Raw genomic sequence first — 57671 nt, forward strand, 5'->3', positions numbered from 1 at the left:
TTCCACAGCCACTTCAAGGCGATCACGCAGGTGTCGCCGATGCAGTATTTGAAGTCGACGCGACTGCATCAGGCACGCCTCTTGATGGTGCGCCAGGACCTGACCGCGGAGGCGGCCGGTTATGCGGTCGGCTATACGAGCCCGTCGCAGTTCAGCCGGGAATTCAAGCGGCTGTTCGGGCTCACGCCCGCGCAGGAGACGAAGCGCATGCGCGCGCAGTTCGCGATTCCGGCGGCGTTCGACGATGCGGTGTATGTGTCGTCGCATTGACGTGCCACATCCCGCCGCGCCTGCACGCGGTCATCGCGCGCCCACCTTCCATACCGTCACCTCGTGCAGCGTCTGCCCCGGCTTGAGCACGGTCGTCGGGAAGGTCGGATGGTTCGGCGAATCGGGGAAGTGCTCGGCTTCCAGCGCGAACGCGTCGGTCTGCCGGTAAGCCCGCCCGCCCTTGCCCGCAACGCTGCCGTTCAACCCGTTGGACGTATAGAACTGCAGCCCCGGCTGCGTCGTGTACACCTCGAGAAACCGCCCGGACGTCGGATCGTATGCGCGCGCGGCAAACGCCGGCGCCGACTGGCCGCCCTGGTCGAGCACCCAGTTCTGGTCATAGCCATGCGCGACGACGAGCTGCGCATCGTTGTCACGCAGATGCGCGCCGATCGGCGTCAACTGGCGCAGGTCCATCGGCGTGCCCGCCACGCTCGCGAGTTGCCCGGTGGGGATCGACGTGGCATCGGTCGGCGTGAAGCGCGACGCGGCGATCTCGATCAACTGCCGCTCGACGCTGCCACCATCCTGCCCAGCCAGGTTGAAATAGCTGTGATTGGTCAGGTTGACGACCGTGGTCTGGTCCGTCGTCGCGCGATAGTCGATGCGGACCAGGTTGTCGCGCGTCAGCGTGTAGGTCACGTCCGTCGTCAACGTACCGGGGAAGCCGTTTTCGCCGTCGGCGCTCACGTAACGCAGCGTCACGCTCGCGCCGTTCCCGTCGCTGTGCGTGCCGGTCACCGTCCATACCTTCGCGTCAAAACTGTCGGGGCCGCCATGCAGCGTGTTCGGCGGGTCGTTGACCGGCAGCGTCCACGTCTTGCCGCCGAGCGTGAAGCGCCCGCGTGCAATGCGGTTCGCATAACGGCCGATCAACGCGCCGAAATGGATGTTGCCGTTGTGCGCTTCGTAGTCGCGCAGCGAATCGAAGCCGAGCACGATGTCGGCGATCTTGCCGGTGCGGTCGGGCACCTCGAGCGTGGTCACGATGCCGCCGTACGTGATGAGTTTCAGCGTCACGCCGCGCGCGTTGGCCAGCGTGTACTGGCTCACCGCCTGCCCCGCGGCGGTCGTGCCGTAGTCCGCGCGGCCGAGGGTCACGTCGGGCGATGCGGCGGTTGCGCATGGCCCGAACGTTGCGAACGCATAGATCGCGAGCAGCGAGTGAAGCGGGGGGAACGGCCAAAGTCGTTTCATGGAATGCCTCCGAAGCGGGTTTTTCGCGTGGGGCAAATTGTATGCCCGTTGCGGCGCCCGGAGATAGGCCGACCAACGCGCACAGGGAATGCCGCCGGCCATCGAACATGAACATCGACGACGACCCGCGCCGTTTCGCGTCAACGCAGGTCCCAATCGTCGTGCGGCCCGGTCACGGCTTCGAAATGGCCGCCTTGATCCCGGATGACGACCTTGCAGGGCGCAACGCAAAGCCTGCGAGCGCGCCGACGATGCACAGCGCGCCCACATAAATCTCTGGCGCCTGCGGGTTCGATTTCAGCATCACGGACACGAACACCGGCGTCAGGCCGCCGAACAGCGCATACGCGACGTTATACGAGAACGAGATCCCCGAAAAACGCACGACGGGTGGAAACGCCTTGACCATGGCGACCGGGATCGCCGCCACCGCGCCGACGAAGAAACCGGATACCGCGTACAGCGGCAGCAGCAATGACGGATCGACGGCGAGCTGCCGGAGCATGAAAAAGTACGACGCGCCGAGCAGCAGGCAGCCGCAGAAGATCGTGCGGGCGGTGCCGATGCGGCCGGCCACCGTACCGGCGACGATACATCCGATCGTCAGGCAGAGCGTCGCAGCCGAATTGGCCTGCAGCGCGAGCGCCGGCTCGATATGAAAACGCTTCGCGACGAGCGTCGGCGTCATCAGGATCACGACGACGATCGCGGCGGTCAGCGTCCACGTGAGCATCATCGACACCAGCACGGCCCTGCCGTGATCGCGCAGCACCGCCTTCAACGGCACTTCGCGGGTCAGCGCCCGGCTGCGCTTCATGTCGATGAACACGGGCGTTTCATGGAGCCAGCGTCGCAGGAATGCGGACAGGATTCCGAACAATCCGCCGACCACGAAAGGAATCCGCCATGCATACGCGCCGATGGCGGCATGCGAGTAGTGCTGGTTGATCCCCGCCGCGATCAGCGAGCCGAGCAGGATGCCGAGCGTCAAGCCGCCCGTCAGCAGGCCGCATGCATAGCCGACATGGCGCGGCGGCACGTGCTCGGACACGAACACCCACGCGCCGGGCACCTCGCCGCCCACCGCCGCGCCTTGCAACACGCGGCACAGCAGGAGCAGCACGGGCGCGGCGACGCCGATCGATGCGTAAGTCGGCAGCAACCCCATCATCAACGTCGGCAGCGCCATCAGCATCACGCTCATCGTGAACATGCGCTTGCGGCCGACGAGATCGCCGAAGTGCGCCATGATCACGCCGCCGAGGGGGCGCGCGAGATAGCCGGCCGCGAACACCCCGAACGTCTGCACCTGGCGCAGCCAGTCGGGAATCGACTGCGGGAAGAACAATTGACCGATGACCGTCGCGAAAAACACGTAAATCACGAAGTCGTAAAACTCTAGTGCGCCGCCAAGCGCGGCGAGCACCAGCGTTCGGTGGTCGCTGCCTGTCAGCGGACGGGGCGGCGCAAGCGGAATCTGAGACGCGTTCAATGAATTCATTCCTGGAAGAGGTTGGGTTTCGGATCGGCATGCCGATCCCGATCCGATGACGTGTCACCTCCCGAGAACACGCGACGCGTTCGCGTCATTCCGTCGCGCATCGATTTATCGGCGTCACGGCGGTGCCGGGAATAAACCGACGGTCTCGCGTGTTTGATGTGGATGGACGGGCCGACGTGCCTGTTTCACCCATGCGGCTCGGACCCGCATGACATGTTCATTGATTCCCTCGGAGACACCATGCGGTTTGCGGTCCTCGGCGCCGGCGCGGTCGGCTGCTACTTCGGCGGCATGCTGGCGCTGCACGGCCACGAGGTCGGGTTCATTGGCCGTCCGCTGCATGTCGACGCGATCCGCGACCACGGCCTGCGCATTCAGACGCGCACGTTCGATACGCGCGTGTCCGCCCATGCGTCGACCGACATCGCCGCGGCCGGTTCGGCCGATGTGGTCTTCATCTGCGTGAAAGCGGGTGATACCGCCGAGGCCGCGCGCGGGTTGCGTCATGTGCTGGCGCCGGACGCCATCGTGGTCAGCCTGCAAAATGGCGTCGACAACGCGGCGCTGTTGCGGGCGGAGATCGCGCAGCCGGTCATTTGCGCGGCCGTCTACGTGGCGAGCGAGATGGCCGGCCCCGGGCATCTGCTCCACCACGGCCGCGGCGATCTCGCGATCGAAGCGTCGCCGTGCAGCGAACGGCTGGCCCAAGTATTGCGCGCAGCGGACATTCCCACCCGGATAGCCGACGACGTGCGCGCGGTACTCTGGCGCAAGTTCATGCTCAACTGCGCATACAACGCGATTTCCGCGATCGTGCACCTGCCGCTGGGCGAGATGCCGCATCGCGATGCGTTGCGCGAAACGATGTGCGCGATCGTCGCCGAATGCATCGCCGTCGCCGCGGCCGAAGGCGTGCATGTCGACGACGAGCCGGCCGATATCGTCGCGCAAATCGAAGCGACGATTCCTCCGGGCCAGTATTCGTCGACAGCGCAGGATCTGGCGCGCGGCAAGCCCGGCGAAATCGACCATCTGAACGGCGCGGTCGTTCGGCGCGGTCTGGCCGCACGCATCGGCACGCCGGTCAATCGGACACTCCATCTGCTCGTGAAGATGCTGGAAGCCAAGGCCGCGGCGCGCTCGTGACGGGCGACGATCGCGTGGGGTCGACCGGGGCAGGCAGTCAGGTCGACCGAGACGGACGAACACATTCAGCCTATCGCGAGAGATCGGATACACCGTCGCCTTCGCCAACAGCGCAGCCGCGTCGCCGAATCCGCCCGTGGTGGCGGCGGCGACGCCGGCGCCCGATAGCGACAGAACGTTGCTCGCCTGTCCAAACTTCGTCCAGGTATTCGCCCGCCCGTCTCTACGTTATTTCAAAAACACCAGTGCGTTAAGCAACGCAGTGGCGCCGAGAAACTGACGGTCTCGCGTGTTAGCACGCTCAGCTCGCGATCGCCGGGCCGGCCTGCTGCAGCTCACCGAGCACTTCTTCCATGCCGTTGTCGGCGATCCGCTTGCCGATCGCGCCGAGATCGGTGTCGCCGGGCGCGGCGATCAGCGCATAGGTGACGCTGGCACGGCGCCAGGTCACGACCTCCATGCTGCCGACCTGTTGTCGCGCGAGCGCCGTGTCGGGCCGTTCGTCCTTCATTACGCACAGCGCCACGGGCAAGCCTTTTTCGGGCAGATAGACGATCTGCACCAGCGGCTTGTGATTGAAATTCAGCCGCTGTATGCGCTTGAAGGTCAGCCCGACCGAGCGCAGGTCCGGAATGCGGATCCGCAGCCCGTCGTCGCGGCGAATGTTTTCAACCATATGCGCGGCGGCCGCCAGATTCGACGAATCGAAAGCAACGGTGTCGCGCGTATAGAGCCGCTGATAGTTCACGGCTGCCATGATCCACGGGGATATCTGCGTCCGCGCGGTCATCAGCGCGTCCCGCGGCGCGAAGTGCAGGACGGCGCCGCAACAGAACGCGCCCGCGACGAACGCGGCCGCGAGCCACGGCACCATCGCGCGAATGCGCGAGCGAACCGGCGCGGACGACGGCGCGTGCGCGTCGGGCCGCGACGCCGGCGCATCCTTTCGACGCACGCCGCCGGCCGCGGACGGCGCCGACGGCCCGGCATACGCCCGCGCCATTTCCGCGACCTTGCTGACCAGGCTCTGCGGCAGCGGCGGCCATTCCTGGCGCTGGAACGCATACTGATAGGGCAACACTGATGCTTCGAACAGGGCAACCCGCCTGGCGATATCGGCCGACGTGTCGATCGCCCTGTCGACTTCCTCTCGCTCGTGCGACGTGAGTTCGCCATCCACGTATGCCATGAGCAGGATGTCGTCCATTTTCATGCCCCCTGATCCTCACTCTTCGCTGCGCCCTTCATGGGTCGTTCCTTTCCATCGCTGAACAGGGCGCCGATCGTCTGACGGGCACGCGAAAGCCGGCTCATGATCGTCCCGATGGGTACGCCGAGCGCCTCGGCCGCTTCGCCATAGCTGAGCCCTTCCACCGCGACCAGCAACATCACCACGCGCTGCGCTTCGGGCAGACGCTGCACCGCCCTGACGATCTGCGCATCGAGCGCCTGCTGCTCCAGGGTCGGCGCGGTGGGATCGGCGATGGTTTCGAGCAGGTCGTCGTCCCAGTCCATGCCCGAGCGCCGACGCACGCTGCGTGCGCGGAGTTCGTTGAGCCAGGTGGATTGCACGATCGAGAACATCCAGCTGAGCGGCGCGGTTCCCGGTCGTAGCTGATGCGCGCGTTCGAGCGCACGGACGCACGCGCCCTGCACGAGATCCTCGGCGTCGTGCCGGTCGCCGGAGATTCGCAGCGCGAAGGTCCAGAGACGCGGCAGCATCGCGGGGAGCATGGCGGACAGTTCGGCTGCGGTCATCTACGTCGATCCTCCCGCGGTGCAACCAAGCCGACGTTGACGAACTGCAGTATCTGACGTGTATCCATGGGTTTAGGCGAAATTGAGCGGGCAACACCCCTGCAGTGCACGTAAACAGCTGGACGGCGCAGATATTCCATCCGCCGTCGCGTATTACCCGAACTGCCGGATCACAGGTCCTCGTGCCAGAGCGCGCGTTCGCTCAGGCCCGGGCGATGAATGGATAGGTCAGCAACCCGAACTGCACCAGATTGACGCCGAAGTGCGCGAGCACGGCCGATTGCAAGCCGCCGGCGCGAGCGGCGAGCCCGTAACCGATGCCGGACAGGCCGGCCAGCAGAACCAGCCACGCGCCGCCCTGGTAATGAGCAAGGCCGAACAGCACGGCGCCTGCGACAAGCGCCATCCAGCCGGCATTCGGTTGCGCGCGCATCAACCGCGTCGCGCCCGCCTGGATATAGCCGCGGAAGAACGCTTCTTCCGCGAACGCGACCAGCAGCAGGTTGTCGAGCACCCACAGCCATGCGAAATGCGGCCACTTCGGCGCCCACGCAATCACCCCGGCCCACCACGCGATCGAGAAGCAGACCGCCGATGTCGCCGCGCACGCGACGAGCGCCGCGATCACCCGTGTCGACAGCGGCTTCTCCGGCAGCACCCACGGGTAGGCCAGCACCAGCCAGAACCCGATCAGCGGCTTGTCGAAGTTCAGATACATCGTGTAGGGCGCCGCATCTGGCGTCAGGCGTGCCGCATGAAGCACCCTGAGATTGTCGAAACCCGGCAGCCAATGCTGAAACAGACCGACCGCAATGACGCAGAACACGACGTTGCACACGACCTTGCCGGCGAACGGCAGATTCCGCTGCAACAGCACGCCGGTGCCGACCAGCAGCGCGATCGGCACGAGTGCGATCGGCTGCAACTGCCGCGACGCGAACGCGATCGCATAGCCGATCGCGAGCAGGCTCAGCGTCAGCCCGCGCGGCAGCCTCGAGATCGCCGTCAGCGCGGCCAGAAAAATCGCACACCACGTCAATGCGGTCATTGCACGTTCCGGAGAATTGCCAATGGCGCGTCGATCGCGTCGAGCGCCGCACGCGTATCAGGCCACCGTGACGACCACGTCAATGTTGCCGCGCGTCGCCTTCGAATACGGACACGTCTGGTGCGCCGCATCGACCAGCGCCTGTGCGACATCGGCATCGACGCCCGGCACGCTGACGTTCAGCCGTGCCTGCAGGAAGTACGCGCCGTTGTTCGTGGCCAGATCGATCTGCGCATCGACATGCGTGTCGCGCGGCAGCGAAACCTTCAGCTTTTGCGCGGCCAGGCCCATCGCGCCGATGAAGCAGGCCGACCAGCCCGCGGCCAGCAGCTGCTCGGGATTCGTGCCGGGCGCGGCCGAGCCGGGCGCGGAGAGCTTCACATCCAGGCGGCCGTCCGCGCTGTGCGCGGCGCCGTCGCGGCCGCCGGTGGTGCGAACTTCGCCGGTGTACAGAATTTTCGTTTCGTGGTTCATGGTCGGTGTCGTGTTGAAGAACGGGGTGGGTGAATGGCGAGGCCCGCGATCAACTGCCGCGGTAGAGCTGTTCGAGCGCCGCGAGCTGGCCGTCCTTCTCCGCCTGCACCAGTTCCGCGCGAACCTGGGCGCGCGTCTTGCCCTTCGGCGCCTTGCCGCCCGTCACCCATTGGCTCGCTTGCCCGACGGTCTGGTCGTTGATGCTCGTGTCGGCGGCGCTGCTTGCAAAAGCGGAAGTGGTGGCTGCAACGGCGGCACACGCCGCGAAAACCAAAGCGATCGTCTTTACTTTCATGTCGTTCTCCTGGATAAATTCGGCTGTCGCGAATCTGTCGGGGCGCTCGGCGGTCGCTGATCTCGCGAAGCCGTCTCGCGCGCCCTGATCGGATTCGATCGATGAGATGCATTTAATCCAGACGACGTATCTGACGTGTGTCTCGACAAATGGCTTTTGCAAGGCCATGTATCCAGACCGGTTTCATACACATTGAGAAACAAAACTGCCGTCTCGTTTTCGATCGATCGCCAAACGAAGGCAGGTTTTTCCGACAAAATGGCGCCACGCCAGCGCGTTCACCCTTTACGTCGCTGCCACGAAAAAAGCCAACGGAGAGATAGCCGATGTCCAGATACGCCCTCGCAGCGCTGCTGCTGTTCAGCGTCATGACTGCGGTCGACGCGCACGCCGAAACGATCAAGCCGATCAAGGCGTCGAGGTCCGACCTTGCCGGTGCGATATTCAATCGCGCCGACGCCGTGAAAAAAGACGAAGGCGGCGAAACGAGCGCGGACGTCGCGACGTTCACGTCGACCGACAACGCTTACCAGACCGGCGTGTATCGATCCGGCCCGTCGCATGAGGAAATCAAGGGGCCGCACGGGCTGCCGTACAACGAGTTCCTGTACTTTCTTTCAGGCAGCGTGAAGCTGACGTCGTCGGACGGTTCGGTGATGCTCGTGAAGACTGGCGAGGCCGTCACGCTTCCGAAGGGATGGACCGGACATTTCGACACGCCGGGCTATACGAAGCTCTATGTGACCTACAACCCCGACGACAGGAAAAAATAGTCCGGCGCATGTCGAGCAATCCGGCCATGGCGGAATAGCGCACCCTTCTCGATTGTTCTGTTGAGGCAGACCATCACTTCGGGAGTCATAGGGTGCGGAATCAATCGCAGGAAATCGACGACAATCAGCGGCTCGTGCGCGCGCTCGGGAGCACGGAACACCTGTTCTGGCTGCTCGACCAGAATCGGCCAACGCATTTCGCGATGGTCGCGGAGATCGACCGGCGCTTTGCGACGGACGCATGGCACGCGGCGTTTCAGGCGCTGCAGCACCGGCATCCGCTGCTGTCGACCTGCATCGCCATCGACGCGCAACAGCATTCAGGCTTCTATCGCGTGACTGACGCCGCGGTGCCGTTGCGCGTGCTCGAGCAGGACCCGACTGCGTGGCAGGCGGAAGCGGCCCGCGAAATCGCCACGCGCTTCGTCGGGTCCGCGGCGCCGCTGCTGCGCGCGACCTTGCTGCAAGGCGAATGCAGCTCGACGCTGATCCTGGTCGCACATCATTCCGTGATCGACGGCATGGGCAGTGCATCGCTGATCGAGGATCTGTTGAGCGTCCTGTCGGGCGAGCGACTGGCGCCGTTGCCGCTGGTGCCGTCGCTGGAGACCGTGCTCGATACCGATCTGAGCCACGCGGCCGTCTTGCCGCCTCCGTCGCCGGCGCCCGCGCCCAAGCCATTTCGTCCGGACGCCGCGCAAGCGCCGCATGTCGACGCCCTTGCGCTTTCCGCCGACGTCACCCGCCGGCTCGTGGCGCGCGCACGTGCCGAGCAAACCACCGTGCACGGCGCGATTGCCGCGGCCGTTCACGAAGCCGGCCGGCGTCTGTCCCGCGCGTGGACCGAACGCGCGTTGAGGACCGTCACGCCGATCGACCTGCGCGGTCTTTCCGACGATGCGTGTGCCGCCGCCGGCGTCTACATCACGCAGACCATCACGATCGACGATCACCCGCGCGGTACGGAGCTATGGACCGCCGCCCGCAAGATCAAACAGGATCTTGCACCGTCGCAAGCGCGCGAAAGCGTGGCGGCCGAACTGAAGGCACTGGATGCCGTGATGTCGGCGCGGCCGAGCGTCGAGCATGCGGCCGGGTTTCTGTCGGCCGTGCTGGCCTTCGACGTCATGGTGTCGAATCTGGGCAATCAGCCGATTGCTGCCGCGTACGAAGGCGTGTCGCTCAACGCGCTGTGGGGCCCCATCGTGACGTCGGGCTTCGCCGACGACCAGATCATCGGCGCGTGCACGATCGATGGTGTGCTACGTCTCACGCATACGAGCCATGGCGCGATACGCGGACTGCTCGAGGAAGTCCGCGCGATTCTCGAGGAAGCCGTGAGCTGACCGTCGGAGGCTGCTCGCCTCATATGCGCGCGACGCCGACCTTCGTCGCGCGTCGCGGCGGCAGACGGATTCCGGAACCCCGGCGCGTGCGTTCAACACGCCACCGGCAATACCCGCTTGCGGTGCTCGACGATCGACAGAAGCAGCGCCGCGAGGCCGCATCCGGCGATCAGTATCAACAGCATCGTCTTGCCCATGCTGACCAGCACCATGCTGCCGAGCGCGGGGAAACCGAATGCGCCGACGAAATACGACGCCACGAACCACGTCAGTACCGCGTGCCGATGCCGCACGTCGGCACTGTTGACGGCCTGCGCCTGCACGATCGGATAGACGAGGCCATATCCGGTGCCGAGCAGCACGGCGCTGGCCGAATGCAGCAGCGCGTTGTGCGGCACGGCGAACGTCACGGCGACGCTCAGGATCATGAAGCCGAGCAGGATCTGCGTCGTCGCGCTGACGCGGATCTGAATCACGACCGCGCCGAGCAGCCCGCGGATGACGACCACCGTGGCCGAATACAGACCGAAAAACGTTCCGGCCTTCACGCCCGGGCCCTGCGCCATCGACATCTGGAACGTCATCAGCCCCGAGAAGACGCTCGAGCCGAGCGCGATGATCGCGATCGGATAGATCGCAGGCGTGCGGACGATCGCGCCCATCTCGCGAACCCATCGATCCCGCACCGGCGGCGCAACGGCGTGCGACGCGGGCGACAGGCGGCCGAAACATTCCAGCATCACCGCAGCCGTCACGCACAGCGCGCCGACCGTGCAGAACACCGCGCCCGTCGTCCAGTGCCAATTGCGTATCGCGAGTGCCGCAACGGCCGGACCGCCGCCGACGCCGGCCATCTGAAACGACCCGAACCGCAGGAACCAGCGCTCACGTTCGATATCCGCCGTGCGCTCCGCGATCATCATCGGCGCCGCGAGGCAGAAGCCGCCCCAACCGATGCCGACCAGCAAGCCGGGCACGACGCTCAGCGAGCCGGTGCGCGCGATCAGCGCGAAGCCGACGACGCCCGCGCCGACGACCAGCGCCGCCAGCGCGGTCGCCCGCGCGGCGCCGATCCGGTGCGCACACCACGCGACCAGCGGCAGGCCGAGCAGCGCACCGATCATCGCTTCGGCCAGTGCGGCCCCCGTGTCGATGTCGCTTCCGCCTGCCACACGGAAATGCATCGACAGCAGAAATGTCGCGCCGTAGCCGCATGCCGTCAGCAGCGCGCCGAGCAGCACGAACGCGGCGACGCGCGGCGACATCGTGCGTGGATCGGCCATCATGCTTCCCCTTGTTTCAAGATTCCGGTCGATTCGGGCGGCGGCGCGACAAGCTCGCCGCCCACGGGCCATCGCAACATGATCCGCACAATCCGCAATCGCGGAAATGAACTGTTCCGATGATGCGCCGCATACGTTCGTATAGGCGCGACGACCGCCCACGTGCGCGACGCGCTCAGGTATCGGCGAGCGACAGATCGGGACGCTGCGCGACGGTGGCGGCGAGGATCGTGAGTTCCCGACTGACCGGAACACGCGCCTCGCCGGCGAGAGGGCGAAACACCGGGTCGCCGCGGCCGATGCAACGCCCGCTCAGTGCACAGACTGCCGCGCCGTCGGCGAACCCTCTGCTCCAGATCTGCTCGGTAGACTTGCCCAGACACGCGTCGCTCCACGAAACGCTGATCGCGCTGGCCGAGATCCGCCTGACGATCACGACGTTGACGGGCCGCCGCGCCGTGCGCGAACCCGTGCTTGCACGGCGCGGCCGGTGGCCGACGGCCCACTTCTTCGTGCACGCGTGGAGCTGCTCGGCGGACGGATCGAGCACATTCAGCAGCACCCGCGCGACGATGTTGTCTTCGGACAGCGTGATCATCTGCAGTCTCCGGCAGCCGGCTTCATTCGGTCTGCGCCGGCGGAAACGAAACCGATTCGCTCAATTCGCGCCATTGCGCGTCCTCTTCCGCACGGAACCGCGCCGCCGCGCCGGCCACCGCGACCGCGTCGCTGCCCATCAGCAATCGCAAAGGCGCGGTCGGCGATCCGGCGATGCCGAGCAGCGCCCGGGCAATCCGCGCCGGATCGCCGGGTTGCATGCCGTCGATGCTGCGCAAACGTGCCGCTACCGGTTCGATGATCGGCTTGTATGCATCGCTGATCGGCGGAATGGTCATCGACGAACCGGCCCAGCGGGTCCGCATCGATCCCGGCTCGACGATCGTGACCTGGATGCCGAAATCGCGCACTTCCTTCGCCAGCACTTCGGAGAACCCGCCCACCGCCCACTTGGCTGCTTGATAAGCGGCGAGCCCGGGGCCGCCGACTCGTCCGCCCACCGACGAGATCTGAATGATGTGGCCGGCCCGTTGCCGACGCATGAACGGCAGCGCCGCACGCGTGACGTTGCACACGCCGAAGAAGTTGACCTCGATCTGCTCGTGCAGCGCCTGGTCGGTGATGTCTTCGATCGACGCCAGATCGGCGTAGCCCGCGTTGTTCACCAGCACGTCGAGACGGCCGAATTGCTCGACCGCCAGGCTGACGGCGCCGCGCGCCGCGTCCGGATCGGTGATGTCCAGCGGGATCGCCAGAATCCGGTCGCCATATGCGTCCGTCAGGCTGGCGAGACGCGTCACGTCCCGCGCCGTTGCCGCCAGTGTGTGGCCGGCGGAAAGCACCGCCTCGGCAAGCTGAAGACCCAGGCCGCCGGAGCAGCCCGTGATGAACCAAACTTTGCTGTCATGCATTGTCGTACTCCCGGTCAATTGCGATCGACGTCCGGTCCCGCATATGTCGTGAAAACGGGGGTTGCCGTGCGTTCGCGAGATCGCAGGCTCGCCGAACCCGACGTCATGCACCATTGGGAGCCCGCCGTGTATCTCGTGTATGTCCGTCGCGTATCGGAATGTATCTGGCGATACCGTGAGTACGACGCGGTGATCGCGCTATCGTCCCCGAAGAGCGTTGCGCGGTCGATGAGTGGTCTTCACATAACAGATCATATGGATAACTACACGTTTCGTGCGCGTTGCTGAACGGCTATATGAAATCGGACGCCGGCAGAACAACCGTCACCGTCGATGACACCGCATGAAAGAACAGCAGATCAGCACGGTCGTTTTCCGTATGCGATCAGCGAACGACGCCCTTACGTAGAAGCTGTTGCATTCTGACCGCAGATGTACACAGGGATAGCCAGCGTCAGTCACCGCGAAGTGCTAGTGCATGGATGACCAATAGCGCGCATTCCTCGGGGGTGGCTTTGCTTGTGTCTACCATCACATCGTAGGCCACATTGGCATGCACTTTGTCATACTGCCATCGAGCCAGTCCTATAAGCCGATCTCCGCGTTGCCGTTCTCGTTCCTCAAGAACATCCAGCGGGCAGTGGACACCAACCATGCTTACTTTGAACGGCGCCAGCAACCGAGCATATTCGGCCTTCTCATCGCCAAGAAGAACCTCGTCGACGATGAGATTGTTTCCTTGGTTCGCCAGCGCAACGATCGCGTGTCGCATACCCTCCATGGCTCGTCGGGCAATAGGCCCGCTCTGTATCGATACGACATCCTTGCCATCCTCGACGAATGAGGAAAAGGTAAATCCGGCTGGATCGTTCATGTAGCGAGCCGGTAGCATGTCTAGAAACATATCCATCTGAACATGCAGGAATGCGCTCCCCAGCCTTGTCTGCAGCGCTCGCGCGAGAGATGTCTTACCTGAACTGCCGGCACCGTTGAGAAGGAGGATTTGAGTGGGCGTCATCACTTCAGTGTATCGTATCCGGGCCGCGAACAAGGCCGCTCGGGGTAGTCGACCGGGGCCGATGACTCAACGCAAATCGGTTGGTAGGTTCCATGGCATGAGCACCGCGTAGTCGTCGGCGGTTGCAGCAAGCGGCAGCTTCGCGAACCGCCAGCGGCGCTGCGTACGTCAGGAAAGATAGCCTCCGCAACGACAGGCGCGTGCCGGCTCGCCCGCGACATCGTGTCCCGCAGTAGCAGCGAGCGGCAACGTCACGCGCGCTTCGAGGCCTCCGGTGCTGCGATTGTTCAGCTGCAGCTCGCCCTGCATCGCTTGCGTCAGCCGCCGTGCGATCGCCAGCCCCAAACCGGATCCCGGCGCACGCGCCGCTGTCTGCGGCGCCCGATACCACGGCGTGAACACCGCCTCCATCTCCGCCGGCACGATGCCAGGCCCCGAATCCACCACCGCAAGCATCACGCGCCGGGCATCGACGCGAACGCACAGGCGGACATCGCGCCCGTAACGCAATGCGTTGTCGATCAGGTTGACGAGCACGCGCCGCAGCGCATGCGGAAACGTCACGAGCGGACAGTCCAGCCGCCCGTCCAGCGCAACGGCAAGCCCCGCGTCGCGATAGTTGTCGACGAGCGAGCCGAGCAACTCATTCACGTCGACACTGCGCGGCGGCTCCGCCACGCTGCACTGCAGCCGTGCGCAGGCAAGGCTCGCGTTGATCAGCTCGCCCATCTCGGCAAGGTCGCGCTCCATCGCATCGCGCAACGTGCGATCTTCCAGCATGCCGCTACGCAGCATCACGCGCGTCAGCGGCGTGCGCAGATCATGCGCATAGGCGGCGAGCACATGCAGCAGTTCCGTTACGCGATCCGCATGCTGGTGATGCGCGCCATTGATCGCGGCGGCCAGTCGCGCGATCGACGGCGTGCCGCGCTCGACCAGCGAACGAGGCAGCTCTTCCAGCCCATGATCCTCGAGTGCCGCCGCGAGTTGCCGGATTGCCGCGTCCAGTCGCAGCGCACGCAGCCACAGCACTGCCGCCACCAGCGCGAGCAGCGCGCACGTCGCGCTCGCCATCAGAAGATCGCGGTCGACGGCGGGAAGCAATGCATGCGCGAGCAGGTCGCGAGCGTCGTACAGCGCCGCCGCGACGAACAGCACGCCGGCGACGACGAACAGCCGGGCCGGACACGCGACGAAACCGCGTGCATGCTCGCGGCATGCGCGGCTGAAGTTGCGTATGGAGCGCGTGAGCCGAGCGTCAAACCAGGCTCCGGACGATAAGGTAGGAATGTTGGCCATCTTCGTTCTCCTGTCGCCGTCGCGGCGGACGGTACAGGGAACATGAAAACATGCGTGCGGGGGTTCGCACCATCAAACAAGCGGCCATCTACCCCCTACGAAGGTTTAGGTTGCCGTTGCGGCGCGGGCAGGCGATCAGCCGTATCCGAGCGCACGGGCGAGCCAGCCTTCGAGCTCCTGTGCGTCGATCGGTTTCTCGAGCAGGCACAGCGCGGTGCTGGCCCGCGCGCGCTCGGACGTGCGAGCGCTGACGAACGCCGTGACGAGCACCGTAGGAATGCGCAGGCCGAGCGCTTCCATCCGGGCCAGCACTTCGAGGCCATCCATGTCGGGCATCTGGAGATCGCAGATCAGGCACCGCGTGCGCGACACCGCGTCGGACGCCAGGAAGGCCGGCCCCGACGCGAATTCGCGCGCCTCTCCGCCCAGCGAACGCACGAAACTTCCCGCGGCGGCGCGCACGAAGGGATCGTCGTCGACAATGGACACGAGATCGGAGGCTGAGAGTGAAAAAGGCATCCCTGCTTAATGACGAGGGGGACGGACCGGGCCCGTCCCGAGCACTGTTACCCAAGTTGCCAGCATACCGTCACACCGCGGCATCGCCATCATACCTACGTATGGGTAGGCCCGGCGCGGGTGCATGGGCCGGTCGATGAAGGCTCCGGGTAAACGAGTGACGCTCGGGCTTTCCCAAGCCGGGCGCGCGGTGCACCGCGCCGACGCGTTTCGCGCCCGCGCCGCCGCTAGCGCGACGGCACGTTGATGCCGAGTGCGGTCATCTTGCGCACGAGTTCGGCCACCGAGCGGCACTTCATTTTTCGCATCGCCTGGCTGCGATGAATCTTGGCCGTGATCTCGGCGATGCCCATGTTGCCCGCGACCTGCTTGTTCATCAGGCCCGTCGCGACGTGTTGCAGCACCTCGCATTCGCGCGGCGTCAGCGATTCCCAACACGCGCGCAGGTCGAGCAGCGAATGATCGTCCTGCAGCCGTTTCGCATCGCGCTCGAGCGCCGCGATCACCGCATCGATCATGTCCTGGTCGCGGAACGGTTTCGTCAGGAAATCCATCGCGCCGGCTTTCATCGCCTTTACCGTCATCGCGATATCGCCGTGCGCGGTGATGAAGATGATCGGCATCTGCGGACCGCCGCTCTCCGCCAGCGACGTCTGAAACGCGATGCCGCTCTGCCCGCGCAGCCTCACATCCAGCACGAGGCATGACGGTCCCGCGCCCTTCGGTGCCGCGAGAAACTCTTCCGTCGACGCAAAGGCGCGAACCTCCAGGTCGATCGATCGCAGCAGGCTGATCAGCGCGGCACGCACGAATTCGTCGTCATCGACGACGTAGACGGTGCGGCTGTTTCGATCAGGTGTCGCGTGGGGCATTCTGGTTTCCGGCATCGATATTCGCTGATGAATTTTCAGGAGTCACCGCTCAGCTGCTCAAACACAACAACTCGCAGAACCTGTCCGCCCGGTGCGCATCGCGCCGACGGACGACACATCATGGATCGACGCGCGGCAGCATCACGGTGGCGCGCGTACCGGCACCTTCTCGCGGCGACAGCGTCAACGTGCCGCCGTGAGCGTCCACGATCGAATGCGAAATGGCGAGGCCCATGCCCATCCCGTTCTCCTTGGTCGTGAAAAGCGGTTCGAGCAGCCGGTCCGCGATATCGGGTGCAATGCCGCTGCCCGAATCCTCCACGCTCACGCGCACACTGTCAACGCCATGCGCTTCGCACGCAAGCGAAAGACGACGCGCCGTCTCGAGTTCGGCCATCGATTCGGCGCCGTTCGTCAGCAGGTTGATCACGACCTGCTGGAGCTGGATCCGGTCGCCGTATACGTAGACGGAGCCCTCGTGACTGCGCAGCTCCAGCACCACGTCCAGTGTGTCGAGCTGCCGCGCGACGAGCGCCGCGGCCTCGCGCACGGCCTCGGCAAGGTCGACCGTCGCAAACTGCGGCGCGGCCTTGCGTGCCTTCGCGCGCAGCGCCTGGATGATGCTCTTGGCCCGCGCCGCGCTCCGGTTGATGTGCTCGAGCATTGCCCGCGCTTCGCCGAGGTCGGGCGGTTCCCGGTTCAGCCAGCGCAACCCGGCGCTTGCCGACGTGTCTACCGCGGCGATCGGCTGTCCGATCTCGTGGACGATCGACGCGACGAGCTCGCCCATCGCGGTCAGCCGGCTGGCGCGCTCGAGGCCGGCCAGTGCGGCACGCAACTGTTCCTCGGCATGCGCGCGCTGACGGTTCTGCTCGAGCAGTTCCTCGTAGAGCCGCGCATTCTCGAGCGCGAAAGCGGCCTGCGACGCGATCACCTCCACCAGCGCCGCCTTGGCCGCGGTAAACATCCGCGCCGCCAGATTGTTTTCCATATACAGCACGCCGACGAGCGTTGCATAACGCATCAGCGGCACGCACATCACCGAACGCGGGCGCCGACGGCGAACGTAGGCATCCTGACCGTGAACCGGCGACTCCGATGCATCGTCGATCACCACGCCTTCCTGCGTTCGCGCGACCGCCTGCAGCACCGAGACGGGCAGCACGCTCGCCGTCAACGACACGGCCTCCTGCGTCACGACGATCGTGCCGTCGATCACGTCCGCGCGCGCCGGTACATGCCACACGCCCTCGCGCAGCACCGCGAGCGCGCCATGCTCGGCGCCGGCGCTTTCGAGCGTCGTGCGCAACAGCGTTTCCACGAGACGCGCCGGCACGATGTCGCTCGCCAGCGCGTTCGACACGCGCAGCACCGCGTTCACGTCCAGCGCGTGCATCCGGCTCCCGACCGGATTGCCGGCTCCGGCATCGAATACATCGGGATGCGTGGCCTGCAACTCGCGCACCTTCGCGAGCGCCCCCCAACGCTGCCATGCGCTCAGCGCGTGGCGCAAATACGCGTGCGCGGCAATCGTGTCGCGACCGGCATGGAAGCGCGCCGCATACTCGGCGGCCAGCGCCTCGACCTGCGTAAAGCCATGCCTGCCCGCGTGCACCACGGCGCGCGCATAGGCTTCCGCGGCGTCCAGCGGCTGCCCGTTCACGCGCGCGTGCTCGGCGCGCACCAGCTCGCGTCGCGCGACGAAGTTCTCCGGGCACGCCCGCGCCCAGACGTCGAGCTGCTCGACATGGCGCTGCAGCGCAGCCTCGTCGGACGCATCGCGGCAGGGCAGCGCCAGCAGTGCGAGCGCGCCGTAGAACGGCAGATCGGCCCGCTCGGCAAACGAACGCGCCGCATGCTCGCAGGCTTCCGCGTGCCGACGCGCGTGGAGCGCGTCCGGAAGATCGCCGAACAACAGCGCGGCCTGCAGCCTGTAGACCCAATACGCGAGATCGACCAGGGTCGGCGGCCGGCCCTCCGGCGGCGCCAACAGGTCGCGATCGTCGCTCTCGCCTTCCTGTAATTGCTTCAGCAGCATCTGCTGCGCGAGCAGCGCATCGATCACGAGCTGGAAATTCGCATCACGCGCGATCGCGAGCCCGTGCGTCACCGTATCGCGCACGTCGCCGAGAAATTCGCCGGCGAACAGCATGCCGGTCGCCTCGTTGCGCTTGCAATAGAGCGCGAACGTATGGTCGCAGCACTCGACCGTGATCTCGAATGCCCGCGAGATATACGCGCGGGCCGAGCGCGCCGGCAACACCCACGGCACCACGATCGTGCCGTGCGCCATGTAGACGCGGCCGCGATACCGATCGAGCTCGCGCTCGTCGACCAGATGCAGCGCGAGCTCGCCGAATGCCAGCGACGCGGCGTAATCGCCGTAACGTACGCCGAAGATCTGGTTCATGCAGACGTAGACGTCGGCCGATGCATCGGAATGGCCGTGCTCGATCGCCAGATTCACCGCGCGCAGCAGAATCATGTCGACCAGATCCTGGTCGGAATAGAGTGCCGGCGGGATCAGGTCGGCAAAGATGTCGACGATCGCGCGCTGCAGCGGATCGGCGATGATCGGCAGGTCGCGCAGCGCGTCGATCCCGTTGCGGTCCAGCCAGCCGCGCAGGCGCAGGTATTCGCGATGCACGTCCGCGCTGTCCGGATGGGGCGGGATATCGATGCCGGCGCGCTTCAGGAACGCAAGGCCGACACCGAGCGCGAGATCGAAGCGGCCCAGCGCCGTGTACAACGCCGCACGCAGGCGCGTGAGATCCGCGCCGAACGTGCCGTCGCCGGCTACCCGCTCCAGCTCGGCCAGGCGCGCTTTGGCGGCTTCGAGCGCACCGGTCATGAACTCGGCCTCGCCGCACAGCATGCGCGCATCGAGCCCGTCGTCGCTGGTGTCCCGCTCGCCGAGGAAATCGACGGCCGCGCGAAAGAAGCCGAGCGCAGAATGATGCGCGGTGGACGCCCGGGCTTGCCGTCCGGCCTCCAGGTTCACGCGCGCGAACGCGCGGCGCTGCGCGGATGTCGCGACCACCGCGCCGGCGAGGTTCGCCTGCGCGGCCAGCACGAACGTGTCGGCGCAGGCCTCGCCGGCCGCCAGCAAACGGCACGCGATTGCATGATGCAGCGGCGCGCGCTCGTCCTCCGGAATCGACGCATACGCGGCCTCGCGAATGCGATCGTGCCAGAACGTCCAGTCGTCGCCGTCGCGCTGGACACTGCCGGCATCGAGCGCCGCCTGCAGCCCCTCGATCGCCTCGGGCTCGCTCAGGCCGGCCGCCGTGGCCAGCAGGCGCGTCGACGCACGCTGGCCGATGCAGGCCAGCAGGCGCAACATGAATCGTGCGGCGTCCGGCAGCAGCTCGAACTGCCGCGTCAGCATCATCGCGACGTCATCGCCGCCGCGATGCGCGGCGATGCGCGCCATGTTCCAGCGCCACAGGCCGGCGCCCGCGTCGTAATCGAGCATGCCTTCGTCGGCCAGCAGGCGCAGCAGATGATGCACGAAGAACGGATTGCGGCCGGTTCTCTGCCCGATCAGGTCGGACAACGGGCGAAGCGCCTCGGTGTCCTGATGCAGCGCGTGGGCGATCAGCTCGGTCGTCGCGCGCTCGTTCAGCGGCCCGAGCTCCACCGTCAATGCATCGGCAACGTCGGCCAGCGTGCCGGCCCGCAACGGGTGACCCGCATCGATCTCGTTGCCGCGATAGGCGCCGACGAGCAGCAACGCCGTGTCGCTGTGTTGCTGCACCAGTCGCTCCAGCACCTGGATCGTGCCCGCGTCGGCCCATTGCAGATCGTCGAGCAGCAGCGCGAGCGGGCGCTCCGGCGTCGCGAAACACGCGATCAACCGGGCGATCGCTTGCAGCACGCGTTCCCGCTCCAGCCCGGGCGCCAGTTCGGATTGCTCGGGCGGCCCCGCTTGCGGGCCCAGCACCGCCGAGAGCGCCGGCAGGAATCGCGCGAGCGTGCGTCCGACGGGCGCCACGGCCGTTCCGATTCGCGCACGCCACCTGTCGAATTCGTCGTCCGCGCAACCCAGCACGAACTGCAGCAGCGGCGCCAGCGCCTCGGCAAGCATCGCATACGGCGTGCCGCGGCGCCCTTCCTCGCCCTTGCTGGTGGCCACGAGCAGCGCGCCGTCGTGCCTGATGCGCGCGACGGCCTCCAGCAGCAGCGTCGACTTGCCGATGCCCGAGTAGCCGGAAACCCATGCGACGCGCATCTCGCCACCGTCGGCGACGGCACGGTACTGCGCGCGCAACGCGTCGATCTCCGGTTCGCGGCCCACCACGTGATCGGCGTGCTGAAGACGCTGCAGCGCCGCATGAACATCGAGCGCGAACATCGGAATGCGACCGTCGCGGCGCAGGCACTGCTCGCATCGCTGCAGGTCGGCGACGAGCCCCGCCGCTGTGCGGTAACGCTGCTCCGGCGCCTTTTCGAGCAACTTCACGACGATCCGCGAAATCTGCTCGGGTATGTGCGCAAAGAGTTCGTGAGGGGCGCGCGCCGAATGCGTGGCATGCGCGTGCACGAGCCCGGCCGCATCGGTCGCATCGAACGGCGGCACACCGGTCAACTGCTCATAGAGAATGCAGCCGAGCGAATAAAGATCGGCGCGCGCGTCGACACGCAGGTTCATGCGCGTGCCGAGTTCGGGCGCCGTATAGACGAAATCCGTGTCGTCCCATTCGAGAGCGGTGTCGCGCAGCGGGTCGGTTGCATCGGGGCCGATCGCATGGCCGAAGCCCGTCAGGAATGCACGATCATCGTCATCCACGAGGAAGCGATGCGGCGCAAGCGCGCGATGCACGATACCGGCCGCATGCATCTCGCCCAGCGCAGTCGCGAGCGCAATCGCGCGCCGCAGAAACGCGGACAAACGCTGCTGCGGGATAGCTTCAACGGAGAGCGGCATCCCGCCCGGATCGGCCAGGACGAGCACCGCGCCGCCACCGTGCGACACGATGGCTTGCGGCACGGCGGACCAGCGTTCGTGCAGTGCCGAGCGCAACACATATTCGCGTTGCAGCGCCGCGACCGCGGACGGCGCCGCGACGCCGCGCCCGGCGACGAGCACCGGCGGCGCATGGTCGTCGATCGCGCGGTGCAGCCGTGGCGGCCCGGGGTTCAATTCGATAAAGCGGCGTGTCGAAAGTTCGATCATGCGAATGCAGTAAGGAAACGGTGGCGTTCATCAGCTCGAACGCCGCTGGCACGGCGGCGTGGAGCACGGCATGCGACACCCGTGCCACCGGCCACGTGTTGCGGCGGGATGCCGGGTTGTATCCGTTCGTTCGAACCCGCGGTCGTGACGCAGGCCGCGGGGCGCACTCGATGTCGCTCGTGCGGTGTCGCACCTCACCGGCCGCCTCGCCTTCTTCCAGGTACCCGTGATAACACGCGAACCCGCCGATTATTCCAGCCCGATATCGTCAATGCAACAACGCGCGCCGGCGAACGCCTTCGCGTTGCCGAAGCGCACTCGCGTCGCGCCATGATCGGCGCTTTCGTATCCGGATGTATCGCGTGTCCGCATCGATACATGACATTGCAAAACACCGCGCCGCGGACACATGCGGGATACCTTCGCGGCGCTCAATACAGATGCGACGATTCTGACGACATTCGCGACGCGGCCGGCGCATCCGGCTCCCGCGTTCGCCAGATACCGTGCATAACATTCGATCCACTCACCTTCCGGATTCCGACATGAAGACCTCAAGGATCACCTTCGCGCTCGTCGCGTTTGCTACCGCAGCCTGCGCCCATGCAGCGGCCCCCGTCGATTCGTTGACGGCGAATCAAGATGCCGTCGCCACGTCCCAATGGACACCAGCCATTGCGATGCCGACGGGAAAGACCCGTACCGAAGTGCGTCAGGAGCTCGCTCGCGCGCGCCAGAGCGGCGAGCTCGACGCGCTCAGGAAACTCTATTCCGGTCATTGAAGCACCGACGTTGTCCGGAGGTCCGGCACGGGCAGGCGCGATGCTCGCCGGCTCGTGCGCGCGCTTCATAGGCCGGCCGCCCATCCGCGTCCCGACGAAGCCACGAAGATGCCGGGATTCTTCGGCACCGCATGTGTGACCTACGCGTCGCATGACATGCACCACGAGACGGGACATCGCATCGACGCACAGACGTCGACGCGCGGCGTCACGCGCCTGCCGATGCGAACCAACCGCGACACGATCGCCGGCCATGGGGATCGCATCGGAATAAACGATCGCCATCGCGTGTTCAGTGTTAGCAGTCGCGCCCGCTTCCGCGCACGTACCCGCAACCGGTGCCCGTCATGGGCGATCTCATTCCCCCGCCGCCAATATCGAAGATGTCATCGCTGTCCAGAATGCTGCTCGTCTATGACGGATCCCACGAAGCCAACGCCGCGCTCGCACGATGTGCGTCGCTTTCCCGCGCATTGTCGGCCACGGTCGACGTCGTCGCCATCGTCGACAATGTCACCGCCAACGCGCGGTCGGCCGGACTGCTCAGCGAGCTCGCCCATCAGCGGCTGGCGGAATCCGCCCATCGCGATCTTCAACGAGCGATCGACGACCTGACGGATCACGGCATCGCCGCGCGCGGCTATGTCCGCTTCGGACGCGCGGCCGATGCCATCGCCGCACATGCGTCGACGACCTGCGTGGACATGATCGTCGTCGGTTATCGCGCGCCCACCGGGTTCGCTCGCTGGTGGCGCGAGCATCCCGTTCACTTCGATCTGGCCGAGCGCGTGCCGGGTGCGGCACTTGTCGTCGTCACGGTCGCGTCGACCTAGCGCCGCAGCGCATCGATACGCGCGGACGACGCGCGATCGCGTTCGTCCGCGGTTCTTCCGCCGTTCTCCGGCCGACTCAATTCGCGTCGGCCGCATCGATGCACGGCTGAACGGTCGCGGCAAGAATCATCCGCTGCCGGTTGCCGGGCAGACAGACATCGCTCCCGCGCGGACGAAACACCGGATCGCCGCGTTGGATCGCGCGCCCCGTCAGCGCGCAGATCGACGGCACGCGCGCGCGGCTCCTGCACCAGATTTGCTCCGCATACCGCCCTGAACACGAGTCGCTCCACGAAACAGTGATCATGGACAACGACAGGCGCTCCATCACGGCTATCCTGGTAGGCGGTTCGGCGCGCGCACGCGCGTCGTCCTCGTTCCATTGACGCAGCCCGACGCGTCGCGCCTTGTATCGCGTGCGCTGCGCTCGCAAGCACACGCTGCGCTGTTCCTGCGAAGGATCCAGGACATTGATCAACGTGCGAGCCACGATGTCCGCTTCATGCAGCATCCCCATCACCTCTTCTCCCAATCAATCGGATCGATCATGTGAAAGCGGACGCACGAATCACCGACACCCTGTCATTCGGCCCCGCGATGCGCGCGCCCTCGCTCAGGCGCCGCCTTTCTCACGCAGCATCAGCTCGCTTTTCACCGACTTGACGCCGCGGATCTTCCGGGCCGACTCGACCGCGAGATGATCTTCGTCTTCGGTTTGCACCTGGCCGGCCAGCGTCACCTGCCCGGTCGCGGCATTGGCGAAAACCGTGATCGCTTGCCCTTGCAGCCCCTTCGTTCGCGACAGCGTCCTCTGAATCGACCGCGAGAACGTGCGATTGGCCGCACGCGTGGCCTTCTTCGTCTGGGCGGCTGTCGGGGTGGACGTCACCGCGGCATCCGTGCCCGCCGCATTGGCACTTTCGTCGGCAAATGCCTGCAGTTGCAGGCCAGCGAGCAGGACGGCCGCGAGGCCGCCGTTCAGGATGACTTGTCGAATTTTCATGATGGGTTCCTTGGGTTGCTGGTATCGAATGGCACGCAGGTTCCGGCCGCATCGCGAAGCCGACTCGATCACCTGTCGCTCGAGTCGTCACCGATGCGATTCGTGTACCGGTGGAACCAGAATAAGGCGCTGCGTCGACGGCATCCATAGCATCTGAAGCTAGCTGCACAACCCGTCAGGATAGATGGCCGCATACGTTCGTATAGGCTGCGGACATGGCTGCACGCGTCGCCGCGCATCACGCCGCCCAAGGCGCGGCCACTGCACCGTCACTCGAAAAACGCGGGAGCGTCACCATTGCACGCGTGCCGCCTTCCGCGCGCGGCGTCAGTGCCAGTTGACCATCGTGCGCGTCCACGATCGACTTGCAGATGGAAAGGCCCATGCCCATCCCGCGCGGCTTGGTGGTGAACAGCGGTTCGAAGATGCGTTGCGCCACCCGCGGATCGATGCCGTCGCCGCTATCGTCGATCCGGATACGCAAGCCATCCTGAGCGTCCTCGCACGCCAGCACGAGGACGCGGCGCTCTTCAGGGATGCCCAACATCGATTCCGCACCGTTCATCAGCAGGCCGATGACGGCCTGCTGCAACTGAATGCGTTCGCCGCGCATTGGCATCGGGGACGCGAGTCCGTCGACGCGCAAGCGCACCTTCATCGCATCCAGTGTGCTTGCCATGATCTCGGCCGCCTCGGAAAGTGCGTCGGCGAGATCGAACGTCGCAAAGGCGGGAACCTCTTGCCGCGCGTTGGCGCGCAGCGCGCGGATGATCGTGCGCGCACGCTCGGCGCACGCGCAGATGTGGGCGAACATCTCGCGCGCGGCGTCGAGGTTCGGCGTGCCGCGATCGAGCCACTTCAGCCCCGCGCGCGCGGACGTATCGATGGCCGTGATCGGTTGCGCGACTTCATGGACGATCGAAGCCGCCAGCTCGCCGTACGCCTTCAGTCGATCCGCACAATCCGCGTCGGAAGGCGTGTCGCCGATCCTTGCCGCGAGGCTGTCCGCGCGGGCCTGCCGAGCGGCAAGCGCGTCATGCAGACGCAGGTTCTCCAGAACGAACCCGGCATGCAGCGCAAGGATCTCGACCAACGCGACGTTCGCCGACGTGAAAATGTCCGGCAAGTCCCCGTGTTCCAGATACAGCGCACCCAGCAATGCGCCATTGCAGCGGATCGGCACGCACATCACCGAGCGCGGCTTGCGACGGCGCACATAGTCGTCGGTCCGCCAATGGTCGGCGGCGCAGGCGTCGCGCAGCACGAGTCCGTCGCGCAGATGCACGGCGGCGGCAATGATCGGCACCGGCAACCGGTCGGCCGGCAGCCGCTCGACGTGCGGCGCATGCGCAGGCGCCGCCGTCGCGCTGGCGGCCCCCTCCCAGCCGCCGTCGCGCATCACCGCAATCACGCCCCACGTCGCCGCCGTGCCCTGTATCGCGGCCTCGAGCAATGTCCCGACGCGCGTCGCGGGCGCGACCTCGTCCGCCATCGTGTGGGAAAGCTGGCGCAACACCTGCACGTCCAGTGCGAGAAGCGATTGAGACATGAGTTCCTCGATGACCGGGGTCATTTCAGGGCCGCTCGGGCCGGAGAGCGATTTCCAGGTAGTCCGCGCAGCGAAAGCGCTGCAGGAATCGTCGAGTTCGTTGTTCATTCGTCTATCTCCTGCGTACCGGGTTGCGGCCTCTGCCAACCTGAAATTAACGTTTCATGTAGTGAGTACTCCACAAACGAATGTTAGCAGCAGTTTCTCGAAATAAAAATATGAAGATAGCGATATTCGTTCGTTACGGTGCGGGATCGGCCGTGTAGTTCGTATGCAAGCCATTGAATCTACGATGAATTTATGTCAGGTTGCGGACACGAGAAGAGTTCCGTAGAATTCGAAGTTCATGTAGCGTTCCCTGTACGAAAGTTTGCGGGAACGCCGCCCGTGCAAGTTTTTTCAGGCGGCATGGCCCGGTTGGCGGCCGCCATAGGAACGGTATGGCTCAAGCAGCAAAAGGCAAGACTGTGCGTGGAACCGGTGTCCGGGAGGCGGCGGCGCAGGAAACCCGCGACAAGATCCTGCACGCGGCGACCAAGGTCTTCGCGCGCTACGGCTACGAAGGCGGCAGCGTCGAAAGGATTTCGCGGCTGGCGAAGTCGTACGACCGGATGATCTATTACTACTACGGGAGCAAGGAGGGGCTGTTCGTTGCGGTGCTCGAAGGCATCTATCGACGGATGGACGAGGCGGAGCTCAAAATGGCGCCGGATGCTTCGAACCCCGTGGAAGCGCTCAAGTCCGTGATTCGCTTCAAGCTGGACTATTATTGGCGCAATCCGGATTTCATCACGCTGCTCAACACGGAGAACCTGCACAAGGGCAAGCACTTGTCCAAGCTCGAGCGCCGGGGCGAGTACTCGTCGCATGCGGTGGAGATCATCGCGAAGATTCTCGAGAACGGCGTCGAACAAGGCCTGTTTCGCACGGGCCTCCGGGCGCGCGATGTTTTCCTGCTGATCATCTCGACCGCGTATTTTTATACGTCGAACCTGTATACGTTGTCCGCGTTCCTCGGGGAGGAGCTGAACGCGCCGGATGCCGTGCGCCATTGGGAAACATTCGTGATCGACAGCGTGCTGCGGGTGGTCCGCAAGGATGCGTCGATCGATGATTGAGCGTGTGCCGGCGCCCATGTCGACCCTCGTGACCATCAAGATGCAGGCCCCGTTTCGATGAACTATCTTCGCGCCCACACCATCGACGAAGTGCTCGGCCGGCTGGCGGCACAGCCGCGGCCGCGCATCGTGTGCGGGGCCACCGATGCCTTCGCCGATATCGGCCTCGTGCCCGCCCGCTCGGCATGGGTGGATATCAGCCGCGTCGACGCGTTGCGCGCCATCGAGCAGCACGACGGCATGATCCGCATCGGCGCGGCAAGCACCTGGGAAGCCATCGCGCGGACGGCATGGCTGCCCGTGGCGCTGACGGCGGCCGCCGCTTGCGTCGGCCCCCGGCAGATTCGCGTCCAGGGCACGATCGGCGGCAACGTGTGCCATGCGTCGCCGGTGGCGGACGGCATCCCCGCGCTGCTGGCGCTCGACGCGCGCGTCGAACTGGCGAGCCTGCGCGGCGTGCGCCGCCTGCCGTTGGCCGAATTCCTGCTCGGCAACGGCCGGACCGCGCTGCACGCGGACGAACTGCTGGTCGCCGTGCTGCTTGCATCACCACACCCGCACGACCGGACGTCGTTCATCAAATGCACGAATCGCGACGGCTCGGCGATCGCCGTCGTGTCGGCCGCCGCGCAATTGCGCGTGGGTGCGGACGGCACGGCCGACGCGGTCGCCGTTGCGATCGGCGGCGCATCCGACGTGGCGCGCCGGATGCCGGCGCTCGAGGCGGCACTCGCGGGCCGGCGGCTCGACGAACTGGCCGGCGCGATCTCGGCGGCACCGCTTGTCGAGCTGTCTCCGGTCGACGACTGCCGGGCGACCGCATTGCATCGCATTCATCTCGCGCGGCTGGCGGTCACGCGCGCTTTCACATGCTGCATCGAGGAGAACGCACGTGGCGCATCCACTGCCTGATCAGCTGGCCGACGTTCGCGAAACCATCGCGGGCGGCAGCACGCCGGTTTCGCCGGAACCGGACTGGTTCGAGCTCAACGGTACGCGGCGAAGCCTGCCAGCGGACCACTCGCAGCGGCTCATCGACCATCTGCGCGCGGACCTGCGCCAGTTCGGCACCAAGGAAGGTTGCCGCCAGGGCGATTGCGGCAGCTGCACGGTGATCGTCGATGGCGACGCGCGCTACGCGTGCCTGATTCCGGTCGGACAGGTCGCGGGGCGCCGTGTCGTCACCGTCGAGGGCCTCGCCGAAGGTACGCGCTGCGGCGGCCGCCTGCAGCACGCGTTTCTCGCGCATCAGGCAGTGCAATGCGGCTTCTGCACGCCCGGCATGCTGACGGCCGCGGCGGCGGCGATCGACGCCGGCGAGGTGAGCGACCGCGCCAGTGCGCGGGCCGCCATCGACGGCGTGCTGTGCCGCTGCACGGGCTACCAGAAGATCGTCGACGCGGTGACCGAGGCGGGCTGCGGCGCCGCCGCGCGATGCGTCACGCCTCCTCCGTCCGACGGGCCGTCCGTCGGCGTACCGCTGACGCGCCTCGATGGCCCGGAAAAGGTCGACGGAAGCCAGCGTTTCGGCGCCGACGGCTATCCGGCCGACAGCCTGTTCCTGCGCGCGGTCCGTAGTCCCCATCACCGCGCGCGTTTTGCGTTCGGCGACCTCGACGCGTTCGTGCGCGCCCATCCGGGCGTGCACCGCGTCCTCACCCACGCCGATGTGCCCGGCATAAACCTGCACGGTGTCGCGACACCGTACATGGATCAGCCCGTCCTTCCCGAGACGGAAGCGCGCCACCATCTCGAGGCGGTGGCGCTGGTGGTCGGCGAGCGCGCCGCCATCGCGGCGCTCGACCTCGACTGCTTTCCGGTAAGTTGGGAACCACTGACGCCGGTGCTCGCGATCGCCGATGCGGTGCTGGACGACAGTCCGCTGCTGCACGCTGATCGTCCCGGCAACGTGCTGATCGAGGGGCACGTGCGCCGCGGCGACCCGGAACGCGCGATGCAACGCGCCCGTCACGTCGTGAGCGCAACGTTCGAATCCAGTTTCGTCGAACACGCGTACCTCGAGCCCGAGGCCGGCTGGGCGCGACGCGTGGGCGACACGATCGAAATCCATTCGTCCACGCAGGCGCCGCATCCGCATCGCGCCGATCTCGCCCGCATTCTCGCGGTCGCGCCGGAGCAGGTGCGCGTCGTGGCGACCGCGGTCGGCGGCGGTTTCGGCGGCAAGCTCGACATGACGGTCCAGCCGCTGCTCGCGATCGCGGCCTGGCATCTCGACAAGCCCGTCGCGATGGTGTTGTCGCGCGAGGAATCGATGGCAACGTCGACCAAGCGCCATCCCGGCCGAATGACGTCCAGCATGGCCGCCGATGCCGATGGCCGGCTCCATGCGGTGACGTTCGACGCCGACTTCAACACCGGCGCGTTCGCGTCGTGGGGCACGGCCGTCGCCAACCGCGTACCGGTGCATGCCGGCGGCCCGTACGTCATTCCCCACTATGCGGCACGCGCACGTGCGATTCATACGCACGTGACGGCCGCGGGCGCGTTCCGCGGCTTCGGCGTGCCGCAAACGACGATGTCCCAGGAGCAGCTCATCGACGAGTTGGCGTTCACGGCCGGCATCGATCCGCTCGAATTCCGCGCGATGAACGCGCTGCGGCCGGGGGACACGCTGCCGACCGGGCAGGTGCTGGACGACAGCGTGGGGCTCGTCGCCTGCCTCGATGCGCTGCGACCGGCATGGCGTGACGCACGCGCGCGCGTCGCCACGCTGAATGCGGCGGCGCCGGGCCACCTGCGTCATGGCGTCGGGATGGCGGCGTTCTTCTACGGCTGCGGCAACACCGCGTTGCCAAACCCGTCGACCGTGCGCTTCGGCATCCGGCCCGACGGCACGATCGTGCTGCACCAGGGTGCGGTGGACGCCGGCCAGGGCGCGAATACCGTGATTCCGCAAATCGCCGCCGATGCGCTAGGTGTACCGGTCGATCGGCTGCGCTTCGTCGGCCCGGACACGTCGGTCACGCCGGATTGCGGTCGCACGTCCGCTTCGCGCCAGACATTCATTACCGGTCGAGCGGCGTTCCTCGCCGGCACGACGCTGCGCCACCGGCTGCTCGCCTTCGCCGGCGCGTCATCCGACGCGCGGATTTCGGCCGATGCGCGCGGTGTTGCCGTCGATGGCAAGGTACTGGATCTCCGGGCGCTGCCGGTCGATGCACACGGCTACGTCATCGCGGCGGAAGAAAGCTTCGATCCGCCGACCACGTCGCTCGATGCGTCGGGGCAAGGCTCGCCTTACGCCACCTACGCGTTCGGCGCGCAGATGGCCGAAGTCGCGGTGGACTGCGACAGCGGTCGCGTCCGCGTGCTCAAGGTCGTGGCCGCGCACGACGTCGGCAGAATGGTCAATCCGACGCTGCTCGAAGGACAGATCGAAGGTGCGGTGGCGCAAGGTATCGGCATGGCGCTGATGGAGAAGTACCACCCCGGGCGATACAACAATCTGCACGACTATCTGATTCCGACGGTGCATGATATGCCCGACGTGCAGTCGATTTTCATCGAAGCGCCGACGGCCGTCGGCCCGTACGGGGCAAAAGGCATCGGCGAGCCGGCGCTGGTGCCCACGGCCGCGGCCATCCTGAATGCGATCCATCACGCAACCGGCGTACGCATCCGCCAGGCCCCGGCCACGCCGGATGTCGTGCGTGTCGCGCTCGCGGCCCACCACTCGCCATCCGCGCGCCGATAGCGCCGTTCCCACCCAGCGAACAACATGATGACGCCAACAAGAAATGCCCAGGAAGTCTCACTGCGGGCCAGGGCCGGATCCGGCTCGTCCTGGTACGCGGAACTCGATCCCGCCGGCAAGCGCGCGTTCAAGGCGTCGTTCGCCGGCTGGGCGACCGATGCGTTCGACTTCATGGTGTTCAGCTTCGTGCTGGCTTCGCTGATCGACCTGTGGGGCCTCGATCGCGGCAAGGCCGGCCTGCTGAGCACCGTGACGCTGATTTTCTCGTCGGTGGGCGGCTGGATTGCCGGCATCCTGGCGGATCGCTACGGACGGGTCAAGGTACTGCAAGGCACGATCCTGTGGTTCTCGGTCTGCACGCTGGCGATCGGCTTCGCGCAGAACTTCGAGCAGATCTTCGTGCTTCGCGCGCTGCAAGGGCTCGGCTTCGGCGGCGAATGGGCGGTGGGCGCCGTGCTGATCGGCGAGATCGTCGCGCCCGCCCATCGCGGCAAGGCGGTCGGGCTGGTACAAAGCGGCTGGGCGATCGGCTGGGGTTGCGCGGCGATTCTCTACAGCATCGCGTTTTCCGTGCTGCCCGAGTCGCTCGCCTGGCGCAGCCTGTTCTGGGTGGGCATCGTGCCCGCCCTGCTCGTGCTCTACATCCGCAAGCACGTGCCGGAGCCCGACGTGTTCGTGCAGGCGGACGCAGCCCGGAAACAAGGCGCGAGCCAGCCGTCGGTGTGGGCGATCTTCTCGCGTTCGCAGATGCGGCGCACGGTCCTGGCCGCGCTGCTGTGCACGGGCATCCAGGGCGGCTTCTATGCGATGTCGACCTGGCTGCCGGCCTTCCTCAAGATCGAGCGACACTTGTCCGTGCTCAACACGAGCGCTTATCTGTTCGTGATCATCGTGGGGTCGTTCTGCGGATATGTCGTCGGCGCGTACCTTTCGGACTTCTGGGGACGCCGGCGCAACTTCATGCTGTTCTCCGCGCTGTCGCTTGTGTCGGTGTGCCTGTATCTGACGCTGCCGCTGTCGAATGCGCAGATGTTGTGGCTGGGCTTTCCGCTCGGCTTTTCTTCATGCGGGATCTTCAGCGGCGTCGGCGCCTACCTGACGGAACTGTATCCGTCGAACTTCCGCGCGAATGCGCAAAGCTTCACGTATAACTTCGGCCGCGGCATCGCCGCGCTGTTCCCGAGCCTCGTCGGGATGCTGAGCCATTCGCTCGGTCTGGCGCTGGCCATCGCGATCTTTTCGGGCGCGGCCTATGGCGTCGTGCTGTTGGCCGTGCTCCTGTTGCCGGAGACGAAAGCGCGATCGCTTTGACGGTCGGCAATGGAATGAGCGTCGTTCGACGCCCGGCAAATTCGCCGGGCGCTGCCCGGACGACGCGAGCGATTCCCGCGTGCGCCCGCCCGCGTCACTCAGCCACCGACGTACACCTGCCACTCCTCGCCGGTGGTAAAGCCCATCGACTCGTACACGTGACGCCCTGCCGGCGTGCAATGCAGAAACGCGGTATGCGCGCCGGTCTCGAACGCGGCATCCAGTACCGCCTGAGTCGCAGCCCGTGCGTAGCCTCGTCGCCGATAGGCCGGTAGCGTCGACACATTGAATACGCCGACCTGAGCGTTGCGCACGACGCCGAACGAGGTCGCGACCGGCATCCCGTCGACCTCCACCCAAAAGCCCATCATGCCGTCCGCTTCCAGCACGGCCGGCGCGCTCAGTCTTCGAAATACGCCCTCCGGCGCCTCATAGCCCGCGGCAAGCGCGCCGTTGTACCGTTCGCTGTCCGCTGCCGTGACGCGCCGCACGACCACGTGCCCGTCGCTGTTCGCCGGCGCGGCGACGCGCGCGAGCCGCTTCGTCATGAACGGCAGCGCGACGCGTTGTGTCAGGCCATGATCGTCCGCGATCCGCGCGATCTCGTCGGCGTGCGTGCTCGCATCACGGGTCTGAATGCTCCACGGCACTGCGCACGTGCTGAACGCGTCGGAAAGCAGCCTGATTTCGTCGACATCGGGCCGACGCGTCATGCTGATGACCGCGTTCAGCACGGACACGGGCGCGCCACTGTAGATCGCCTTCGTTCCATGCGCGCCGCGCTCCACGAAGCCAACATCCTGCAAGCGGCAAAACGCGTCGATCGACGCGTGCCACGCGGCCACGGAAGCATCCAGCAGTTCGGTCGGAGAGGTCATTTCGGTCCTGAACAAGGTCGGTGGCTCTATCCATCGACAACACTTGAGCAAACCGATTCATTCCGAGCCGGCACGCGGATGCCATGTGTGAGACCTGCCGCGAGCCCGGCGCGTTGCGATTCCCGGCACGGTCAGCATCACGGCAACACTCACTGCGTCGGGTCTTTCAACTCGATCAGCAGATCCTTCGCCGCGACACGCTCACCCGGCTTCACATGCACGGCCGCGATCTCGCAGTCACGCTCCGCCGCGATGTGCGTTTCCATCTTCATCGCCTCGAGCGCGAGCAGCGTCGTGCCGGCCGTCACGCGCTGCCCCGGCTGCACGGCGACTGTCACCACCGAGCCCGGCATCGGCGCAGCGACATGGAGCGGATTCGCCGCATCCGCACGCTGCAGACCATGGCGCTCCTTGCCCGCCTGCACGACGGTCTTCTGCTCGACGAGCGCGGAACGCGACTGGCCGTTCAGCTCGAACAGCACCTTCACGATGCCGTCCTGCGCATCGGCGTGCTGACCCTGCAGCGACACGAGCAGCGTCTTGCCCGGCTCGATGTCGATCGCCACTTCCTCCTGCGGCTGCAGCCCGTACAGGAACGCCGGGGTCGGCACGACCGACGTGTCGCTGTACGCGCGAACGTGCGCGTAGTAGTCGACCGTCTGCTTCGGATACATCAGATAGGAAGCGAGCTGCCGATCGTCGAGCGGCTGCTCGCATGCGGCCTCGGCCTGCGTGCGTACCGCGTCGAGGTCGACCGGCGGAATCTGGTCACCGGGACGATATGGCGCCGGCGGCTCGCTCTTGAGCACCTTGCGCGACAGCTCCGCCGGGAAGCCGTCGGGCGGGAAGCCGAGCTCGCCCTTGAACAGCGACACGACCGACTCGGGGAACGCGAGGTCCTTGGCCGGGTTGCGCACGTCGTCCACGCTCAGGTCGTTCGCGACCATCATCAGCGCCATGTCGCCGACCACCTTCGACGTCGGTGTAACTTTGACGATGTCGCCGAACAGGCGGTTCACGTCCGCATACGCGCGCGACACCTCGGTCCAGCGATGATCGATGCCGAGCGAGCGCGCCTGCTCGCGCAGGTTCGTGTACTGGCCGCCGGGCATCTCGTGGCGGTAGACGTCGGCCGTGCCCGCGCGAATCTCCGATTCGAACGGCGCGTAGTAGCGGCGCACGCCTTCCCAATACATCGACGCTTCGTGCAGGCGGTCCGCATCAAGCCCGGGATCGCGCTCGCCGCCGGCCAGCGCGGCCGCGATGCTCGACAGGTTCGGCTGCGACGTGAGGCCGCTCATCGCGTCGAGCGCGCCGTCCACCGCGTCGCAGCCTGCTTCGACCGCCGCGAGCACGGATGCTGCGGCGATCCCGCTCGTGTCGTGCGTATGGAAATGCACGGGCAGCCCGGTTTCCTCCTTGAGCGCCTTCACGAGCGTCGCGACCGCCTTCGGGCGGCAGATGCCGGCCATGTCCTTGATGCCGAGCACATGCACGCCGGCCTGCTGCAACTCGCGCGCGATGCCGACGTAATACTTGAGGTCGTATTTCGAACGCGACGTGTCGAACAGGTCGCCGGTGTAGCAGATCGCGCCTTCGCACAGCATCCCGCTTTCGCCGACTGCGTCGATCGCCACGCGCATGTTGCGCACCCAGTTCAGCGAGTCGAACACGCGGAACACGTCGACGCCCGCGCTTGCGGCCTGCTGCACGAAGAAGCGCACGACGTTGTCCGCGTAGTTCGTGTAGCCGACCGCGTTCGAGCCGCGCAGCAGCATCTGGAACAGGATGTTCGGCACGCGTTCGCGCAGCAGCGCGAGGCGCTCCCACGGGTCTTCCTTCAGGAACCGCAGCGCGACGTCGAACGTCGCGCCGCCCCAGCATTCGAGCGAGAACAGCTGCGACAGCTCGCGTGCGTAGAACGGCGCGATCGGCAGCATGTCGGCTGTGCGCATGCGCGTCGCGAACAGCGACTGGTGCGCGTCGCGCATCGTCGTGTCGGTCAAGAGCACCTGCTTCTGATCGAGCATCCACCGCGCGAATTTCTCGGGCCCAAGCTCGCGCAGGCGATCGCGCGTGCCGGCCGGAATCGCCACGGCCGTATCGATCTTCGGCAGCACCGGTTTGGGCAACGGCAGCGCCGGCAGCGCGCGACCGTTCATCTCCGCGTTGCCGTTCACGTTCAGCTCGCCGAGATAGCGCAGCAGCTTCGTCGCGCGATCGCCGCGCTTCGCGAATGCGAGCAGCTCCGGTGTCTTGTCGATGAAGCGCGTCGTCACTTCGCCCGCGATAAAGGCCGGATGATTGATCACGTTCTCGAGGAACTGCAGGTTCGACGTGACGCCGCGAATCCGGAACTCGCGCAGCGCGCGATCCATCCGGTGAATCGATTCGGCCGCCGTCGGCGCCCACGTCGTCACCTTCACGAGCAGCGAGTCGTAGTACGGCGTGATCACCGCGCCGCCGTACGCCGTGCCGGCATCAAGCCGCACGCCGAAGCCGGCCGCGCTGCGGTACGCGGTGAGCCGCCCGTAATCGGGCAGGAAGTCGTTCTCCGGATCCTCGGTCGTGATCCGGCATTGCAGCGCGTTGCCGTTCAGCGGAATCGCCTGCTGTTCCGGCACGCCGGCCGCGCGCGCGACGAGCGCGCCGTCGGCATCCATCGCGTCCTCCGCCAGGCCGATCCGTCCGCCTTCGGTGATGCGGATCTGCGCCTTCACGATGTCGATCCCGGTGACCATCTCGGTCACCGTGTGCTCGACCTGGATGCGCGGATTCACCTCGATGAAGTAGAACTGGCCGGTGTCGGCGTCCATCAGGAATTCGACGGTGCCAGCGTGCGTGTAGCCCACCGCGCGCATCAGCCGCAGTGCGGATTCGCATAGCGCGTGCCGGCTTTCGCGATCGAGATACGGCGCCGGCGCGCGTTCGACGACCTTCTGGTTGCGCCGCTGCACCGTGCAGTCGCGCTCGTACAGATGCACGACCGTGCCGTGCAGATCGCCGAGCACCTGCACCTCGACGTGCCGCGCATTGCGCACGAGCTTCTCGACATACACCTCGTCGTTGCCGAACGCGGCCAATGCCTCGCGGCGCGCTACGGGCAGCAGCGTTTCGAGATCCTGAGCGTTTTCCAGTACGCGCATCCCGCGCCCGCCGCCGCCCCAGCTCGCCTTCAGCATCAGCGGATAGCCGACTTCCGCGGCCAGCACCTTGCACGCGTCGAGATCGTCCGGCAGCGGCGCGGTCGCGGGCATCACGGGCACGCCGGCGGCAATTGCCGCATTGCGCGCGGCCACCTTGTTGCCGAGCGTGCGCATCACGTCGGGCGACGGGCCGATCCAGCGGATGCCGGCGTCGATCACGGCCTGTGCGAAATCGGGGTTCTCGGACAGGAAGCCATAGCCGGGATGGATCGCGTCCACCTTCGCCTGCCGCGCGACGCGCAGGATGTCGTCGATGTCGAGATACGCGGCGAGCGGCTTCTTGCCTTCACCGATCAGGTAGCTCTCGTCCGCCTTGAAGCGATGCAACGCCAGGCGGTCTTCCTTCGAATAGATCGCGACCGTGCGGATGTTCAGCTCGGCGGCGGCACGCATCACGCGGATCGAGATTTCCGAGCGGTTCGCAATCAGGATGGACTGGATGGGGGTAAGCATCACGGCAGCCATGGATAGTGAAGGGTTGAATTGAACGCGCCGATGTGCCGTCCGCCACGCGCACCACGTGCACGCGTCGCCGGTCGGCATGCGGAGCTTCGCATCGGTCGTTCGCGGCGGCATCGTCCCGGCTTTCGCCAGCCAACATGTTCGCCATATCGCGCGACAGCCGCTATCGACATCGCGACGGCGAATAGCATCCAGCCGACCAGCAGGAAATAAGGGACCGGCTCACGGGCCGCTCGACCGGCCGGTTCATTTCACTCGGAAAGGCCGGTCAACTAAGAGACATCGATGGAGACTGTCGCTCGTCGATGCAAACGGCACGCCCCATCGAATACCCGACGGACCGGTCGGTCATTGCTCGACCTCGACGCCGGCATCGAGCCAGCCGCGCATCATCACGCCGACCTCGTCGTTCAGCCACTGCCGGAACTGCTGATATTCGGGGCGCGGCTGCGCATTCCGGTGCGTGATCAGATAGTGATGGCGATCGCGAAACACCAGCACGTCCTGCACCGGGCGCATCAGGATGCCCTGGTCGATCTGCCGGTGCACGAGGTGATGCCAGCCCAGCAGCGTGCCCTCGCCGGCCTCGGCCTGCGCGACGAGCAGCCGGTAGTCGTTGCTTTCCAGATACTTGTTCTCGGTCAGCGTGTCGGTGCCGTCGCCCTGCTGGAACCAGTTGCGCCACACGCGCCAGTCGACGTGCTCGCACACCTGCGCGCGGCCGAGCATCGACAGGTTCAGGGTCGGACGCGACAGCAGGTCCAGCGGCTTCAGCGACCGGCCATGAAAGTGACGTTCGTGAAACGCGGGGCTGCACACCGGATACACGATGTCGTGAAACAGCGGCTCGACGTCGAACTCGGGCTCGCGCGGCGGGTTCTTCGTGATGATGACGTCGGGCTCGATGAGCCCGTCCAGTTCCATGAAGTGCTCGGTGACGATCAGGTTCAACCGGATATCCGGAAACCGCTCGCGAAAAGCCGGCAACCGCGACGACAGCCATAGCGCCGAGAACGTGTGCGACACGCAGATCATCAGCGCGTGCTTGTCGGTGCGGCGCACCGCCTCCGCCGCCTCGGCGATGTTCATGATCGACAGGTACGACGCGTTGTAGAGAATCCGCCCGGCATCCGTCAGCGCGATGTGTCGGCCGGTGCGTTCGAACAGCGCGACGTCGAGCGAATCCTCGAGTTCCTTGATCTGCCGGCTGACCGCGGCCTGCGTCACGCACAACACCTCGGCCGCCTGCGTGAAGCTCTCGTAGCGCGCCGCCGTCACGAAACACCGCAGCGCCCGAAGCGACGGCATCTGCGCGAGGAGTCGGTCTGCAAACAATTGCTTCTTCAACATGGCTTTCACTCTCAAAACGGAGGCCGGACGCGGCGCCGGAGAACCCGTCGTCCGCGGCCCGCCGGTTGCCCGCGGGCCGTGTCATCGCAAACCTTTCAATTGTCAGAATAGTGCGGCTGCGAGTCAGCCGGGCGGCTGGCAACGGGGCACCGCCGAAGCGGCGTCACGATGACGCTATTGTCGATCGATTGTGCACCGCATCGCCATTATCGGAAGCGATGATGGGCAGTGCAATGCGGGCGGGGGACCGGCATGCCCCGTCGGCCGGCCGCCGCCCCACCGCGCATTTGCGCGGCGCAACCGCGTGCCCCGGCGGGGGCCGTCATGCCACGCCCCACCGCGCATTTGCGCGGCGCACCGCGTGCCCCGGCGGGGGCCGTCATGCCAGGTAGCCGGGCCGTTGGTTGACACGCGCCGCAGCTTGCGCGGATTGCGCCGGCCGGGGCCGCACGGACCCGGCATGCCGCGCTGCCGCGGCGCGCCCGCTCAGTCGAGCTTCAGCCAGGTGGTTTTCAGCTCGCAATATTGATCGTGCGCGTAGACGGACTTGTCGCGCCCGCCGAACCCCGACTGCTTGAAGCCCCCGAACGGCGTCGACAGGTCGCCTTCGCCGAAGCAGTTCACCGTGACCGTGCCCGCACGAATCCGCGCGGCGACCTTGTGCGCGCTGTTCACGTTGTCGGTCCACAGCGACGCGGCCAGCCCATAGCACGTATCGTTGGCGATCCTCACCGCATCGTCGACGTCGTCGTATTCGATGAAGCAGACGACCGGCCCGAACACCTCGTCGCGCGCGATGCTCATCTCGGGCGTCACCTGATCGAAGATCGTCGGTTCGACGAACCAGCCGCCCGTCTCGGCGAGGATCGCGCGTCCGCCGCATACCACGCGTGCGCCTTCCGCCTTCGCCTTCTCGATATGACCGAGCACCTTCTCGTAGTGCTTCTGCTCGATCAGCGCGCCGAGCTTCACATCCGGGTCGAGCGGATCGCCGGTCTTCCACCCCGCGAGCACGGCCTGGACCTTCTCCAGCAGTTCCGCCTTCCGGCTTGATGGGACGAGGATCCGCGAGCCGGCGCTGCAGTTCTCGCCCATGTTCCAGAACGCGGCCGCGACGGCCTGTTCCGCCACCGCATCGAGGTTCGCGACGTCCGGCAAGATGACCTGCGGATTCTTGCCGCCGCACTCGAGCACGACGCGCTTCAGGTTGGTATCAGCCGAGTAGTGCAGGAACCGCTTGCCGGTCGCGGTCGAGCCGGTGAACGCGACGAGATCGACGTCCGGATGGCGGCCGATCGCCTCGCCGGCCTCGCTGCCGAAGCCGGTGACGACGCTGAACACACCCGGCGGCACGCCGGCCTCGAGCGCGAGATCGGCGATCCGCAGCGTAGACAGCGACGTCTGTTCGGCCGGCTTCACGACCACGCTGTTGCCGACCGACAGCGCGGGGCCGATTTTCCATGCGAGCATCAGCGCGGGAAAATTCCACGGCAGCACGGCGCCGACGACGCCGATCGGCTCGCGCGTGATCATGCTCACGACGCCCGCGCCGGACGGCGACAACGCGTCGTAGCGCTTGTCGGTCACTTCCGCGTGCCAGCGAATGCACGCGGCCGACTCGGGAATATCGAGCGCCAGGCATTCGCCGATCGGCTTGCCGGCTTCCAGCGCCTCCAGCAGCGCGAGTTCCTCCGCATGCTCGTCAATCAGTTGCGCGACGCGCAGCAGCACCGCCTTGCGGTGCGCGGGCGCGGCCTTCGACCAGACACCCGATTCGAATGCGTCGCGCGCGGCCGCGACCGCCCGGTCGACGTCCCGCTGGTTGCATCGCGCCACCTCGGCGAGCACCTTGCCGGTTGCGGGGTTGAGCGTGGCGAACGTCTCGCCCGACGACGCCGCGCTGCGTTGCCCCGCGATGAACGCGCGACCGTCGAGCGACAACGCGTTCGCCTTCTGTTTCCAGTCCTGATGGTTCGTCATGTCGTTTCCTCAATAATCAAAGTTCGGCACCGGCCGAGAGCTCCTTGGCCCAGATCGTCGCCGACACGGCCAGGTCGACGATCGGTCGAACCGGCAGCGGACGCGGATGCGGCTGCTTGAGCAACTGCTGCACGAGACTGTTCGATTCGCCGAGCGCGTACTCGGCGATCAGCTTGCCGGCGGACGACCCGCGGCTCAGGCCGAGGCCGTTGCAGCCGATCGCTTCGTAGAGGCCGTCGGCGCGCTTGCCGAACAGCGCGCCGTTGTTGGCGGACAGGCACAGCGGCCCGCCCCACGTATATTCCAGCTCGACGCCGCGGAGCATCGGAAAGCGGCGCTCGAACGAGCGCTGATGCAGATGCCGCGACTTCGCGAGATCGGCCTGCGACACCTTCACGTCCGGCCGGAACGCGAAATGGTTGCGCACGCAAATGCGATCGGTGCTGAGGCGCCGCACCGTCGTGCCCATCGGGTCGGCCGGAATCAGCGCCCATGAACGCGTGCCGCCGAGTTTCGCCACTTCGTCCGGGTTCATCGCGCGCGTGAGCGAGGCGAACGTGTAGACGGGCAGCAAGCCGTTCGAATGCATGCCGAAGGTCGCCGCGTACGCGTTCGTGCACAGGATCACCTGCTTCGCGACGATCTTGCCGCCGGCGAAATGCAGCACGCGCGTGTCGCCGCGATGCTCGATGCGCGTCACCGCGCTGAGCTCGAACACCGTCACGTTGTCCGGTTGCGTCGCCGCCAGCCCGCGCATCAGCGCGGCCGGCTGCGCCGTGCTGCAACCCGGCGTGAACAGCGCGCCCGTATAGAAGTCCGTGCCGGTCACGGCCCGGATCCCGGCCTGATCGAGCCATTCGAACGCTTCGCCGATGCGCGACAACCCATCGGCGAAATGCGCGAGCGCGGCCGCGCCCTTCGGGTTGACCGACGCGTGGAATTTGCCGTCGTCGCGCCAGTCGCAATCGATGCCGAAGCGCCGCACGATCTCGCGCACATAGTCGATCCCGTGCCGCTGAAACCGCACATCGGCGCGATCCTCGTCGATGCTGCGCGAGTAGCTTTCGCTGCTGATGTCGTGCGGCAGGTCGACGAAGAATCCGGAATTGCGCCCGGCCGTCGTGCGGCCGATCCGGTCGGCCTCCACGAGCGCGACGGACGCACCGGGCGCAAGCTCCGCGAGCCGGCGCGCCGCGCAAAGCCCGGTGATGCCCCCGCCGACCACCACCCAGTCGAACCGGCAGTCGGACGTGACGGTGCGGGCGTCCTGCGCGGGCGGCAGGCTCTCCCACCATCCGTTCACCCCGTCGGGCGCCGGAAACCGTGCGAATTCCAGATTGGAGCCCATGATGGATTACCGGCCGTCGCGCAGCAGCGGCTTCACGAGCTTCGCGAACGCGTCACGCTCATCGCTCGACAGCGCGCCGAGCGGTGCGCGGGCCACACCGACCGGCAGGCCAGCCAGCTCGCAGCCGTAACGCACGTACTGAATGAACTTGCCGCTGCGCTCGAGCAGTTCGAGCACCGGCAGCAGTTGCGCCATCAGCTTGCGGCCGGTCGCGAAATCGCCGCGCTTCACGCAGGCGTCGAACAGGTCGGTGTGCGCTTCCGGCAGGAAGTTCGACGCGCCGCCGACCCAGCTGCGCGCGCCCCATGCGAAGAACTCGAGCGCCTGATCGTCCATCCCGCAGCTCAGCACGAGCCGGTCGCTGAAATGCGTAGACAGATGATGCAGATGCGCGATATCGCCGGTGCTTTCCTTCATCGCGACGAAGTTCTTGCGCTCGAGCAGCGTCGCGAGAATGTCGTCGCCGATTTCGGTGCCGGTGCGCGCCGGGAAGTTGTACAGCATGATCGGCATGTCGAGCGCGTCGTCGACCGCGAGCAGGTGCGCGAGCAATTCCTGCTGGGTCGGCTGCGCGTAGTACGGCGCGGCCACCAGCAACGCGTTCAGTCCCGCGCGTTTCGCCTCGCGGCCGAGCCGCAGCACTTCCTTCGTCGTCGTCGCGTTGATGCCCGCGGTCAGGAACGTCTTGCCGCCGGCCGCGGCGGCGACCGTGTCGAACGTGCGCACGCGCTCGTCGAAGCTCAATGCGTAGTATTCGCCGGTCGTCCCGCCGATACCGAGGCCCGACACCCGGCCCGCGAGATCGGCCGCATGACGGCCCAGCAATGCATGATCGATTTCGCCGTCCGCGTCGAACGGGGTGACCAGCGGTGTGTGTACGCCCTCAAAGCTCATTTCGATTCCTCACTCAGGTGGATGCGCCGGGTTCCCGCAGTCGAGCGGGAAGCCGGCAATTCGACAAAAACGTCGTCGGCGCGTCGCGGCATTCGTGCAGCCACGCCGACCGATTCGCTACGTGGTCCGAACGATGTTGCGTTCCCGGACCGATGCGGAGTCAGGCGAACGCCTCCGCTTGTGCGTAAATGGGGAACTGGCTGCACAGATCGCGCACGCGGGCCCGCACCGACCGCTCGACCGCCTGGTCGCCGCCCGGATCGCGCTTGAGCGCCGCCAGCACTTCGACGATCATTTCGCCGATCTGCTCGAACTGCGCGGATCCGAAGCCGCGCGTGGTGCCGGCCGGCGTGCCGAGCCGAATGCCGGACGTGACCATCGGGTTTTCCGTATCGAACGGAATCCCGTTCTTGTTGCAGGTGATGCCGGCGCGCTCCAGCGCCTTCTCGGCTTGCGCGCCGGTCATGCGCTGCGAACGCAGGTCGACCAGCAGCAGGTGGTTGTCGGTGCCGCCGGTGACGAGATCCACGCCGCCCGCCTTCAGCACTTCGCCGAGCGCCTGCGCGTTCGCGAGCACGTTGTCGATGTAGGTCTTGAAGTCCGCATGCAGCACTTCGCCGAACGCGACGGCCTTGCCGGCAATCACGTGCATCAGCGGGCCGCCCTGCAGGCCGGGGAACACGGCCGAGTTGATCTTTTTGGCGATCTCTTCGTCGTTGGTCAGCACGAAGCCGCCGCGCGGGCCGCGCAGCGTCTTGTGCGTGGTGGATGTCACGACGTCGGCGAACGGCACCGGGTTCTGATGCCGCCCCGCCGCGACGATGCCGGCGAAATGCGCGATGTCGACCATCAGCTTCGCATCGACGCTGTCCGCGATCTCGCGGAACGCGGCGAAGTCGAGCGCGCGCGGATACGCGGAGAAACCGGCGATGATCAGGTTAGGCTTGTGCTGGTGCGCGAGTTCTTCGACCTGGTCGTAGTCGATCCGCATCGTGTCGCGGTTCACGCCGTACTGCACCGCGTTGAACCACTTGCCCGACAGCGCCGGCTTCGCGCCGTGCGTCAGGTGGCCGCCGGCGTCCAGCGACATGCCGAGCACCGTGTCGCCCGGCTTCGCCAGCGCGAGCATCACCGAGCCGTTCGCCTGCGCGCCGGAGTGCGGCTGCACGTTCGCGTGCCGGCGTTGAAGAGTGCTTCACGCGCGGTCGATCGCCAGCGCCTCGATTCGTCCGGTCGAATGTCGCAGCCGCCGTAGTAACGCTGGGCCGGATAGCCTTCCGCATACTTGTTGGTCAGCACCGAACCCTGCGCCTCCAGCACCGCACGCGACACGATGTTTTCGGACGCGATCAGTTCGATCTGGCTCTGCTGGCGACGCAGCTCCAGTGCGATCTCCGATGCGATCACCGGATCCCGGCTCTGGAGCGTTTCGGAAAAAAAGCGGGCGTTCTCGTTCACTTGGTGACTCCGCGGCGCGATTCGTGATGTGCTGCATGGACTGCATGAACTGCGTGTACCGCACACCGCAAGGCCGTCGGCATCGGGCGATGTGCGTCGCCAGTGGCGCGGGCTTTACTGCTGCAGCCAGGCCTTCAGCTTCTCCGGATGGGCATCGACGAACTTCTTCGCGGCCGTGGCGTAGTCGTTCGTGCTGTTCCCTTCGAACTCGATCGCCTCGACGTCGGCCAGCGTCAGCTTCAGGTGCTTGAAGAACACGTCGGCGCGCGGGAACTTGCCTGCGAACTTCTTCGATGCGAACGCGTGAATCTGCTCTTCACCGCCCAGCGTGCCCTTCGGATCCTTCAGATAACGCATCTGCCACTTCTGGAACAGCCAGTGCGGGCTCCAGACCGTCGCGACGATCCACTGCTTCGACTGGTACGCACGCGACACGCTCGCCAGCATGCCGGCCTCGCTCGACGCCTGCAGGTTGTAGCCGTCCAGGTTGTAGGCCTTGATGGTTTTCTCGGACGCCTGCATCAGGCCGCCGCCCGGCTCGATGCCCTGGATCGTGCCGTTCAGCTTGCTCTTGACCTCGGGCTTGCTCAGGTCGGCGATCGACGACAGCTGCGATTCCGGAATGTAGGTCGGTACCGCCCAGCCGTTGCGGCCGCCGGTGTAGATGAAGCCGACGTCATCCAGGTCGTTCTTGTACTTCGCGTAGTACGTCGCGTGCGTGACCGGCAGCCAGCCGCCGACCATGATGTCCAGATCGCCGCGGGCGACGCCCTGGTACTGGATGCCGATGTCGGCCTGGACGAACTGCACCGGCTGCTTGAGGTTCGTCTCCAGCACGTACTTCGCGACGTTGGCCACCGCGAGCACGTCGGCCCAGTTGGTCACCGCGATCTTGACCGGCTCGGCCGCCGCGGCCACGCCCACACCTGCGCTGCAGGCCACCACCGTCGACACCGCAAGTTTCGCCAGAAGCGATTTGAACGTATGGGTATTCATCTAGTACTCCTTGTTAATCACGCGAGTCTTTCAAGGATGAGGAACGCCTCGATCGGCGTTTCTGGTCTCCACGCACTGCTACACCGGTTCCGCCGCGGCACCGTGGCCGCGGCGCTTCATCGTCCGTCAACTGCCTTCCGACTGCTGTTTCGCTCAGGTGCGTGCCGCGCCCTGCGGGCCGGCCTTGCCTGCACGCGCGGCCGGCCGCGCCTTCTTTTTCTTCGCCTTCACGCCGAAGCTCTCCGTCAGCCGGTCCAGCACGATCGCGAGCAGCACGACGGACAGACCGCTTTCGAAACCGAGGCCGATGTCGAGGCGCTGGATACTCGCGAGCACGTCGTTGCCGAGGCCGCCCGCGCCGACCATCGATGCGATGATGACCATCGACAGCGCCATCATGATCGTCTGGTTCACGCCGGCCATGATCGACGGCAGCGCGTTCGGCAGCTGGATCTTCCACAGCAGCTGCCAGTCGGTGCTGCCGAACGAGCGGCCGGCTTCGATCAGTTCCTCGCGGTCACGTGCCGGATGCCGAGCGTCGTCAGCCGCACGACGGGCGGCATCGCGAAGATCACCGTCGACAGGATCCCCGGCACGCGGCCGAGACCGAACAGCATCGCGGCCGGAATCAGGTAGACGAATGCGGGCATCGTCTGCATCAGGTCGAGCATCGAACGCACGATCGTGGCGATCAGCTTGTTGTTCGCGCCCCAGATCCCGAGCGGCACGCCGATCACCAGGCTGAAGAACGTCGCCGCGGTGACAAGCGCGAGCGTCGAGACCGTCTGCGCCCACAAGCCCATGTAGTGAATCACGAGCAGCGCGAGGCCGACGAAAATCGAGAACGCGATGCCGCGACGCCACAGCGCGAGGCCGACCAGGATCACGACCATCGCGATGAACGGCACGGCGGCCAGGCCGTCCTCGAGCAGCTTCACGACCGCGCCGAGCCCCGCCGAGAACGTGTCGAAGCCGACGCGGAAATGCAGAAACAGAAAGTTGACGAAGTTTTCCGCGAACTTCCCGATCACCGATGCATTCATGCTGCCCTCCGTTGCATCATCTGCTTGAGTATCGTCCGGCAGGACACGACGCCCGCCAGTTGTCCCGCCGCGTCCGTCACCGGCACGTCGTGCTCCTGGGTCAGCGCGATCGACGCGAGCCGGTGAAGATCCGTATCGATCGAAATCGCGTTGAAGTCGTGCAGGAAGGCGTCGCGTATCGGTCGCGCGCCGGAGCGGTGCAGCGTGGCGGGCGTGACGCAGCCCAGATAATGGCCGGCCTCGTCGCACACGTAACCGCATTCCGCGCCGCTGTCGATCAGTTGGTTCAGATAGCGGTCGGACGGCGCCGCCGCATCGCACCGAAGCAGCCCGCGCCCGATCGTCGTCATCAGGCTGGATGCCTTCAGGAAGCGCGACACGTCGACATTGCGGAAGAAGTCCTGCACGTACGCATCCGCCGGCGTCTGGATCAGTTCGGCCGGCGTGCCGACCTGGATCAGGCAGCCGTCCTTCATGATGCCGATGCGGCCGCCGATCTTCACCGCCTCCTCGATATCGTGGGAGATGAACACGATCGTGCGCTGCTCTTCCTTCTGCAGGCGCAGCAACTCGTTCTGCATTTCGAAGCGGATCAGCGGATCGAGCGCCGAGAATGCCTCGTCCATCAGCAGGACCGACGGATTCACCGCCAGCGCGCGAGCCAGCCCCACGCGCTGCTGCATGCCGCCGGACAACTCGCTCGGCAGCAGCTTCTCGTACGACCCGAGGCCGACGCGTTCCAGCGCGGCACGCGCCACCTCGTAGCGCTGCGCCTTCTTGACGCCCGCGACCTCGAGCCCGTAGGCGATGTTGTCGATCACGGTGCGGTTCGGCAGCAGTGCGAACGACTGGAACACCATCGCCATCTTCTGGCGCCGTACGTCGCGCAGCTCCGGCGTCGACATCGGCGCGATGTCGCGGCCTTCGAGCACGACCTGCCCCGACGTCGGCTCGATCAGCCGGTTGAGCAGTCGAACCAGCGTCGATTTACCGGAGCCAGACAACCCCATGATCACGAAGATCTCGCCGGCCCTGACGCTCAGGCTCACGTCGTTGACCGCCACCATGTTGCCGGTTTCCGCGAAGATCTCGTTGCGTCCGACACCGCGCTCGAGCAGCTCGATCGCCCGCTCGGGCTTCGGACCGAAGATCTTCGACAGGTGCTTGACGGTCAGGATGTCGGTTCCGGTCGCGATGCTCGACCGGGCGATCGACGGCGCACCGTCGGTATGGAGTGCTCCGGGGGGAAGTACGTCGCCCGGCGCAAACGTCAGATTTGGGGCCATTCTGTCATCCCGACTAGCTGGTGATGGAAACCGCGAACTTCAGACGAGTCGCCTTCGATTGCCCGCTTGCCGCGTGGGCTCGATGCGCTCCTGCGTTGGTTGACGGCGCTGATTCAGTGAACGCAGCGTATCAATCCAATTACATCGGTCCCGATACATTTTCTGTGCGCTTTTCCATACCTTTGGTAATGCATCGAAAACGTGCGGCAAAGCGGGAATGGAGCGCAATGGTGCGAACGACGCCAAAACGCAATGCCGGCGCGGATGTGCGGGATGGCGCGGTGACTGAGGCAAGGGGGGGCGCGTGGGGCGCGGGATGGTGCGGTAGGGGAAAATCCTGAGGGGGGGTGCGTAGGGGAAACTACTGATAACGGCGGCGCGCGACGTGCGCGGCGCGAAAGATTCTGGCGATGTTCAATCCGACGCTGACGATATTTCCCGGATCAGCGACGGCTTCATTTTGCTCGCGAACCGGTTGACGATCGTGCGCGCTTCAACATGGGCAGCATAGAAAGAAGCGCGCACGACCCGCTCGGATTTCATCGGCTTTGCGCCAACCCCTCCAGCGTTTTCTTAGAGGTCAGTTCAAAAACCCCGGGAGGGGCTGGCACATACGTCATGAAGCTGGTTCGACGCCGCCGAACCGGCTTCGGAGCGCGCGAGCAGCGTGATCCGGTTTGCAAGGCCGGAAACGCTCGCCGCGGAATTGTTGGTCTTTGACCAACTGGCGAAGAAGGTGCGAAGCGCCGGCGCCGGATAGCCGCGGTCCGTCAATCGGTGAAATGCACTTTCAATGTCCCGAAGCGCCTCCTCTTCGGCCGAGAAGGCTGCAACAAGCGCATCCTTCAGGACACCGCTTTTCATCTCGTGAAGCACAGGTGTGACGATATCGAGCAACCCCGCATGCGATTGAAACGCTTCCATCCTTTTCTCTCCGGTTCTAGGTGTGATTTGAAATGAACTACCGAGTCAGCCGCACTTCTGGTGAGCGCGGTTTGCTTGCACCGGCGGGAGACATTCCGCGCCAGAAGAAAAACACGAGCGCGCCTGCAATCGCCTGTGCACCGACGACGAATGCGACGCAGCCCATCCAGCCCCAGCGATTCCATGCGGGAACAGGCAGGACCGAGCCGAGACTTCCGCCAAAGTAATAGAAGGAAAGGTAGATGCCGATCGCCGTCGATCTTGCACCGGGTGCCGCCCGCGAGATGAACGCATTGGCCGACGCCTGCTCGACGAACACCGCGGTCGAACTGAGCGCGAGACCGATCAGGATCGTGATGACGCTGCTCGACAGCGTCAGCAATGCACCGACAATCGCGAGGCCGGTCGCCGCGAGCGCGAGATCGCGCGGGCCGCGCTTCGCCGCGACGCGGCCCGCGAGCGGGGTGACGACGACCGCGACGAGAAATACCGCATAGATCGCGCCGATCTCGACCGTATTGAATCCAAATGGCGCACTGGCGAGTCGCAGTCCGACGAAGGTGAACGTCGCGACCTGCGATGCCAGCACGCATGTCCCGACCACAAACGACGCCAGCAGCGGGCCGCGCGTCAAGAGCTTCCAGCGCGGCGGCGACGCACCATCGGCGTCCGGAGGCGCGGCGCGGGACGCCGGCAGGCACGCGTGAATCGCAAGGCCCGCTGCAAGACACAGGAACGCGATGAAATCGAGCGCGTGACGCCAGCCGAACGCGGACGTCAGGATATTGGTCACGAAGCGTCCAGCGAATCCGCCGAGTGTCGTGCCGGCGACGAAGAGCGCACTGACCTCCGTCGCCGCGTCGTGGCTGAAGATCTCGCCGATGCAGGCGATCGAGATCGCGAAGATGAACGGCATCAGGATACCCGCGGCAAAGCGGGCGGCGAGGAACGATGAAAAGCTCGCCGCGTGCGCAGACCAGAGGACGGGAAGCGCACAAGCCACGGCAGCGCACGAAATGACCATCCGGCGATCGAAGCGAGCGGCCAGCGCGCCGACGAACGGAGCGATAATGGCGACCGCCAAGGTGGTGGCGCTGATGCCCTGGCCGGCCTGTTCGGCGCTCACGTCAAATACCGCAGCGAGTTCGTGCAGGATGCCCTGAGTCGAATAAAGATTGAGAAAAGCCGCAAACCCGCACAGGAAAAATGCGAATCGAATCGTTCTGTTGCCCACTGGTGACGCCCTATCTGGTTTGTGTGACAGTCTGACGAGTGAGCGACACGCGTGCCAATACCGTTTTTGTGGCTATTGATACCGAAAAGACAAAAATGCTTGATCTACGCCGCCTACGCTATTTCGTGACCGTCGCCGATGAATTGCACTTCGGACGCGCAGCGTTGCGCTTACGGATCGCCCAGCCGCCTTTGACGCGCCATATCGCCGCGCTGGAAACCGAGCTCGGGATCCGGCTGTTCGAGCGATCCACACGCGCGGTGCAGCTCACGCCTGCAGGCGCGCTGTTTCTCGAACATGCGAGGAGCGTCATTCATGCGGTCGACGAGGCGGAGGCGACAGCGCGCAAGATGGCGCAAGGTATGGTCGGTCGTGTCGTGATCGGCTATGCGAGCTCCATTCCGATGTCCGACGCGTTTTCGGACATCATCCGCAACGTGAGCCGCAGCATGCCGGAAGTCGAGTTGGCGTTTCGGGAAGTATCGACCGCCAGTCAGCGCCAGCAGATCACCGACGGCACGATGGACATCGGATTCGGCTGGTCAGCGACGAAGGCGTCGGAGGAGCGCAGCCGGTCCCTCGTCGTCTCGCGGGAACCGCTCGTCGCCGCGGTTCCCGCCCAGAGCAAATACGCGGGTAAGGCGACGATCGAGTTCCGTGAACTCGTCAGGGAGAACTTCGTCACGTTCCCGGCGGGTTACGGTTCCGCGCTGAACGCGGCGCTCGAGGATCTGTGCGCCCATGAAGGTGTTGCGCCGCGGATAGGGCCTACAGCGTCGCAGATTACGACGCTGGTGTCGCTGGTGGCAGCGGAACGCGGCGTCGCCATCGTGCCCAGCTTCACGTCGACATTGCAGCGCTCGGGCGTCGCTTACGTGCCGCTGGCGAGGCCGCATGTTCTCGAATTGGTCGTCACATGGTCCGAACCGTTCTCGTCGACCTGCGTCGAGCAGTTCATCGCGTTCGCCAGGTCGGTCGCAGCCGGCTAGGGCCTGTTCACGCTAATAACGGGCTTGCGAACGTGCCTTTCCGCCCGCAGGGCAAGGAGAGAGGAGGCGCAATAGCCGTAGCTATTGCAACGACGAACGACGCCGCAATGCGGGCGGAAAGGCACGTTCCCCTGTTTGGAAAAATCATTCGTGGGGCTGGCCCCCAGAAGGGCCGATCGCCGCGTCATACTCCTCGCGAATACGTCGAGTATTCGCTTCGTCGCATTCCTTGCGCTCGGCCCTTCTGGGGGCCAGCGCAAGCCCGTTATTAGCGTGAACAGGCCCTAGGCTTCCAGGCCCTTCTGCACGTACCACGATAACGGCAGTGTCAGCAGCAGGATCGAGGCCAGCGCGAGCAGCGCGGTCGGGACGCCCGCGATGTCACCCAGACGGCCGAAAAGAACCGGCGACAGCGCGCCGCCGCCGATTGTGCCCGTATAGAACAAGGCAAACGCCTGCTCGCGCTTGCCGACCCCGGCCAGCTCCGGCACGACGCCGTAGAGCACGGACGAGGTCCCGTTCAACGCCAGTCCAAGCAGCGGGAGCATCGCCATCATCGCGAAGAGGGGCGAGAATACAGCGAGCACGATCAACAGCGACGTGGCGGACTCCGTGAGCCACACCGTCTTCATCATCCCGATGCGCGCGCCCAGATAGCCGCAGAACAGCTTGCCGAACGCGCCGCCCAAGAACAGCATCGTCAGCGCGAGACCGATACCGGCGGTGCCGGCCCCCTTGCTTTTGAGCAGGAACGGCAGGAACGTCAGAAAGCCCATCCGCACGGCACTGTCGAGGGTGCCGGTCGCGAGCAGCGCGCGTAAGCCGCCGGACGAACCGCTGCCGCTGGTCGCTTTCGGCGTCTTGTCGCGCGCCGCTCGCGACGAGTCGCGCGACGGAATCAGCCACCACAGCAGGCCCGCTGAAACCACGCCCAGCACGCCGATCAGCGTGGTGCCGGTTCGCCACGTCACGACCGTCAACAGAAGGCCGATCAGGCCTGGTATCAGCGTCTTGCCGATGTCTCCGGAGAAGTTGTATTGGGCCAGCGCCTCCTTCACGCCTCCGCCTGCCTCGTAGGAATCGGTGACCATCGACGATGCGAGCGGATGCTGCGTGCTTGCGCCCAGTCCGCCCAGCACCAGCGCGATCAGCAGTACCGTCAGCCCACCGGCCTGACCTGCGATCAGGTAGGCCACGCCTGCGAGGGCGGTCCCGGCCACCAGCAAGCGCTCCCGCCCCCAGCGCCGCGCTGCCCGGCTGGCTAGCAACTGGAAACTCGCCATCACGCCGGAATAGAGCCCGCGCAACAAGCCGATCTGCGCGTAATTGATCGCGAACTGCGCCTGCCAGATCGGCAGCAGCACGTAAATGACGTCAGTCAACCCGTCGTGCACGGCGTGCGCGCCGCAGGCGGCGATCAGCGAGCGGCGACGGGACGGATCGGGGCAGTTCGGTGTCTCGAGAGAGACTTCGTTTCGCAAATCGCTCATTTCGTTGATTGTGTGCCGAATGTCGGTTGCGGTTCGCCGCAATTCTTCGTCAACGGCTTGAACAGCGACCTTGAATGCTCACCGGTTCTTCATTCGAAGTTGAAGCCCACAACGCTCTGCCGCCGCGTGATGGCCGATGGCATCGCGGAGCAACCGGGCGAAAAAATACCAGAGACGGGATGCCCGGCAAACCGCGATAAGGCGTCAATCGCACCGCTTTACCAATCATTCAATTCGACATCAGCGGGAGACGAACCGGGTAACTCACGCGAGTCGCCGCATCCGCGCGTGCCTTTCCGTCAACATCGCGCATACGCTTTCCCTGCGCTCCAAACAGAAAACGCGGATGACGCGCCGACACCGGACACCACCTCCGGCGCGGCTCGTCATCCGCGTCGACGCGCTGCCTACTTGCAGTACGTCAGCTGTAGTCGTACACCCCCCGCCCCGTCTTCCGCCCCAGCCTTCCCGCCGACACCATCTCCCGCAGCAGCGGGCACGCACGATACTTCGTGTCGCCGAAGTCCTTCAGGAACACGTCCATCACCGCGAGGCACACGTCGAGCCCGACGAGATCGGCCAGCGCGAGCGGCCCGATCGGATGGTTCGCACCGAGCTTCATCCCCGCGTCGATCTCCTCGGCCGACGCGATGCCTTCGGCCAGCACGAAGAACGCTTCGTTGATCATCGGCACGAGGATCCGGTTCACGACGAAGCCCGGCGCGTTGCGCACGCCGATCGGCGACTTGTCGAAACGCTCGGTGAGCGCGCGCACCGCCGACGCGGTCGCGTCGCTCGTCTGCAGCCCGCGGATGATCTCGACGAGCGGCATCAGCGGCACCGGGTTGAAGAAGTGCATGCCGACGAAGCGCGACGGCTCGGCAAGCAGCGCCGCGAGCGCGGTGATCGAGATCGACGACGTGTTGGTCGCGATGATCGCATCGGGCCGCGCAACCGCTTCGATCTGCTTCAGGATGCGGCTCTTCAGCTCGACGTTCTCGGTCGCGGCTTCGATCACGATGTCGACCGCGGCGAGCTTCGCGTAATCGGTCGACGTCGTGATGCGCGCGAGCGCGGCGTCGCGTGCGCCGGCGGCGAGCTTCTCCTTCGACACGAGCCGCTCGAGGCTGCCCTTCAGCGCGGCGACGCCCTTGTCGAGCGCCGCATCGCTGACGTCGATCATCACGACGTTGAGTCCTGCAACGGCGGCGGTTTGCGCGATGCCGTTGCCCATGGTTCCGGCGCCCACGACGCCGACGGTTTCGATGGCCATGACGATTCCTGTATGTTCGGGTGCTGAGCGTTCGATTATCAGATGTTCTCGAAGATCGCCGCAATGCCCTGGCCGCCGCCGATACACATCGTCACGAGCGCATAACGCCCGCCGATGCGCTTCAGCTCGTACAGCGCCTTGACCGTGATCAACGCGCCCGTCGCGCCGATCGGGTGGCCGAGCGAAATGCCCGAACCGTTCGGGTTGACCTTGGCCGGATCGAGGCCGAGCTCCTGCGTGACCGCGCATGCCTGGGCCGCGAACGCCTCGTTCGCCTCGATCACGTCGAGATCGCTGATCTTCAGGCCCGCGCGCTCGAGCGCCTTCTGCGTGGCCGGCACGGGGCCGATGCCCATGTACGCCGGATCGACGCCCGCGTGTGCATACGCGACCAGACGCGCGAGCGGCTTCACGCCCTGCGCACGCGCGGCATCCGCGCTCATCATCAGCACCGCGGCGGCCGCATCGTTGATCCCCGACGCGTTGCCGGCCGTCACCGTGCCGTCTTCCTTCGCGAACACCGGCTTCAGCTTCGAGAAATCGTCCGGGCCCGCGTCGTGACGCACGTGCTCGTCGGTGTCGAACGCGACCTCGCCCTTCTTCGTGCGGATCGAGATCGGCAGGATCTGATCCTTGAAGCGGCCTTCGGCGACCGCGCGCGCCGCGCGACGATGCGATTCGAGCGCGAGCGCATCCTGCGCGTCACGCGAAATGCCGTACTTGCGTGCGACGTTCTCGGCCGTCACGCCCATGTGGATCGTCTGGAACGGGTCGTGCAGCGCGCCGAGCATCATGTCGACGAGCTTCGCGTCGCCCATGCGCTGGCCGAAGCGCGCGGCCGGCACGGTGTACGGTGCGCGGCTCATGCTCTCCGAGCCGCCGCCGATCGCGATGTCGGCGTCGCCGAGCATGATCGTCTGCGCGGCCGACACGATCGCCTGCAGGCCCGAGCCGCACAGGCGGTTCACGGTCAGCGCCGGCGTGTGCTGCGCGACGCCGCCGTTGATCGCCGCGACACGCGCGAGATACATGTCCTTCGGCTCGGTGTTCACGACATGGCCGAACACGACGTGCCCGACCGCATCGCCCGGCACGTTCGCGCGCGACAGCACTTCGCTCACGACCTTCGCGCCGAGATCGGTCGGCGAGAAATCCTTCAGGCTTCCGCCGAAATCGCCGATCGCGGTACGGACACCGCTCACCACCACGACTTCCTTCGCTGCATTGCTCATCGTCTCACTCCGGTTCGTTCGCGCCCGCGGGCGCGGGGATGCGTTGCGTTACATGTTCGGGTAATTCGGCCCGCCGCCACCTTCCGGCGTGACCCACACGATGTTCTGCGTCGGGTCCTTGATGTCGCAGGTCTTGCAGTGCACGCAATTCTGCGCGTTGATCACGAGGCGATCGCCGCCGTCGTCGTTCTTCACGAACTCGTACACGGCCGCCGGGCAGAAGCGGGCCTCCGGCCCCGCGTACGTACGCAGGTTCACGTTCACCGGCACGCTCGCATCCTTCAGCGTCAGATGCGCCGGCTGGTTCTCCTCGTGGTTCGTGTTCGAGATGAACACCGACGACAGCCGGTCGAACGTCAGCTTGCCGTCCGGCTTCGGATACTCGATCGGCGTGCATTCCGATGCGGGCTTCAGCATCTCGTGGTCCGCATGCTTGTGATGCAGCGTCCACGGCACGTTGCCGCCCATCACCTTCTGCTCGAGCCCGACCATCAGCGTGCCGAGATACAGCCCCTTGGCCATCCACTGCTTGAAGTTGCGCGCGCGGTACAGCTCCGTGTACAGCCACGATTGCTTGAACGCATCCGGATACGCGTTGAGCTCGTCCGACTGCCGGCCGGCCTGCACCGCATCGAACGCGGCATCCGCCGCCAGCATGCCGGTCTTGATCGCCGCGTGGCTGCCCTTGATCCGCGACGCGTTCAGGAAGCCCGCATCGTCGCCGATCAGCGCGCCGCCCGGGAATACCGTCTTCGGCAGCGACAACAGGCCGCCAGCCGTGATCGCGCGCGCGCCGTACGACACGCGCTTGCCGCCTTCGAGGAACGCGCGGATCGACGGATGCGTCTTGTAGCGCTGGAATTCCTCGAACGGCGACAGGTACGGGTTCGTGTAGCCCAGGCCCACCACGAAGCCGACCACGACCTGGTTGTTGTCCATGTGATACAGGAACGAGCCGCCGTACGTATCGGACTTCAGCGGCCAGCCGGCCGTGTGGATCACGAGGCCCGGCTTGTGCTTTGCCGGATCGATTTCCCACAGCTCCTTGATGCCGATCCCGTATGCCTGCGGATCCGCGTTCGCGTCGAGCTTGAACTTCGAGATCAACTGGCGGCCGAGATGCCCGCGGCAGCCTTCGGCGAACAGCGTGTACTTCGCGTGCAGCTCCATGCCGAGCTGGAAGTTCTCGGTCGGCTCGCCGTCCTTGCCCACGCCCATGTTGCCGGTGGCGACGCCCTTCACCGAGCCGTCGTCGTTGTAGAGAATCTCGGCGGCGGGGAAGCCCGGGAAGATCTCGACGCCCAGCGCTTCGGCCTGTGCCCCCAGCCAGCGCGTGACGTTGCCCAGCGAGATCACGTAGTTGCCGTGGTTCTGGAAGTTGGCGGGCAGCGCCCAATTGGGCGTGGTGACCGCGCCCGTCTCGGACAGGAACAGGAAGCGGTCTTCCGTCACCGCGACGTCGAGCGGCGCGCCGCGTTCCTTCCAGTCGGGGAACAGTTCGGTGATCGCGCGCGGGTCCATCACCGCGCCCGACAGGATGTGCGCGCCGATCTCGGAACCCTTCTCGAGCACGCACACGCCGATCTCGGTGCCTTTCTCGGCGGCCAGCTGCTTGAGCCGGATCGCCGCCGACAGCCCGGCGGGGCCGCCGCCGACGATCACGACGTCGTATTCCATCGATTCGCGCGGGCCGTACTGCGCGAGCAAGTCCTGTGTGGTCAAAATCCTGTCTCCTCCTGCGCCCCGACCGTTACGGTCAGAACTGGTCTTCCGTCAACGCGAGCACGCTCTCGTTGCCCTTCGCGCCGACGATCGACGCTTCGAGCGCGCCGGCCTGCACGAGCACGTGTTCCGCATAGCATTGTGCGATCGCGATCTTCGCATCGTAGAACGCCGTGTCATGCGCGCGGTTCGCGTGCGCCGCCAGCAGCGCGCGCGCCATTTGCCATCCGCACAGCACCACGCCCGCCAGCTTCAGGTACGGCACGCTGCCGGCGAACACCGCGTTCGGATCCTGCTTCGCGTTCGCGAGCACGTAGTCCGCCACCGACGACAGCGCGCGCGCGCCCTTCTCCAGCTGCGCCTTCATCGACGCGGCCGGCGCGCCGTCGAGCTTGCCGAGCGCCGTGACCGTGTCGCCGATCTCCGCGATCAGCGCCTTCGCGACCGCGCCGCCGTCGCGCAGCGTCTTGCGGCCGACGAGGTCGTTCGCCTGGATCGCGGTCGTGCCTTCGTAGATCGCCAGGATCCGCGCATCGCGGTAGTACTGCGCCGCGCCGGTTTCCTCGATGAAGCCCATCCCGCCGTGCACCTGCACGCCGTGGTTGGCGACGTCGTTCGCGTTGTCGGTGCTCCAGCCCTTCACGACCGGCACCAGATATTCGTAGATTGCCTGATGACGCGTACGCGTCGCCTCGTCCGAATGGCGGTGGGCAATGTCGCTGTGCGCGGCAGCCACATACGCGAGCGCGCGAGCGCCTTCGGTCAGCGCGCGCATCGTGCCGAGCATCCGGCGCACGTCCGGGTGATGGATGATCGTCACCGACTGCTTCGCCGAGCCGTCGACCGGGCGGCTCTGCACGCGCTCCTTCGCGAATGCCGCGGCCTTCTGATATGCGCGGTCGGCCACGCCGATCCCCTGCATCCCGACGCCGAAGCGCGCGGCGTTCATCATGATGAACATGTATTCGAGGCCGCGGTTCTCCTCGCCGACCAGATAGCCGATCGCGCCGCGTTGTCGAGGTTCAGCACGCCGTCGGGTTGCCTTGATCCCGAGCTTGTGTTCGATCGACACGCAGTGCACGTCGTTGCGTGCGCCCAGCGAACCGTCGTCGTTGACCATGAACTTCGGCACGATGAACAGCGAAATGCCCTTCACGCCTTCCGGCGCGTTCGGCGTGCGCGCGAGCACCAGGTGGACGATGTTGTTCGACATGTCGTGCTCGCCGCTCGAGATGAAGATCTTCGTGCCGCTGATCGTGTACGTGCCGTCGACGTTCGGCTCGGCGTGGGTGCGCAGGAGCGCGAGGTCCGAACCGGCCTGCGGCTCGGTCAGGTTCATCGTGCCCGTCCATTCGCCCGAGATCAGCTTCGGCACGTAGCGCTGCTTCTGCTCGTCGGTGCCGGCCGTCAGCAGCGCCTCGATCGCGCCGTCGGTGAGCAGCGGGCACAGCGCGAACGACAGGTTCGATGCGTTCAGCATCTCGATGCACGGCGTCGCGATCAGCTTCGGCAGCCCCTGGCCGTCGTATTCGGTCGGATGCTGCAGGCCCTGCCAGCCGCCTTCGACGAACTGGCGGAACGCCGCGCCGAAGCCGGGCGTCGCCGTCACGACGCCGTCCTTCCAGCTGCTCGGGTTGCGGTCGCCCTCGACGTTCAGCGGCGCCAGCACCTCGCCGCAGAATTTCGCGGATTCTTCGAGCACGGCCTGCGCCGTGTCGTAGCCGGCTTCCTCGAAGCCCGGCAACTGCGCAACGGTGTCGATGCCCGCGAGTTCCTTCAGCACAAACAGCATGTCCTTGACAGGGGCGTTATAGCTCATGGTCGATGTTCCAATCAGGCGTTGAATGAGGCGCGCGGCCCGAGGCGGCTGCGGCAAAACCGGCCAGCGTCAGGCGACGTCGTGACCCCATCGTACTGCCGCGGCGGCGGTTTCTCATTGTCATATCCGGCCCACATGGTGACAAAATCGGCCACGGGATGCACGGGGTAATCCCGGAAGCGGCCGGCCCGGAGCGGCTTGGCGGGTGTCGGGTTTCGGAGAAATGGCGGGCAATTGGCGTGCCGCAGCGGCTCGCGCTGGTGGGGCCGGAGTGGTCGAACCAGCCGATTCCGGCTCCGTTCAGTACCGACCGTCCGGAGAAACGCGAACTC

The 57671-nt window shown here is 66.0% G+C and carries 43 protein-coding genes and 3 pseudogenes (1 of these 46 cut by a window edge); 11 read left to right on the plus strand and 35 right to left on the minus strand.

Going from position 1 to position 57671, the window contains the following annotated elements; all coding sequences use genetic code 11:
• On the plus strand, window positions 1–270 hold the 3' end of the coding sequence (locus ACP26O_RS30065; RefSeq protein ID WP_175664629.1) for an AraC family transcriptional regulator. 702 nt of this gene lie to the left of the window's left edge; only the last 270 of its 972 coding nucleotides appear in the window; the start codon falls outside the window, past its left edge; its stop codon occupies window positions 268–270.
• A gap of 30 nt (window positions 271–300) precedes the next feature.
• Here the strand turns inward: ACP26O_RS30065 and ACP26O_RS30070 are convergent, their stop codons facing one another.
• Both ACP26O_RS30070 and ACP26O_RS30075 read right to left on the minus strand, forming a co-directional pair.
• Entirely contained in the window at window positions 301–1467 is a 1167-nt protein-coding gene (locus ACP26O_RS30070; RefSeq protein WP_175664628.1) for an aldose epimerase family protein, read from the minus strand.
• Window positions 1468–1639: 172 nt separating this feature from the next.
• The gene (locus ACP26O_RS30075) at window positions 1640–2968 is read right to left on the minus strand and encodes an MFS transporter (RefSeq protein ID WP_175664627.1); all 1329 of its coding nucleotides are present in this window, start codon (window positions 2966–2968) and stop codon (window positions 1640–1642) included.
• A gap of 240 nt (window positions 2969–3208) precedes the next feature.
• On the opposite strand from ACP26O_RS30075, the gene ACP26O_RS30080 reads away from it, so the two are divergent.
• The gene (locus ACP26O_RS30080) at window positions 3209–4114 is read left to right on the plus strand and encodes a ketopantoate reductase family protein (RefSeq protein ID WP_175664626.1); all 906 of its coding nucleotides are present in this window, start codon (window positions 3209–3211) and stop codon (window positions 4112–4114) included.
• 301 nt (window positions 4115–4415) lie between these two features.
• Here the strand turns inward: ACP26O_RS30080 and ACP26O_RS30085 are convergent, their stop codons facing one another.
• The 5 genes from ACP26O_RS30085 to ACP26O_RS30105 form a co-directional block, all read right to left on the minus strand.
• Window positions 4416–5327: an anti-sigma factor family protein gene (locus ACP26O_RS30085; protein ID WP_175664625.1), complete on the minus strand. Its 912-nt coding sequence runs from the start codon at window positions 5325–5327 to the stop codon at window positions 4416–4418.
• Window positions 5324–5872, minus strand: a complete 549-nt coding sequence (locus ACP26O_RS30090; protein ID WP_012372776.1) for an RNA polymerase sigma factor — start codon at window positions 5870–5872, stop codon at window positions 5324–5326. The genes ACP26O_RS30085 and ACP26O_RS30090 overlap by 4 nt, the downstream gene beginning before the upstream one ends.
• A 202-nt stretch (window positions 5873–6074) precedes the next feature.
• Window positions 6075–6920, minus strand: coding sequence for a CPBP family intramembrane glutamic endopeptidase (locus ACP26O_RS30095; RefSeq protein WP_175664624.1), 846 nt, complete (start codon window positions 6918–6920; stop codon window positions 6075–6077).
• 57 nt (window positions 6921–6977) lie between these two features.
• Window positions 6978–7394 (minus strand): organic hydroperoxide resistance protein, encoded by a 417-nt coding sequence (locus ACP26O_RS30100; RefSeq protein ID WP_011660631.1) that lies wholly within the window; start codon window positions 7392–7394, stop codon window positions 6978–6980.
• A 49-nt stretch (window positions 7395–7443) separates the two neighbouring features.
• Complete coding sequence (locus ACP26O_RS30105; protein WP_175664789.1) at window positions 7444–7689, minus strand: DUF4148 domain-containing protein; 246 nt, start codon at window positions 7687–7689, stop codon at window positions 7444–7446.
• Between the two features lie 326 nt (window positions 7690–8015).
• Here ACP26O_RS30105 and ACP26O_RS30110 point away from each other — a divergent pair, with 326 nt between their 5' ends.
• A complete protein-coding gene (locus ACP26O_RS30110; protein WP_175664623.1) occupies window positions 8016–8462 on the plus strand; it encodes a cupin domain-containing protein in 447 nt (148 codons plus the stop codon).
• A gap of 92 nt (window positions 8463–8554) precedes the next feature.
• Window positions 8555–9808 carry a phthiocerol/phthiodiolone dimycocerosyl transferase family protein gene (locus ACP26O_RS30115; RefSeq protein ID WP_175664622.1) on the plus strand — a complete coding sequence of 418 codons (1254 nt, stop codon included), beginning with the start codon at window positions 8555–8557 and terminating at the stop codon, window positions 9806–9808.
• Window positions 9809–9900: 92 nt separating this feature from the next.
• Here the strand turns inward: ACP26O_RS30115 and ACP26O_RS30120 are convergent, their stop codons facing one another.
• The 8 genes from ACP26O_RS30120 to ACP26O_RS30155 all read right to left on the minus strand — a co-directional run bounded on the left by ACP26O_RS30120 (window position 9901) and on the right by ACP26O_RS30155 (window position 21444).
• On the minus strand, window positions 9901–11094 hold the full coding sequence (locus tag ACP26O_RS30120) for an MFS transporter (protein ID WP_175664621.1): 1194 nt from the start codon (window positions 11092–11094) through the stop codon (window positions 9901–9903).
• 172 nt (window positions 11095–11266) lie between these two features.
• Window positions 11267–11689 (minus strand): DUF3331 domain-containing protein, encoded by a 423-nt coding sequence (locus tag ACP26O_RS30125; protein ID WP_175664620.1) that lies wholly within the window; start codon window positions 11687–11689, stop codon window positions 11267–11269.
• A gap of 22 nt (window positions 11690–11711) precedes the next feature.
• Complete coding sequence (locus tag ACP26O_RS30130; RefSeq protein ID WP_175664788.1) at window positions 11712–12560, minus strand: SDR family NAD(P)-dependent oxidoreductase; 849 nt, start codon at window positions 12558–12560, stop codon at window positions 11712–11714.
• A 454-nt stretch (window positions 12561–13014) separates the two neighbouring features.
• Window positions 13015–13578 carry a chloramphenicol phosphotransferase CPT family protein gene (locus tag ACP26O_RS30135; RefSeq protein ID WP_175664619.1) on the minus strand — a complete coding sequence of 188 codons (564 nt, stop codon included), beginning with the start codon at window positions 13576–13578 and terminating at the stop codon, window positions 13015–13017.
• Window positions 13579–13746: 168 nt separating this feature from the next.
• Entirely contained in the window at window positions 13747–14877 is a 1131-nt protein-coding gene (locus ACP26O_RS30140) for a sensor histidine kinase (RefSeq protein WP_175664618.1), read from the minus strand.
• 135 nt (window positions 14878–15012) lie between these two features.
• Window positions 15013–15396, minus strand: a complete 384-nt coding sequence (locus tag ACP26O_RS30145) for a response regulator (protein WP_175664617.1) — start codon at window positions 15394–15396, stop codon at window positions 15013–15015.
• Window positions 15397–15623: 227 nt separating this feature from the next.
• Window positions 15624–16268, minus strand: coding sequence for a response regulator transcription factor (locus tag ACP26O_RS30150; RefSeq protein WP_012372787.1), 645 nt, complete (start codon window positions 16266–16268; stop codon window positions 15624–15626).
• A gap of 118 nt (window positions 16269–16386) precedes the next feature.
• A complete protein-coding gene (locus tag ACP26O_RS30155) occupies window positions 16387–21444 on the minus strand; it encodes a trifunctional serine/threonine-protein kinase/ATP-binding protein/sensor histidine kinase (protein WP_175664616.1) in 5058 nt (1685 codons plus the stop codon).
• A 545-nt stretch (window positions 21445–21989) separates the two neighbouring features.
• Between ACP26O_RS30155 and ACP26O_RS30160 the strand changes: the two genes are divergently transcribed.
• Together ACP26O_RS30160 and ACP26O_RS30165 are read left to right on the plus strand one after the other, a co-directional pair.
• Window positions 21990–22226 (plus strand): DUF4148 domain-containing protein, encoded by a 237-nt coding sequence (locus ACP26O_RS30160; protein WP_175664615.1) that lies wholly within the window; start codon window positions 21990–21992, stop codon window positions 22224–22226.
• A 401-nt stretch (window positions 22227–22627) separates the two neighbouring features.
• On the plus strand, window positions 22628–23059 hold the full coding sequence (locus tag ACP26O_RS30165; protein ID WP_175664787.1) for a universal stress protein: 432 nt from the start codon (window positions 22628–22630) through the stop codon (window positions 23057–23059).
• A gap of 76 nt (window positions 23060–23135) precedes the next feature.
• On the opposite strand, the gene ACP26O_RS30170 is transcribed toward ACP26O_RS30165, so the two are convergent.
• From ACP26O_RS30170 to ACP26O_RS30180, 3 genes are all read right to left on the minus strand, one after another.
• Complete coding sequence (locus tag ACP26O_RS30170; protein WP_012372791.1) at window positions 23136–23576, minus strand: DUF3331 domain-containing protein; 441 nt, start codon at window positions 23574–23576, stop codon at window positions 23136–23138.
• A gap of 96 nt (window positions 23577–23672) precedes the next feature.
• On the minus strand, window positions 23673–24062 hold the full coding sequence (locus ACP26O_RS30175; RefSeq protein WP_011660645.1) for a BON domain-containing protein: 390 nt from the start codon (window positions 24060–24062) through the stop codon (window positions 23673–23675).
• A gap of 238 nt (window positions 24063–24300) precedes the next feature.
• A complete protein-coding gene (locus tag ACP26O_RS30180; protein ID WP_175664614.1) occupies window positions 24301–25719 on the minus strand; it encodes a sensor histidine kinase in 1419 nt (472 codons plus the stop codon).
• A gap of 332 nt (window positions 25720–26051) precedes the next feature.
• On the opposite strand from ACP26O_RS30180, the gene ACP26O_RS30185 reads away from it, so the two are divergent.
• Genes ACP26O_RS30185 through ACP26O_RS30200 form a run of 4 tightly spaced genes read left to right on the plus strand, consistent with a single transcriptional unit; the run spans window position 26052 to window position 31755 of the window.
• Window positions 26052–26729: a TetR family transcriptional regulator gene (locus tag ACP26O_RS30185; RefSeq protein ID WP_126223833.1), complete on the plus strand. Its 678-nt coding sequence runs from the start codon at window positions 26052–26054 to the stop codon at window positions 26727–26729.
• 57 nt (window positions 26730–26786) lie between these two features.
• On the plus strand, window positions 26787–27641 hold the full coding sequence (locus ACP26O_RS30190) for an FAD binding domain-containing protein (RefSeq protein ID WP_175664613.1): 855 nt from the start codon (window positions 26787–26789) through the stop codon (window positions 27639–27641).
• A complete protein-coding gene (locus ACP26O_RS30195; protein WP_175664612.1) occupies window positions 27622–30444 on the plus strand; it encodes a molybdopterin-dependent oxidoreductase in 2823 nt (940 codons plus the stop codon). The genes ACP26O_RS30190 and ACP26O_RS30195 overlap by 20 nt, the downstream gene beginning before the upstream one ends.
• Before the next feature lie 27 nt (window positions 30445–30471).
• Window positions 30472–31755, plus strand: coding sequence for an MFS transporter (locus tag ACP26O_RS30200; protein WP_175664611.1), 1284 nt, complete (start codon window positions 30472–30474; stop codon window positions 31753–31755).
• A 98-nt stretch (window positions 31756–31853) separates the two neighbouring features.
• Here the strand turns inward: ACP26O_RS30200 and ACP26O_RS30205 are convergent, their stop codons facing one another.
• The 12 genes and pseudogenes from ACP26O_RS30205 to ACP26O_RS30260 form a co-directional block, all read right to left on the minus strand.
• Entirely contained in the window at window positions 31854–32633 is a 780-nt protein-coding gene (locus ACP26O_RS30205; protein WP_175661118.1) for a GNAT family N-acetyltransferase, read from the minus strand.
• Between the two features lie 149 nt (window positions 32634–32782).
• Window positions 32783–36304: a pyruvate carboxylase gene (locus ACP26O_RS30210; protein ID WP_175664610.1), complete on the minus strand. Its 3522-nt coding sequence runs from the start codon at window positions 36302–36304 to the stop codon at window positions 32783–32785.
• A gap of 345 nt (window positions 36305–36649) precedes the next feature.
• Window positions 36650–37651, minus strand: coding sequence for a LysR substrate-binding domain-containing protein (locus ACP26O_RS30215; RefSeq protein WP_126223839.1), 1002 nt, complete (start codon window positions 37649–37651; stop codon window positions 36650–36652).
• 486 nt (window positions 37652–38137) lie between these two features.
• Window positions 38138–39631, minus strand: coding sequence for an aldehyde dehydrogenase (locus ACP26O_RS30220; protein ID WP_175664609.1), 1494 nt, complete (start codon window positions 39629–39631; stop codon window positions 38138–38140).
• A 16-nt stretch (window positions 39632–39647) separates the two neighbouring features.
• Window positions 39648–40979: an NAD(P)/FAD-dependent oxidoreductase gene (locus ACP26O_RS30225; protein ID WP_175664608.1), complete on the minus strand. Its 1332-nt coding sequence runs from the start codon at window positions 40977–40979 to the stop codon at window positions 39648–39650.
• Between the two features lie 6 nt (window positions 40980–40985).
• The gene (locus tag ACP26O_RS30230; RefSeq protein WP_175664607.1) at window positions 40986–41873 is read right to left on the minus strand and encodes a dihydrodipicolinate synthase family protein; all 888 of its coding nucleotides are present in this window, start codon (window positions 41871–41873) and stop codon (window positions 40986–40988) included.
• Between the two features lie 160 nt (window positions 41874–42033).
• Window positions 42034–43331 (minus strand): annotated as a pseudogene (locus ACP26O_RS30235) (serine hydroxymethyltransferase).
• Window positions 43332–43445: 114 nt separating this feature from the next.
• Window positions 43446–44327 (minus strand): glycine betaine ABC transporter substrate-binding protein, encoded by an 882-nt coding sequence (locus ACP26O_RS30240; RefSeq protein ID WP_175664605.1) that lies wholly within the window; start codon window positions 44325–44327, stop codon window positions 43446–43448.
• Between the two features lie 153 nt (window positions 44328–44480).
• Window positions 44481–45370: pseudogene (locus tag ACP26O_RS30245) on the minus strand (ABC transporter permease).
• Entirely contained in the window at window positions 45367–46656 is a 1290-nt protein-coding gene (locus ACP26O_RS30250; RefSeq protein ID WP_175664603.1) for a quaternary amine ABC transporter ATP-binding protein, read from the minus strand. The pseudogene ACP26O_RS30245 and the gene ACP26O_RS30250 overlap by 4 nt, the downstream one beginning before the upstream one ends.
• A 594-nt stretch (window positions 46657–47250) precedes the next feature.
• Window positions 47251–47580, minus strand: a pseudogene (locus ACP26O_RS30255) (hypothetical protein); the annotation flags it as partial.
• Between the two features lie 37 nt (window positions 47581–47617).
• Window positions 47618–48814, minus strand: coding sequence for an MFS transporter (locus ACP26O_RS30260; RefSeq protein WP_175664601.1), 1197 nt, complete (start codon window positions 48812–48814; stop codon window positions 47618–47620).
• Between the two features lie 95 nt (window positions 48815–48909).
• Here ACP26O_RS30260 and ACP26O_RS30265 point away from each other — a divergent pair, with 95 nt between their 5' ends.
• Complete coding sequence (locus ACP26O_RS30265) at window positions 48910–49803, plus strand: LysR substrate-binding domain-containing protein (RefSeq protein WP_175664786.1); 894 nt, start codon at window positions 48910–48912, stop codon at window positions 49801–49803.
• Between the two features lie 284 nt (window positions 49804–50087).
• Here the strand turns inward: ACP26O_RS30265 and ACP26O_RS30270 are convergent, their stop codons facing one another.
• From ACP26O_RS30270 to ACP26O_RS30290, 5 genes are all read right to left on the minus strand, one after another.
• Window positions 50088–51293: an MFS transporter gene (locus ACP26O_RS30270; RefSeq protein ID WP_175664600.1), complete on the minus strand. Its 1206-nt coding sequence runs from the start codon at window positions 51291–51293 to the stop codon at window positions 50088–50090.
• A 421-nt stretch (window positions 51294–51714) separates the two neighbouring features.
• Window positions 51715–52566, minus strand: a complete 852-nt coding sequence (locus ACP26O_RS30275) for a 3-hydroxybutyryl-CoA dehydrogenase (protein WP_175664599.1) — start codon at window positions 52564–52566, stop codon at window positions 51715–51717.
• Between the two features lie 38 nt (window positions 52567–52604).
• Window positions 52605–53798 carry a beta-ketothiolase BktB gene (gene bktB, locus ACP26O_RS30280; RefSeq protein WP_175664598.1) on the minus strand — a complete coding sequence of 398 codons (1194 nt, stop codon included), beginning with the start codon at window positions 53796–53798 and terminating at the stop codon, window positions 52605–52607.
• Window positions 53799–53846: 48 nt separating this feature from the next.
• Window positions 53847–55475 carry an electron transfer flavoprotein-ubiquinone oxidoreductase gene (locus tag ACP26O_RS30285; protein WP_426356441.1) on the minus strand — a complete coding sequence of 543 codons (1629 nt, stop codon included), beginning with the start codon at window positions 55473–55475 and terminating at the stop codon, window positions 53847–53849.
• A 79-nt stretch (window positions 55476–55554) separates the two neighbouring features.
• Entirely contained in the window at window positions 55555–57339 is a 1785-nt protein-coding gene (locus tag ACP26O_RS30290) for an acyl-CoA dehydrogenase (protein ID WP_426356436.1), read from the minus strand.
• Between the last annotated feature and the right edge of the window lie 332 nt (window positions 57340–57671).

The sequence above is a fragment of the Burkholderia sp. R-40 genome (assembly GCF_049942845.1).
GTDB lineage: Bacteria > Pseudomonadota > Gammaproteobacteria > Burkholderiales > Burkholderiaceae > Burkholderia > Burkholderia ambifaria.

Coding starts and splice junctions, on each gene's coding strand:
- ACP26O_RS30070 (WP_175664628.1), bottom strand. CDS start 1,467: ATGAAACGACTTTGGCCGTTCCCCCCGCTTCACTCGCTGCTCGCGATC.
- ACP26O_RS30150 (WP_012372787.1), bottom strand. CDS start 16,268: ATGCCCCACGCGACACCTGATCGAAACAGCCGCACCGTCTACGTCGTC.
- ACP26O_RS30250 (WP_175664603.1), bottom strand. CDS start 46,656: ATGGCCCCAAATCTGACGTTTGCGCCGGGCGACGTACTTCCCCCCGGA.
- ACP26O_RS30090 (WP_012372776.1), bottom strand. CDS start 5,872: ATGACCGCAGCCGAACTGTCCGCCATGCTCCCCGCGATGCTGCCGCGT.
- ACP26O_RS30270 (WP_175664600.1), bottom strand. CDS start 51,293: ATGAGCGATTTGCGAAACGAAGTCTCTCTCGAGACACCGAACTGCCCC.
- ACP26O_RS30190 (WP_175664613.1), top strand. CDS start 26,787: ATGAACTATCTTCGCGCCCACACCATCGACGAAGTGCTCGGCCGGCTG.
- ACP26O_RS30095 (WP_175664624.1), bottom strand. CDS start 6,920: ATGACCGCATTGACGTGGTGTGCGATTTTTCTGGCCGCGCTGACGGCG.
- ACP26O_RS30145 (WP_175664617.1), bottom strand. CDS start 15,396: ATGCCTTTTTCACTCTCAGCCTCCGATCTCGTGTCCATTGTCGACGAC.
- ACP26O_RS30240 (WP_175664605.1), bottom strand. CDS start 44,327: ATGAATACCCATACGTTCAAATCGCTTCTGGCGAAACTTGCGGTGTCG.
- ACP26O_RS30155 (WP_175664616.1), bottom strand. CDS start 21,444: ATGATCGAACTTTCGACACGCCGCTTTATCGAATTGAACCCCGGGCCG.
- ACP26O_RS30165 (WP_175664787.1), top strand. CDS start 22,628: ATGCTGCTCGTCTATGACGGATCCCACGAAGCCAACGCCGCGCTCGCA.
- ACP26O_RS30285 (WP_426356441.1), bottom strand. CDS start 55,475: ATGGAATACGACGTCGTGATCGTCGGCGGCGGCCCCGCCGGGCTGTCG.
- ACP26O_RS30230 (WP_175664607.1), bottom strand. CDS start 41,873: ATGAGCTTTGAGGGCGTACACACACCGCTGGTCACCCCGTTCGACGCG.
- ACP26O_RS30275 (WP_175664599.1), bottom strand. CDS start 52,566: ATGGCCATCGAAACCGTCGGCGTCGTGGGCGCCGGAACCATGGGCAAC.
- ACP26O_RS30205 (WP_175661118.1), bottom strand. CDS start 32,633: ATGACCTCTCCGACCGAACTGCTGGATGCTTCCGTGGCCGCGTGGCAC.
- ACP26O_RS30170 (WP_012372791.1), bottom strand. CDS start 23,576: ATGGGGATGCTGCATGAAGCGGACATCGTGGCTCGCACGTTGATCAAT.
- ACP26O_RS30290 (WP_426356436.1), bottom strand. CDS start 57,339: ATGAGCTATAACGCCCCTGTCAAGGACATGCTGTTTGTGCTGAAGGAA.
- ACP26O_RS30105 (WP_175664789.1), bottom strand. CDS start 7,689: ATGAAAGTAAAGACGATCGCTTTGGTTTTCGCGGCGTGTGCCGCCGTT.
- ACP26O_RS30265 (WP_175664786.1), top strand. CDS start 48,910: ATGCTTGATCTACGCCGCCTACGCTATTTCGTGACCGTCGCCGATGAA.
- ACP26O_RS30140 (WP_175664618.1), bottom strand. CDS start 14,877: ATGGCCAACATTCCTACCTTATCGTCCGGAGCCTGGTTTGACGCTCGG.
- ACP26O_RS30125 (WP_175664620.1), bottom strand. CDS start 11,689: ATGATCACGCTGTCCGAAGACAACATCGTCGCGCGGGTGCTGCTGAAT.
- ACP26O_RS30220 (WP_175664609.1), bottom strand. CDS start 39,631: ATGACGAACCATCAGGACTGGAAACAGAAGGCGAACGCGTTGTCGCTC.
- ACP26O_RS30200 (WP_175664611.1), top strand. CDS start 30,472: ATGACGCCAACAAGAAATGCCCAGGAAGTCTCACTGCGGGCCAGGGCC.
- ACP26O_RS30215 (WP_126223839.1), bottom strand. CDS start 37,651: ATGTTGAAGAAGCAATTGTTTGCAGACCGACTCCTCGCGCAGATGCCG.
- ACP26O_RS30120 (WP_175664621.1), bottom strand. CDS start 11,094: ATGATGGCCGATCCACGCACGATGTCGCCGCGCGTCGCCGCGTTCGTG.
- ACP26O_RS30100 (WP_011660631.1), bottom strand. CDS start 7,394: ATGAACCACGAAACGAAAATTCTGTACACCGGCGAAGTTCGCACCACC.
- ACP26O_RS30075 (WP_175664627.1), bottom strand. CDS start 2,968: ATGAATTCATTGAACGCGTCTCAGATTCCGCTTGCGCCGCCCCGTCCG.
- ACP26O_RS30135 (WP_175664619.1), bottom strand. CDS start 13,578: ATGACGCCCACTCAAATCCTCCTTCTCAACGGTGCCGGCAGTTCAGGT.
- ACP26O_RS30160 (WP_175664615.1), top strand. CDS start 21,990: ATGAAGACCTCAAGGATCACCTTCGCGCTCGTCGCGTTTGCTACCGCA.
- ACP26O_RS30185 (WP_126223833.1), top strand. CDS start 26,052: ATGGCTCAAGCAGCAAAAGGCAAGACTGTGCGTGGAACCGGTGTCCGG.
- ACP26O_RS30225 (WP_175664608.1), bottom strand. CDS start 40,979: ATGGGCTCCAATCTGGAATTCGCACGGTTTCCGGCGCCCGACGGGGTG.
- ACP26O_RS30085 (WP_175664625.1), bottom strand. CDS start 5,327: ATGAAAATGGACGACATCCTGCTCATGGCATACGTGGATGGCGAACTC.
- ACP26O_RS30210 (WP_175664610.1), bottom strand. CDS start 36,304: ATGGCTGCCGTGATGCTTACCCCCATCCAGTCCATCCTGATTGCGAAC.
- ACP26O_RS30110 (WP_175664623.1), top strand. CDS start 8,016: ATGTCCAGATACGCCCTCGCAGCGCTGCTGCTGTTCAGCGTCATGACT.
- ACP26O_RS30080 (WP_175664626.1), top strand. CDS start 3,209: ATGCGGTTTGCGGTCCTCGGCGCCGGCGCGGTCGGCTGCTACTTCGGC.
- ACP26O_RS30175 (WP_011660645.1), bottom strand. CDS start 24,062: ATGAAAATTCGACAAGTCATCCTGAACGGCGGCCTCGCGGCCGTCCTG.
- bktB (WP_175664598.1), bottom strand. CDS start 53,798: ATGAGCAATGCAGCGAAGGAAGTCGTGGTGGTGAGCGGTGTCCGTACC.
- ACP26O_RS30130 (WP_175664788.1), bottom strand. CDS start 12,560: ATGCATGACAGCAAAGTTTGGTTCATCACGGGCTGCTCCGGCGGCCTG.
- ACP26O_RS30180 (WP_175664614.1), bottom strand. CDS start 25,719: ATGAACAACGAACTCGACGATTCCTGCAGCGCTTTCGCTGCGCGGACT.